Here is a 54672-nt window from a genome sequence, read left to right as displayed (position 1 = left end):
GCCCCCTGCCTTCGTCGAGGCCAGGAAGAACGGCCAGATCGCGACGCTGCCCGCCGCGGTCCTCCTGACGCGCCACTGGCACTACGTCGTGGGGGTCATCCACTGCGCGTTCATCGCAGCCGTCAACACCGTCCTTGGTGCCCTCGCCATCAAGTCCGCCCGGTACGTGGCGCATGTGAACAACACCATCACGCTGTGGCTCGTGGTTGCCGCCAACTTCGTGGCCCTGTTCACCGAGTCCTTGTCCGTCAAGTTGGCCGACCCGCTTGGCCGCAGGCCCGTGCTCATCCAGGCCGTGGCAAGTGCTGTCCTGACCCCGCTGTTCCTGCCCTCCCTGGACTCGGGCAGCGGGCCGCTGATGGTCCTTGAATCCGTCGTCTGCCTTGCCTGCGGCCATGCCGCGGCGAACGCCGTCTGGCCGTCGTTCCACGGCGAAGCGTTCAGCACCACGGTTCACTTTTCCGGCCCGGCAACCGGCACCCGGATCGTTCTCCTGACGGCAGGTTTTGCCCCGGCAACCGTGACGGCCATGGGAGGCATCCAGCCCGGCCCCGGCGGCACCGGCCACCCGATGCAGGGGTCCGGCGACCTGGCGGCCGCACGGGTCGCCGAAGCCGTCTTTTCGTGACGCGAACATCCAGCTGCGCCAGCACAAGAAACTCTTAGGGGGGTCTGGGAGGGCCATGCCATGCAGGCGGTCGGCGGCCTATGGTGGATTAAGGGCCGCGGCCCCGCCGGTGTTTGCCGGCAGGCGCACCAACGCCATCTCCCTCAACCACGTCAGGAGCGACATGCAATACCGCACTTTGGGCAACACCGGCGCCGTAGTTTCCAACTACGCATTGGGCACCATGACATTCGGAGCCGAGGCTGACGAGGAAACGTCACACGCCATTCTGGATGACTATGTGGCCTCCGGCGGCAACTTCATCGACACGGCGGACGTTTACAGCGCCGGAACCTCCGAGGCCATCGTCGGCCGGTGGCTGGCGCAGCGCCCCGACGCACGCGAGCAGGTGGTCATTGCCACCAAGGGGCGCTTCCCCACGGGAGGCTCCCCGAACGACGTCGGGACCTCCCGCCGGCACTTGACGCGAGCTTTGGACGAATCCCTCCGGCGCCTGGGCGTGGAGCAGATCGACCTGTACCAAATGCACGCGTGGGACCCCGTCACACCCCTGGAAGAGACGCTGCGCTTCTTGCACGACTCCGTCAGCAGGGGCAAGATCGCCTACTACGGCTTTTCCAACTATCTGGGCTGGCAGCTGACCAAGGCCGCCCACCTCGCCAAGGCCCATGGCTGGAACGCCCCTGTGACACTGCAACCGCAGTACAGCCTGCTGGTACGCGAGATCGAGTGGGAGATTGTGCCCGCCGCCCTTGACGCCGGAATCGGCCTGCTGCCCTGGTCTCCTCTCGGCGGCGGGTGGCTCTCGGGCAAATACAAGCGCGACGTCCCGCCAGCGGGGGCTACGCGCCTGGGTGAAAACCCCACGCGGGGCATGGAGGCCTGGCAGGAACGCAACGACAACCCGCACACCTGGGACGTGATCGATGCCGTGGCAGAGGTTGCCGGGGCCCGCGGAGCCAGCGAGGCGCAGGTTGCCCTGGCCTGGCTGGCCGGCCGCCCCGCCGTCACCTCGGTGATCCTCGGGGCACGCAGCACTGAACAGCTGGCGGACAACCTGGCTGCGGCGCAGCTGCAGCTGAGCGGGGAGGAAGTCCAACTGCTCACGGACGCCAGCCGGCCCCGCGCGGGCGTGTACCCCTACGGACCCAGGGCCCGGGAGCAGCGCAGCCGGAAGATCGAGGGCGGCCGGTAGCCATGGACCGCCGCAGCGAGTCGGGTGGGTGGGCCAGGAGGTCCACGGCGCCGCCGTCGGCCCTTGCGCCGTCCCGACCCCCTGCAGCAATGACGACGTCGGCGGGCAGCGGCGCGGGCACCAGACCCACGCGTTGGATTCAGGCGGACATGTGGGGGCCGCCTGTGCCGCGGTGCAGGTATTTGTCCGGCCCTCCGCGGGGGCGCGGGTGGGAATTGAGCCAAGCCTCCAAGCCCGCTGGATTGCGAAGGTCGAGTTCATCCAGGTAAGCCTGGCGGAGCGCGACGACATAGGCCTGCAAGGCTGGCGCGTGGGCACCCTCGAGCCATTGGTAGCTGTCATGCCACGCCCGGCAAATGCCACCGTCGTCGAGGGCCTTGACGGCCGGCGTGAACGTGGCAGCCTCAACGGGAATGTCGGGAAGTGCGCCGGGTTCCGATGCTGTGGGAGCCGGGTCCGGAGCCGGAGCTGGTGGCAGGCGGGATGCCATGCGTTGGGGGACCAGATTGATGACCCAAGGCGAGCTCGCGACGGCCACCAGGATGAGCGGCCCGACCCACGCCGGGACGACGACGGTGAATCCGGCAACCGCGAGGACCACAAGGCCGCCGGACAAGGCATTGATTCCCACCCGCCGAAGCATGGCGCCCCAGGGCTGCGAAGAGTCAGCCGAAGCGAGGGCGGCGTACGTCAGGAGGGCTCCCAACAAGGCACCCGTGCACAAAAGTGCAACCGTGGAGGCAAAGGGGGAGCTGATGATCCCCAAAAGGGCCCCCAGCACTGCGACGGATCGGCCCAGTGAGAGCCAAACACGGCGATATTGGTTCATGCGCCCTCACCGCCGCCGCAAGCTTTGGGGCGTGCAGGGAAGGTGGCACCCCATGGTCCGCCTACTGGGTGGGCGGAGGTTTCATCGTTGGCGAACATCATGATCATCCCTCGGATGGCTCTGCCTGAGGGGGCCTGCCGGGGTCCGGGGCATCAATCCAACTCTACCTTTGTTTCGGCTGCGCGGGGAGGGTGTCCCGGCGCGCCGGAGTTGTTCGCGCCAGCACGGCGGACGCGCGAGTCGGCTGAAGTCAGGTGTCCAGCCCGGCCTTGTCGACCTTGCGGTGGAAGTGCATGCCGGCCAGGCCGCCCAGGAGCGCGCCGACCAGGGATGCGGCCGCGGCAACGAGGGCCGAAATGATGCCGGCGGTGGTCAGGGTTCCTTCGTCGACCGGAATTCGGGGGAAGCTGTTGAGCTGGGCCAGGATGTTGAACCTGCTGCCGGCGATCGCGGCGAGGAGCGCGACGATGATGGCGATCACGACCGCCCATATCCACACGAAAAGGCCCTGCACCATGCCGTTGAAGCGTGCCATCCGTCCGGCGACGTAGCCGCCGCAGTAATACGCGATGAACAGGATCACCAGCAGGCCGACAATCCCTGCCAGGCCCACGGTCTGCGGGTTCTGGCCTAAGCCGTTGGTGGCGGCGTTGGGGCTGGTGCCGGCGGCCAGGCCGACCACCGCACCGGCGGCTGCAACCAGGGCGGTCAGCAGCACAGCGGTGCCGGTGGCGGTCAGCCAGCCGAAAAATGCCGAGCCGATCTTGACCCCGCCGTACGCTTCCTTTTCCCGGCCGACGACGCTCTCCCGATCCCTGTCGCGATCCCGATCCCTGTCGCGATCCCGATCCCTGTCCCGGCCGGGGTCACCGCGCCCCTTTTCATGCAGCCCGTCCCCCTCACGAGGAAGGCCCCGCTCATCTGCCCCATCCGGGGGCGTGGCGCCTGCACTGGTACTCATCCCACTCTTCTCCTCACGTCGGCGGGGTTCAGCTGTCCCGCCCGTTTCCTGACATTCGCTCGTTGCCGGTTCGCGGGGACTTCCTGGCTGCCCGGGGGCAGTCTAAGCCGTGCGCGCCAAACCGTGCGCGCCACTCCCGTGGCACAAGCTCCAGATTCAACGGATGGGACCGCATGCAGCTGCGCACGGCTGGACAATACGGAGGCACGGCCACACGCCGCCGGGCTGCATCGACCAGAACCGCGTGGATGAGGTCCCGACCAACCACGCTGGCCCTCCCGGGAGCGCTGGCCGTCCCGGGACGGGCTGAGGCCCGGGTGTACAGCAACCACATCGCCGAACCACGCGTGCCATATCGGGGGTAGCCGGCCATGCGGCGGGAAATATGGGCCTCGAATTGGGAAAGGAACACATTGTGTTGGATCCCCACGACAGGCTCGCGGGGGAAAGCGGCCGAGGGCCCGGAACTGACCGCGGATACTTGTGGGTGAAAATTGTGGTCCAAAACCAAACTCCCTCACGAAGAAATACACAGACTATTGGCGGAGCCACACCGGCCGACAGCCAACGAGACCCGCAAGAAAAAAGGTCGACAATATAGCGGCCGTCCGGAACTTCGGTGTCATCTCATGCCTTGGCGACCTCGCGGACTGCGTTAATATTGGCTATCGAGTCATCGGGATAAAGGCTGGTCCCGGGCATTACGTCATGAATTTGGGGAACCCGGCGCGGGGTCGGCGCAATTGACGTATTTGAACGGCTGCCTGAACTATCCATAATCTGTCCCCTGGTGGTGTTAATTCAGAAGCACACGCTGCCGGGGTCTGGGGCAACACTTTCAATCTATTGCCTCACCATCGCCCCGTCAAGGACGCTTTGAGGCATGGGTTTTCTGCGATTTCCCTGCCCCGTTGCTGCCAGCGTCCGGAAGATAATGGGGAAGAAAATGGGGAAGAAGCGCAGCGCTCATAAAACCCCGCACGGCCCCGTCCCAAGCGGTCCCAGGGCATGTTGAGCTTCCGGCGAGGTACTCCGTCCGGCTTTCGGAGCGGTTGCCGGGAGCCGCGTATAGAATTAGGGGACCGGCGTTATGCTGCCCAACGTCATACTGCTGGGGACAATGCGGCGGCACGGAAGGTTCCGCTGCATCGGGGAAAGGGGCAGGTGGACCATGGCCGAGAAGGTTTCCCCCGAAATGGGGGCAACCGCCAAGCGGATATGTGACAGTTTCGCGGACGCCCTGCCAATCGACGGGGCCGCGGTGTCACTTTTTGGCGCGACCCCGTCCGAGACCCACCTGTACGCCAGCGACAAGTTGGCAGCCCAGCTCGATGAACTGCAGTTCGACCTCGGCGAGGGCCCCCGCTGGGAAGCCGTCCGTACCCGACGGCCAGTCCTCGTGCCCGATTCACATGACGGCACACAGGAATTGTGGCCGATTTTCGGACAGGCGTTCCGGCAGACCGATGCCCGGGCAGTCTTCGTATTCCCACTGATGGTCGGCGCGCTCGATGTTGGGGTCATCGAGCTCCATCGCGTGGCACCGGGGGCCCTGAGTCGTGAAGAACTCGCGATGGCAGCCGTTCTGGCACAAAAGGGGGCATGGGCCCTGCTCAGTCAGGTACTGACATTCAACGGGAGCAGCGGCTCGTCGTCCGGGATGAATGATTCCCCGAGGTCCCGGAGGGAGATACATCAGGCCACGGGCATGATCCTGGCACAGGCCGGCGTCTCCGCCACCGACGCACTCCTGATGCTCAGGGCACATGCCTTCGCCCAGGGACGCAGCGTACGCGACGTGGCCCGCGACGTCGTCGCCCGAACCCTTGACTTCACGTAGGGCGCCTCAAGACGACGCACTCGCGGGCATCACGTCCGGGAGCCGACAAGGGTATAATTTGTGCATGGGAGTATCGACGCGTGCCTCCTTGGTGAGTGCATCGTTTGTCCGGCTGGCGAATTCACTGGTGGGTGAATTTGACGTGGTCGACCTGTTGCATGTCCTGGCGACAGAATCAGTGCTCCTGCTCGACGCCTCAGCTGCGGGACTCCTCTTGGCGGATTCCGACGGTATCCTGCAGGTTCTGGCGTCCACCAGCGAAGAGAGCCAGCTCGTGGAATCCCTGCAGAGCGCGGCCGGTGCCGGTCCGTGTGTGGACTGTTACAACAGCGGGGCGACTGTCAGCATCGCCGACATTGCGACCACCGTTGAGCGGTGGCCAGTGTTTGCTCCCGCGGCGCTGTCCCAGGGTTTTCGTTCCGTGCACGCCATTCCCATGCGGGTCCGCGGTCAGACCATCGGGGCCCTGAACATGTTTCGGAGCGACACCGGGGAACTCAACAGCGAGGATTCGGCCATCGGCCAGGCCTTGGCAGACGTCGCGACCATCAGCATCCTGCAGGAACGCGCTGTTCGTGAGAGCACGATCCTCAATGAACAACTTCAGCACGCCCTCAACAGCCGCATCCTGATCGAACAGGCCAAGGGCGTGATCGCGTTCACCAGCAACGTTGACATGGACGAAGCCTTCCGCCGCCTGCGCAACCATGCCCGCGCCCACCGCACGCCGCTGTCGAAAGTGGCTGAAAACGTCATTAACCGGGCGATTTCGCTCTAATCGCCCGGGATCGGCAGCCGATCCTTGCGACAGATCGCAAGGGACCCGTTTGATGTTCGCGTTGCCGTGTCGGGCACTTATCGCCACGTTCCGGACTCCGTCGTGGACTGCTCATGTGACGCCGGGGCCTGAGTTGCCGGGCGCGGCACTTCGGCATGCCCAATGCCTCGGCCTCACTTCCGACGGTCACCGGCAGGAACGAATCCTCGAGCCACCATCCGGCGGCAGGCCGTGGCAACGACGTGTCTGGCCGGCCACTCCCCAAGACCGGTTGCACCGATCCACCGGCGTCCTGCTGCCGGGCAAACTCCGCCGTGGCGTCGCCGTGCATTCTCGATGGCTTGACAGCGCGCCACCAGACCCTGTTTTGTCTGGTTCAACGGGCGTAGGCTCGAGTAACCAACGGCACAACGTCAGGAGGACTGTCATGGGTCTGGGAGATAAATTTGATGCGGCCAAGGACAAGGTCAAGGATCAGGCCAAGGAGACTGTGGGCAAGGCAACCGACGACAAGTCCATGGTGGTTGAGGGCAAGGCGGATCAAGTCAAGGGTGCCGTGAAGGACAAGGTCGCCGACGTCAAGGCGCACCTCCATGAGGATGCCGACAAGCGGCGCTCCGACGACACCGAAGGTAGCAGGGTCACCCGGGGGTAGGCCGGGCACACGGGCAGGACGGGCTGAGGGCAGAAAACGAAGGCGGGGAAGGGAACATGGAGATTGACAGGCAATTGATCGTTGACTACCTGAATAACCGCGGAGCCCACGACAAGGCCGTCAGGGCCGGGACCGAGTTGCCGCCGATCGTTGACACCGACCGGGAATCCGGGCTGCTGGGCGAACTGGACGTGCAGCCGGAGGATTTGGCCGGCGGACACCCGCCCGGTCCGGCCGGGCAAGGTGTTGTGCGGGACATGGACGCATTGGATGTGCAGCCGGAGGATTTGGCCGGCGGACATCCGCCTGGTCCGGCCGGGCTCGGTGTCGTGGGCGACCCGGACGATTAGCCGCCGGCCTGCCCGCCGTCGGCATCCTCCGGCACGGCAGGTTTCGGGGTGATTGACGTGGTGCATGAGGTCAATGTGGACAGGTTCAGTCGCATTCGGGCTGGTCAACGTTGCGGTGAAGGCCTGCGGTGCCACCGGGGATCATGGCGTCAGCCTGCATCAGGCCCGCGACGGCGGCCGCATCCGCTACCAGCGCCGTTGTGAGGTCTGCGGAAAAAGGATCGACTATGACGACATGGACAAGGCCTACGGCCTCGGCGATCGCACGGTGGTCCTGACCGACGGCCGTGCCCAAGAGTTCCTTGCGGCAAAGGACCGGGCTGGAGCCCCGCGGGTGGGCGCGCCGGTCCTGTTCCTGTTGGGCATTCCTGGGGATGACGAAGTGCGCGAAGCGGACTTCCCCGCAACAAATACGAAAGGCAAGGCCAGCGCGCAGGGGCTTCGCATCCTCCTCGACGAAAAGCTCGACGACGGGGACTCGCCGGGCATGAAGGGGGCGCCCGGAACCACGGCCCGAACCTCGAAGAAAAAGGCGCTGAGGTGGACGAAGCGCTGCGCCGCGTCGCGCTTGGGACACGCGGCACCACTGGGCATCCCGCGGGGCGCGGCGTCCCCATGGCTTGGCCAACCACCGGCGCATTGGCTCCGAGCGCCTCCTCCAACGCATCCGCCGCCCGGCCCTTCCCCCGGCATGGTCCGAGGTGTGGATGGCGTCGCAGTCCCATGTCCACATCCAGGCCACGGGCGTGGCCGCGGCCGGACGCACCCAATACACCTGCCACGCGCGGCGGCGCGCATTCCGGGACGGCGGGAAGTTCACCCGATCACGGTCCTTGCCCAACGGCTGCCGAGCATCCGCGGAACCGTCACGCGCGACGTGCAACAAAAGGAGGATGGCCGCCGTCGTCCACTGGCAGCCAGCGTCCGCCCCATTGACAGGGCGGGGCTGCGCGTCGGCCGCGCCACGTCAGCGTCCAAGGCGACGTCCTCCGCCCAGTCTTTCGCGGGAAATCTGCTCGGGACTGGGACCTGCGGATCCAGGATGAGATATAGCGAGACCACACTGCGTGCCGTGCCGCGCAGCCCCCCGGTCGAGCCCCGCCATCGGCCATTTGTCCCTGTCCGGACGCCGAAAACACTGGGACGCCGTCTTGGACACCGACGTCAACAGCCATCTCGGCGACGTTGCCGGGCCTGGTTTCACCGCGAAGGACTTCCGCACCTGGCAGGGCGCCGTCGTCCGCGGGGCGCGCGGAGCTAACCCGCTGTAGGCGACTGCGCCGGAGCCCCCGCGCACTCCCCGCCGTCCAGCCGCGCCAGGAAGTCCGCGAAGCCCCCAGCGAGGCGTCCATGGAGGCGGCCGGATGTGCTGACGCGGCAGGAATCTGTTGCCGCAACGGCATAGCCATGGGCGCGGGCCTTGGCCACGAAGTCGCGGTCTTCATGGAGGGATTGGTCGCTGAATCCGCCCAGCTTCGAAAACACATCGGCCCGGAACCCCAGGTTGGCGCCGTGGACGTGGGAGTGGCCTTCGCGCAGGTCATGGCAGTCGAACCACCGCGCCAACGCAGCCGCGCCCAGATCCGTGGGCACTGGTTCAACCGTGCCGGCCAGCACGTGTGCGCCGTTCATGGCAAGCGCGTAGTGACGCTCCAGCCAGTTGGACGGCACCATGCTGTCCGCATCCGTGTTGGCGATCCACAGCTGCGTCGGCGGCACCTTTGCCAGTGACGCCGCCGCTGAGACTCCCGCGTTCCGGGCCGCACCCACCCTGCCGGCAGAAACGCGCTTGATGTTTGCCCATGGATGTTCGGCCATGATTTGTGCGGAGTCGTCGCTGGTGCAGTCCAGGACGACGGTGAGGGACGTCGGAACGGGGGGCCCTGTCCGGGCGAAGTGGGCCATGGCGGCGGCCAGTGCGCGGAGCGCGTGCGGCAGCAGTTCGGCTTCGTTCCTGGAGGGCACGACGACGGCAATCTCGCCGATGTGCGTGGTCATGTCGCGCCCCGGACCATGAAGGTGTCGAGCAGGAAATCCTGCTCGATGTAGGTGCCCGTGGGCGTGAGGCGTCCGTCGGCGCACAAAAGCCGGTGGACGTCGTCGCCGTTCAGCGGCCAGCCGGAAATGGGATGGCGCCAGTGGCAGGCGGCCAGACACGCATTCGGCAGCGCCGACTCCGCCATGTGTCCCACCAGGGCGCGAAGCTCGGTTGCCGAGAAGTAGTAGCCAATTTCGGAGAGGACGAACAGGTCGAAGCGTCCCGCTGGCCATTCGTCGGGGAGGAGCGCCTGGCGGATGGCGGTGTTCCCAGCGTGCGCCGTGCGTTTCGTTGCCGTCTTGACCGCCTCGGCGCTGGCGTCGACACCCACAAGCCGTGCGGAGCGCGCCGCCAGCTCCGCCGCCAGCGCGCCGGTCGAGCAGCCCAGTTCAACCACCGACTCGAAATGTGCGCGGGGGAGTGCGCCCAACAGCAGCGAGCGCTTGCGCTTTTCGTACCAGGAATCCGGGTCCCAGGGTTCGGCTCCGGCGTTGTGGATGGCGTCGAACTGAGTTTGCAGCCACCCGGGCTGCGCAGTTCCCCGGGGCGCGAATTGTCCCGCCGCGTCGATGAAGGTTTCAAAGCCGCGGTTGAAATGAGACAGGAGGGCGGCGGAAAGGAGTGCCTCGTCCCCGGCGGCGGCCGACAGGGGCAAGACCTGGCTCGCATGGCTCGAAATGGCCGCTGCCTTCGCCCTCTGCTCCTGCGTGCTCAAGTTCAGTTTTCGCAGCGCCGGCCAGGGGACCTGCCCATGGTTGGGGGAACCCCAGTGCCACAGCCAGATCGGATACTCCAGAAAGAGGCTGTCCGTCGACCTCACGGCCTCCGAGGCTGCAGACCCGGCCGCGTCGTGGTCCGTGTGCCCGTCCCTGGACCAGGGCGCAACCACCAAGGACCTGTGGCTGTTGCGTGCTGCGGCGGCGGCAATTTCCTGTTTGAGTTCCTGCGCGAGGGTGTGCAGCCCGCCGTCGGGCAGGCCCAGGACCCTGTGGACTGCATCGGGCGCAAGAAGCTTGAGCGCGCGGCGAAGCTCCGCGGCGCGAATGGCAGCAAGGTCCCCGGGCGTGTGTGTGGGGGAGTGGGGGTGCGATTTCTCGCCCAGGGTTGCGACCAGCACCTCGACGGGCACGCCGTGCTGCGCGGCCCGTTGGATAAGCCCCGCCGCGCCGAGCGTTTCATCGTCCGGGTGCGCCGCGACCACCACCAGCTTCCCAATGGCCGCCCAGTCAATGCACAGCTCCAGCATGCCGGCAATGCGCGGGCTGCGGAGCCAGTCGCTTTCAGCCGTTGTCTGCTGGCTGTGGGTGAACGCTACCATGGCGCTGCCCCGGCGCCCGGCCCCGTGGCGGCTGCGAGGATGGCGGCGCCGTGCGATGAGAGTGAACGTTCGCCGTGGTCTTGGCGGAGGTAGAGTTCCAGGTCCGCCACGCGCTGGACATGTTCCGGTTCGAACGCGAGGGGTTCGGGCCCCATGCCGTGCGCCGCGACCGAGAGCACCTTCTCGGCCGCCGCCACCACGGTTGCCCGGACGCGTCCTGCGACGATGGCCGGTTGCGGTCCGTCGTCGTCCGACGTGCCGCGGCCACGCTCAGCCACGACGGCCGCCGCCTGAAACGCGCAGCGGCCTGCCCAAAGTGCCTGGTCGGCACAGCCGAGGTGCCAAAGTGCAATTTGATCCGGTTTCCGCAAGCGGCAATGATCGTACAGGCGCCTGGCGACGGCGGTGGCCGCACCATGCCAAATGGCCGCAACGCCGATCCCGCCCCACGAGAATCCCGGCCGCTGCACATACCAGTCGGGACCGCCCACCGGCACTGCCGGCACATTCACCAGCGACAGCCCCTGGCTGGGCACGGACGGCAGTCCCAATGCCGTCCACGGGCGTTGGGAGATTGAGATCCCGGGACTGCGCAGGTCGACGGCAAACAGCCGCATGCCCAGATCTGTTCTCGCGGTGACGAGCGCATTGCTCAGGTCCCCTGCCAGCGAGCACCACGGCTTGTCGCCGTCCAGCCGCCAGCCGCTGCCCGCCTGGGTTGCGAGCAGCTGCTGTCCGGGCCCCTGTGCGGCGAATACGCCCCACGTGGAGTCCGCTGCCTGCAAACCCGCCTGGCCGGCCTGGTTGAGAATGGCCACTGCGTCCAAATGTGGCTCGATGATGCGCGCCGCGGTGAGGTCAGCGGCACCCAATGTTGCGAGCGACTCCCACAGCTCAAATGTCCGTCCCTGCTGGGGGAGCGGCAGTCGTCCGCCAAGTTCGCGGGCAAGGCCAAGTATCGACTCGACTTCGCCGCGGCAGTCCCGGGCCGCGGCATGAAGCTCGTTGAGGGATGCCCTGCTGTCCGGTGTGGGCGCAGCGGCGGCGCCCAAATGGACACCCCTGGTCGTTGGGGCCTCGGCGTTGGCTTCGTCAATTGCGGATGTGGTGCGGAAGGAATGGGGCATTGGGCCGGCTCCTCGTGGTCAGGGAAACATGGAGAGGCGGAAGCCACAGCGCCTTCGACTGCCCGTGCGCGGCGGCCACCTTGTGGACAGTGGCTACCGGCCGGAAGCATCCTCGTCTGATTCGGAGGAGAAGGACTCGCGGTCCGGTCTCGTCGGCCCCGCGTTGTCGTCAGCGAGGTCCGCATCAGTTGACGGGGCCTCCAACGGAGTCTCAACCGCAGGATCCAGGTGGGCAATGCTTGGATCGGCCATGTCCTTTTCGTCGCGGAACTGCCCGTCGGAGCCGCCCAGGCTTTGATCGGCGTCCAGTGCTTCGGAGTCCGTTTGCTGCCCGCGGACTGTCGGGTCCGGGGAACCGGGGTTCGTTGAGGAGGTGGCAGGCATTTCTTCCTCGGGAGTGGGGGAGCCGTAGCCGGTCCCGGCCCGTTCCCATGCCTTGGGCCGGTTGTCCCCATTCCAGGCGGTGCTGGCATTTGCGGCGTCGGCGCTTTTCATTGGGTTCTCCTCCGGTGTTTGTGGAGTGGTGGGGTTTTCGGTGCCTCACCAGGGTCGTGCACGTCTACTGTGAGGGGCCCGACGGCAGTGCACCGCCTTCATCCGCCCAGTCCCGGCCCGCGACGTCGTTCAGGGCGGGGTCGGACTCGACATCGGGCAGGGTGCCCAGCACGTAGCCGGCACCCAGGCCCGCGACGAATGCCAATTTCGCTTTCATGGAGGCTCCTTGTCCAAACGTTGCGCACTGGCCGCCGTGCCTCGACCATGTGCACTCACTGTAACCACACGCGGGCGCGTTCGGAAACCCCCGCCGGCGGCAAGCGCGGATGGTTCCGGGCCGCGCATTGGTCCGTCCCTATCCCATGGAGGGTCTCTTGTTTGTGGATGGATTTATGGAAAGGATGGGTATGACCACAAGGGACGGAGAAGGCGGATGAAGGTTCCCGTTAAGCTTCTGAGCATCGGCGCCAGCGTGGCAGCCGGCGCTTTGGCGCGCAAGGGATTGGATGCAGCATGGCGCAAGGGGACAGGAGGCGAGCCGCCGAAAGACGCGGCGGACCTCGAGCACCCGTTGCCCGGGGTCTTGGTCTTTGCGCTGGTTACAGCGGTCACGGCCGCCGTCATCCAAGTGCTCACGAAACGGGCCGCCAGTAAGGCCGCGCTAAAACTGCAACGCCAGCCGCACGGAAAATAGTGGATCGCCGTGCACCACAGTGCCGGCAATGTGGGATCAAGCAAGGGAAGATGATGCGCACATTGTTGCCGTTCAGGGCATTGAACACATTGGAGAATGTCGAGTATTTGGATGGCCTGATTGCCCTCGTGCAGCGGGCAGCCCGTGGCGTGATCGGCCGCGGTGCCGCGAAGGACGTGCTGCATGGCGTGCCCATGGGGCACCCCCTGCATCCCCTCGCCGTCCAATTGCCGATTGGCGCCTGGACGTCTGCCGTGGTCCTGGACATCGTTCCCGGTGCGCAACGCTCCTCGGAGGCCCTTCTTGCCATCGGCATTGTCAGCGCCCTCCCGGCCATGGCCGCAGGCTGGACCGACTGGGCCGAACTCCATCCCCAGCAACAAAGGGTGGGGCTGGTCCACGCTGCTGCAAACGTCTCAGGCACCCTCCTCTTTGCCATGTCCTGGGTGCTCCGGCGCCAGGGGCACCAGTCACGTGGCGCGGCGGTCTCAGCGGCGGCACTGGCTACAATCACCTTGGGCGGCACCTTGGGCGGCCACCTGGCGTATCGGCTGGCCGCCGGCGCAAACCATGCAGAAGAGGTCCCCCATCTTGTCGCGCCAGGCTGGCAGGGATTGGCCAAGCTGGCGGACCTCCCGGTGGAAAAGCTGGAAAAGCGTGCACTGGGGGATGTTCCGCTGCTGGTGTGGCGTTCGGCCAGTGGTTCCGTGAGCGTCCTCTCCAACAAGTGCTCCCACCTGGCCGGACCGTTGGACGAAGGCGTGGTCATGAGCCCGGGGCCCAACCCCTGTGTGGAGTGTCCATGGCACCACAGCAGGTTCTCCCTTGCCACCGGGGAAGTGGTGCAGGGACCCGCCACCTCCCCGCAGGCCGCCTTTAAGACGCGAGTGGTTGGCGGCGTGGTTGAAATATGCCTGCCGCATGCCGGCTGAGCGCGCCGGTCACATTCCTACGAGTTTCCTGGCTGCTGCCGCAATGTGGCGTGCCGAGATGCCGGCCCCCGTGCAGCCCGACGTTTAGCCCGACGAAAGGCATATGCCGCGACGGTGGCGGCGGCCTTGGGCGGGCTCCTGTTCGGATTCGACACCTCTGTCATCAACGGGGCCGTGAATTCCATCCAAAAGACGCTCTCCCTGGATCCGGCCGTCTTGGGCTTCACGATTGCCTCCGTGATCGCCCCTGCCTACATGGGCGGGATGGCCCCCGCCCCCCTGCGTGGCGGCCCCAGTTCCCTGCAACAGCTGGCGATCACACTCGGCATCTTCCTGGCGTTGCCGTCCGACGCGGGCATGGCCAGGATTGCCGGAGGGGCCGACGCGCAACTGTGGTGGGGACTGTCGGCCTGGCGGTGGAGGCTGCTCGTCGGCGTGGTTCCCGCCGTCGTGCATGGAGTCCTTTCGCTGCACATTCCGGAATCTCCGCAGGACCTCATTCGACGCGGTCGGACGGATGCGGCGCTGTCAGTGATTGCCAATGTCACCGGCGCCGCAGACCCCGAGCAACGGTTCAAGGAAATTGAGGAGAGCATCGAGAACGAACGCCGTTCCACCTATCGGGACCTGAGGGGCCACGCGTTCGGTCAGGCGCCCATACTGTGGATCGGCATGGGCATGGCGGCGTTCCAGCAACTCGTGGGCATCAACGCCATCTTCTTCGTTGATGACCGCGTGGGCCGGTCATGTGGGTGGTCTTCGGCGAGGTCTTCCCCAACAAGATGCGGGCAATCGCACTGGGCGTGGCGACGGCATTCAACTGGATCTTTAATTTCCTGCTCACCCTGCTGTTCCCCATCATGAGCCACGCAGTCGGATTGGGATTCGCCTACGCCGGATTCGCATTCTTCGCCGCCCTGTCATTCTGGTTCGTGAAGGCGCTGCTGCCGGAAGTCAGCCGGCTGGACCTTGAGGACAAGACAAAACTCATCCACCGCTGGGGGAGTGTCTGCGGCCGAGCCGCACGCAGCCTTTGCTAGGCGCCGTCTCCGACGCGTTGGGCAAAGCCCACAAAGTTGCCGCGCAGTTCCGCAATGCGCCGCTGCCGCCCGGACTCCAGGTCGAATCCCGGATAGGGGAGCGGCGGCAGGCGCCTGGCATTCGCCGAGCACTCAAAGTTCGCGCAGGCCAGCGTGCCGACCGTGTTGCCGTTGCGCCCGGCCGTGCCCGCGCGCTTGGCGTTGAAGTACACCACGTCATTGGGCAGCAGCACATCCTCGCACCACGAGCACTGGGGCCGCGAGCGCGTTTTGCCATCCACCTCTCGGAGCATGATGCCCATGACCCCGCCGCCTACCGGGCCAACAACGTAGCCGACGGCGGGCAGCTTGGCGTCGCGCCATCCGAGGAAGTCGAGGGCGTCCCAGTCGAGGTTGCCGAAATTTTCGGGCAGGGTCACTGCCGCCCGCTCGCGGCGGGAGGCATTGATAAAGGACTCTCGAACGTCGTTCTCAGTCAGGGGGAGCATGGTTGTGCCTCGTCTGCTTGGCCCGCACCCGGGGTCGCCAGGGGACCCACTGCGGGACTCGGGGTGAAAATTGGATGGCTTGGACCGGCGTCGCCAGTGCCGTCGCCAGTGTCAGGGAGCAAACGCCCGCGCACGGCCCGGCGCTGGTCCGGGCACGCCGCATCGCGGCGCGGGGTCCATCAGTGAAGGAGCGGCAACGTGCTTCTGGCGTCGGCGAATAAAACGCCGACAACCTCCGAACGCCCCGAGGGCACAGTGTCAAGGGCAGTCAGGCTCACGTCGAACAGCATATACCCGCCGCGGTGAAGTCCGGCGGACTGCAGGAAGGGGATAATGGCACCAGGACAGTGGCGACGCCACCCCAAGGCCACCTCAGGCCCATCAAAGGAGCACCATGCCCACGCTGAAACAGAAGTTGAAATCCGACGTCGTCGCCCATATGAAGGACGGCAACAAGGTGGCCCTGGCAACCGTCCGCAACGTCCTGGGCGAGATTGAGACCCGGGAAAAGTCGGGCAGGACCCCCGTGGAACTCGACGACCCCCAAGTGACCGCGCTCCTGCAGAAGGAAGCCGCCAAGCGCCGCGAGACGTCCGCCATCTACACGCAGGCCGGGGAGGCCGCGCGGGCTGCGGCGGAGATCGCGGAGGCGGAGGTCATTGAGGCCTACCTGCCGCAGCCGCTGACGGCGGCCGAGGCCGGAGAAATCGTCAATGAGGTCATCACTGACCTCGAGTCGGCCGAAGGTCCGCTGACGATGCGCCAGATGGGCGTGGCCATGAAGCCCATCACGGCCCGGATCGCCGGCCGCTTTGACGGAAAGGCGGTCTCGGACATGGTCCGCAAGCGCCTGTCCTAGGCATCGCCGGACAAGGCCCCGGCGCCGTGTGCGGCCTGCTCCTGGGTGCTCGTCCAGCTGGCCAGCAGCTTCAGCGCGTCCGCGGTGGGTGTGCCGGCGGGGGCCGTGTAGACGAGCATGGTCAGTCCCGGGTCGGACGGGAATTCCAGCGCCTCAAAGTTCAGGTCGAGGTCGCCGACCACGGGATGGTGGAGCTGCTTGCGCCCCGTGCGGTGGAAGCGGACATTGTGCGCCGCCCAGCGCTGGCGGAAGACCTCGCTGCGCGTGGACAACTCGCCTATCAGCTCCGTCAGTGCCTTGTCGTACGGGTTCTTGCCGGCCTCCTGGCGCAGCATGGCGGCGATGTCATCCGCGGCCCGTTCCCAGTCCGTGAAGAACTCCCGGGATGCCGGGTCCAGGTAGAGGAAGCGGGCCGTGTTGGCCGGGTGGTGGGGGTCGGCCAGCATCGGGGCATATAACGCCCTGGCCATGCGGTTCGCGGCCAGAAGGTCGTGCCGGGCATTGCGGATCCAGGCGGGGGTGTCAGGCATGGCGTCCAGCAGTTCCTGCAGCGACGGCCGGATGCGTGACGTGGGGGCCCTGCGCCGCGCCGGGGGAGCCGCCGCCTTCCGGGCGAGGTCGAACAGGTGGTCGCGTTCGGCGTCGTCCAGTTGAAGCGCCCGCGCGAGGGCTTCCAGGACGGAGTCCGAGACGCCGGCGAGGTTCCCGCGCTCCATGCGCACGTAGTAGTCAATGCTCACGCCGGCCAGGAGGCTGACTTCCTCGCGCCGAAGACCCTTCACGCGCCTGTTTCCGCCAAAGGCGGGCAGCCCGGCGAGTTCAGGGGTGAGCCTGGCGCGGCGGCTGGAGAGGAACTCGCGGATTTCGGTCTTGTGGTCCATGCGTTCCACGGTACGCGGGCGCCCGGCACCGCGGGAGGCCCTGCCATTACCCGTATGGGCGGGCCCGGCGCCCGACATAAAATCCAGCAAGTGGATTATCAAGTGGATTATTACGTGAACTTCCGCGGGATCGACTCAGGTGCGGCTCCGGACAGCCGCCGGCGCTGCAGTACGGCTGCAGCGGACTCGACCCCTCGTCGACTGTTGGAAGGGCACCATGACCGAGACTCTCATCCCCCTGTTCATCGCGCTGGCCGGATCCGAACAGCCAGCGCGTCGTGTTTGGCGGATCTTCATCAACCCTTTCACCCAGCGCGCCTACCCGCTCTCCCTGGCCTCCCGCCAGGTGTCCTTGACGATCGAGGGCATTTCGCAGAACGGCATCAAACCGCACCTGACCGGGGTGGCCCAGGTGAAGGTGGGCGGCGACGCCGACTCGGTGCGCAGGGCCGCCCAGCGCTTCATGAACCAGCAGGACGCCAGTGACCACTACACGCAGGAAACCCTCTCCGGATCGCTGCGCTCCATTGTGGGCACGCTGACCGCGGAGTCCATCATCAAGGACCGGGCCAGCTTCGCCACGAGCGTGAAGGAGGAGGCGGAGCACTCCATGCACAACCAGGGCTGGTGATCGACACCTTCCAGATCCAGTCCGTCGACGACTTCTCCGGCTCCCTGGACAACCTGGGCCGGCCCGAGGCCGCCCTCGCCGAAAAGCGCGCCAAAAGTGCCGAGGCCCAGCCGCTGCAGGAGGCCGAACAGGCCAAGGCGATTGCCGACGAGCAGGTGGCCGCCCCGATGTCCGCGATCAAGAACATGACTGCCGTGCTTCCGGGCATGGCCGGGACCTTGACCCGGTCCAGCAGCTGGCGGTGCAGGCCCGTGGCAACGGGCCACCCACCCCCTTGCCACAGGCAGTCGGGCAGGCAAGCGGCCCTTGTCATTGCCGGCATACGGGAGTGAACTGGAGGGAGGGCGATTGCCGCGCATGTGCGGGTGCGGTTGAACCCTGAGCAAGTTTGCAGAACAACCCAGGAGGTGCCCATGCCCACTGCAACGCTCGAGAGGAAGGCCGTCCAGCGATCTGTCTACCACGTGCGTCCGTGCGACGGTCCCGACGGGATGAAGTGGGAACTCCACAAGTTCCACACCACCCAGCACGAACAGTTCCACAGCCAAAAGGAAGCCGTCGCGGCGGCGCACGCCGAGTGCGGCGACAGGCAGTCGCACATTGTGATGCACGCCCTGGACGGGCACGCCTACCGGGAGTACGACATCAACTGACCCGGAAGCGACGGCAACAAGGGAAGGGGCGCCGCCGGACGTGCGCGGTGCCCCTTCCCTGCGTCTACCGTCGGCGCTTCCGCCTGCCAAGGCAGATGGCCAGGGCGATTGTGCCGAGCACTGCCAGAGCCGCCGGGGCATAACGCTTGGCGAGGACCGGCCACATGGCCGAGCCCAAGTCCAGCTCCGGTGCCGGTGATTGGGACCGTGCCGGCGATGTCGCCGGTGCCGGTGATTGAGCTTGTCGGAATCCGGTCTCCTGGGTCTCGCTCCCCATCCGCTCCCCAACCTCGCGAGCTCGTCCGGGGACCCCTGCGGCCGTGGCCTCAAGCTCGACCGCGGGCGGCTCGACCGCCGGCTCCGGCTGGACCGCCTTGCCAATGACGCACTGCACGAACTGTTCGAGCAGCTTGTCCGAGATGTCCTGAATGACGCCGCGGCCAAACTGCGCCGGCTTGCCGGTGATGTTCATGTCCGTTGTGACGTCCACCGTGGTGCCCTCGCCGTCGGCCGCCAGCACGGCGGTGACGGTGGCCCCCGCTGTCCCGTTGCCGCGCTTGTCCTTGCCCTGCGCCTCAATGACCACTGTGTGCGTGGCCTCGTCACGGGTGGTGAACTGGCCCGTGCCGGAGTACATCATGGCGATGGGCCCCAGCTTGACCTTGACCGTGCCGGTGAAGGAGTCGCCCTCCACCGAGGTCAGGACCGCGCCGGGAAAGCAGGGGGCAATCTCCTCCAACTGGTTAAACGAGTGCCAGGTGTCCGCCAGCGGGCTGGGTACGCTGAAGTGGTGCTTGAGTTCCATGAGTTCCTCTCCGTCCCGTTCCTTCAGGCCCCGGCCTGAAGCCCGACGGCGGCCAGCACCGCGCGCTTGGTGAGCACCTGGGCGAGGTGCGCCCGGTAGGCGGCGTCCCCGTTCAGGTCGCTGGCAGGGTCCGTGCCTTCCGCGGCGTGCGCCGCGGCCGCGGCGATGGCGTCCGCGGTGGCCGGGCCCCCGGCAAGTGCAGCCTCCACCGCCGCGGCCCGCAGCGGCGTGCTCGCCATGTTGGTGAGGCCGATCCGGGCCTCGGTGATGGTGCCTGCCTCCACCCGGACCAGGGCGGCGACGGCCACAATGGACCATTGCTGCGCGACGCGGGTGAACTTTTCATAGTGCGATCCCCAGCCGGTGTATTTCGGCACCCGGATGCCCGTAAGGATCTCGCCCTCCTCCACGGCGGTGGTGAAGTAGCCCTGGAAGAAGTCCGCCGCGTCCACGCTGCGCTGGCCGCCCGGCCCTGAAATCAGGAACGTTGCCCCCGCGGCCAGCACGGGCGCCGGAAGGTCGCCGGCGGGGTCGGCATGGACCAGGGCGCCGCCAAAGGTGCCGCGGTGGCGCACCTGCGGGTCGGCAACGGTCGCCGCCGCCTGTGCCAGCAGCGGCACATGTTGGGCAATGAGCGGGTCGGTGGCCACCACATGGTGGGGCGTCATGGCGCCGATGAGGAGGGAGTCGCCGCTGTCGGTGACGCCGTTCAGCCCGGCGATCCGGCCCAGGTCCACCACCATGGAGGGGTCGGCCATGCGCAGCTTCATGACCGGGAGCAGGCTTTGCCCGCCCGCCAGCACCTTGACGTCGTCCCCGGCGGCGTCGGCTGCCGCGAGGAGGCCGAGGGCTTCCTCCACGGTGGCCGGTGCCGCGTAGTCGAATGCGCTCGGGATCATCGCACACCTCCGGTGGTCTTGGCGTCCTGCAGTGCATGCCACACGCGCGACGGCGTGCACGGCATCTTGATGTCCTTCACGCCCAGGTGCCGCACGGCGTCCAGGACGCCGTTGACGATGGCCGGGGTGGAGGCGATGGTGCCGGCCTCGCCGACGCCCTTGGCGCCCAGCTGGTTGCTGGTGGCGGGGGTCTCGGTGCGGCCGGTGATGTAGTGCGGCAGGTCCGGGGCGCTGGGGACCAGGTAGTCCACAAAGGATCCCGTGACGAGCGTGCCGGCGTCGTCGTGAACCGCTTCCTCGTAGAGTGCCTGGGCGATGCCCTGCGCGAGGCCGCCGTGCACCTGCCCCTCGACGAGCATGGGGTTGACCACCACCCCGACGTCGTCCACGCACACGTATTTGAGGATGCCCACGTGCCCCGTCTCGGTGTCCACCTCGATGGCGGCCAGGTGGGTGCCGTGCGGGTAGGAGAAGTTCGACGGGTCGAAGGTGGCGTCGGAGTCGAGGTTGGGTTCGAAGCCGTCGGGCAGGTTGTGCGCGGCAAAGGTGGCCAGCGCAATCTCGCCGAGGGAGGTGGACTGGTCGGTGCCCTTGACGTTGAAGCTGCCCGCGGAGAACTCGATGTCCTCCTCGCTGGCCTCCATCATGTGCGCCGCCACCACCTTGGCCTTTTCAATGACCTTGTCGGCCGCCGCGAGAACGGCCATGCCGCCCACCGTCAGCGAGCGTGAGCCGTAGGTGTCCAGACCACGCTGGGAGATTTGGGTGTCCCCGTGGAGCACCTCGACGTTTTCGAAAGGCACCCCGAGCCGGTCCGCGACCAGCTGGCTCCAGGCGGTCTCGTGCCCCTGCCCATGGGCGGAGGAACCCGTGACCACCTCGATGTTGCCGGTGGGCAGCACCCGCACCTGGGCGTGCTCCCAGCCGCCGGCGCCGTAGCTGAGGGAGCCAAGCACCCGGGAGGGGGCCAGGCCGCACATTTCGGTGAAAGTGGAGACCCCGATGCCAAGCTGGACGGGGTCGTTGGCATCGCGGCGCCGCTTTTGCTCGGCCCGCATCCCCTGGTAGTCGAAGAGGTCCACGGCCTTGGCGGTTGCCGCCTCGTAGTTGCCGGTGTCGTATTCCAGCCCTGCCACTGTGGCAAACGGGAATTCCTCGTGCCGGATCCAGTTCTTTTCCCGCACGGCCAGCGGGTCCATGTTCAGCTCGGTGGCGAGCTCGTCCATCAACCGCTCAATGGCGAAGGTGGCCTCCGGCCGGCCGGCGCCGCGGTACGCGTCCGTCCAGGTCTTGTTGGTGAAGATGTTGTTGCACTCGAAGCGGTAGGCCGGGAACTTGTAGATGGAGTTGTACATGAAGGCGCCCAGGATCGGGATGCCGGAGGTGACCAGGCCCAGATAGGCGCCCATGTCCGCCAGCAGGTTCACCGACAGCCCGGTGACGGTTCCGTCCCTTTTGGCGGAGAGCTTCAGGCGCTGCACCTGCGCGCGTCCGTGGTGGCCGGCCTGCAGGGATTCGCTGCGGGTCTCGGTGTACTTGCACGGCTTGCCGGTGTGCCGGGCCGCCAGGACGGTGATGACTTCCTCCGGGGTGACCTGCAGCTTGCCGCCGAAACCGCCGCCGACGTCCGGGGCGATGACACGGACCTTGCTTTCCGGGATGCCCAGGGTCAGTGCCAGCATGAGCCGCAGGATGTGCGGGATCTGCGTGGCCGTCCACATGGTGATCTGTTCGCCGGTGGGGTCCACCACTGTGGAGCGGGGCTCCATGAACGCCGGGATGAGGCGCTGCTGGTAGAAGGTGCGCTCGATGAGGACCTCGGCGCTGTCGATGGCGTCCTGAACCGAACTGCCGGTGCCGGCCTCGGCCGAGTCGAACACCCAGGTGGCCGACTTGTTGGACTCCAGCGAGGTATGGGCCAGCACCTTGTCGGTGAAGGCCTCCTCCAAGTCCATCACCACCGGCAGCTCGTCATAGCTGACGTCCACGCGTTCGACGGCGTCCCGCGCGGCTGCCGCGGTGCGTGCCACGATCACGGCGACCACTTCGCCCGCAAAGGCAACCTCGTCGACGGCGATGGCGCCGTGGGCCGGGGCCTTCTGGTCCGGGGTGATGGGCCATGCGTTGGGCAGGCTGCCCTGCTCGCCCGCCACGTCAGCGCCCGTGAGCACGGCCATGACGCCGGGGGAGGACTTCGCCGCCGCCGTGTCGACGGCGGTGATCTTCGCGTGGGCGTAGGGGCTGCGCACCATGGCCAGGTGCAGCATGCCCGGGAGCACCATGTTGTCGGTGAAGCGGGAGCGTCCCGTGACCAGGTGGCGGTCCTCCTTGCGGAGCCGGGCCTTGCCAACTTCTGCGCTGCTTCGTTCCGTGGTGGCGGTCATGACACACCTGCCGTTTCGGTCTCGCCCGCGGTGGTGGAGACCCCGGAGTCGTCATAGACGGTGCCGTCGGCCACGCTCTTCACGGCGGCCACAATGTTCTGGTAGCCGGTGCAGCGGCAGAGGTTGCCCTCGAGGCCGTCGCGGATTTCCGCTTCGGTGGGGTGCGGGTTTTCCTTCAGCAGCGACGCCGACTGCATGATCATGCCGGGGGTGCAGAAGCCGCATTGCAGTGCGTGGCACTGGTGGAAGGCCTCCTGCAGCGGAGCCAGCTTGCCATCCTGGGCCATGCCCTCGATGGTGGTGACCTTGTGCCCGTCCGCCTGCACGGCCAGCATGGTGCAGGATTTCACGCTCACCCCGTCCAGGTGGACGGTGCAGGCGCCGCAGTTGGTGGTGTCGCAGCCAACCAGCGTGCCGGTCTTGCCGAGGCGCTCGCGCAGGTACTGGACCAGCAAGAGCCGGGGCTCGACGTCGTCGGTGTAACGCACATCGTCAACTTCGACGGTGATCGTTTTGGAACTCGCCATTGAGAACTCCTTAGTGTCACTGTGGAGCGGAGCATGAGACTGTCCCCTCCAGCCCTGATGTGAGCCACGTTACCCCACCGGAGGTCTTTTAGTTAGGGCACTTTAGAATCCATTGCCGGGTCCTCGTGCGCCGCGTCGGTCAGAGGTTCGTGGTGGATGCGCACGTCCATGTGGCTGAGGCGCCCGCCCTTGCCGCCCCACTGCAGGGAAATGATTTCCGCTGCGATGGACACTGCCGTTTCCTCCGGCGTGCGCGAACCCAGGTCCAGGCCGATCGGGCTGGAGAGCCGCGCCAGCTCCTGATCCGTCAGCCCGGCCTCCCGCAGCCGGGCGAGCCGGTCCTCGTGCGTGCGGCGGGAGCCCATGGCGCCCACGTAGGCGACGTCGTGGCGCAGCGCCACCTGCAGCAGCGGCACGTCGAACTTGGGGTCGTGGGTCAGGACGCAGATCACCGTGCGGGCGTCGATCTTGCCGGCGTCGAGCTGCGCCTGCAGGTACCTGTGCGGCCATTCCACCACCACCTCGTCCGCCACCGGGAAGCGGGCCTTGGTGGCGAACACCGCGCGGGCGTCGCATACCGTGACCCGGTAGCCCAGGAAGCTGCCCTGCCTGGCCACCGCGGCGGCAAAGTCGATCGCACCAAACACCAGCATGCGCGGCTGCGGGGCGAAGCTGACCACGAACACCCGCATGCCGTCCCCGCGCCGTTCGCCGTCCGGGCCGTACATCAGCGTTGCATTGCGCCCGGCGGCCAGCAGCCCCTGGGCGTCGTCGCTGACGGCGTGGTCGGCCCGGTCGGAGCCCAGCGAGCCGGAGTAGCCGCCGGCACGGACCACCAGGTGCCGCCCCAGCCAGGCCGGGTCCGGGTGCTCGATGACGGTGACCACGGCCACCGGGGTGCCGGCGTCGACGTCGTCGGCCACGCCCTGCAGCTCGGGGAAGCTCTCCCGGGAGACGGCCTCCACGAAGACGTCGAGGATGCCGCCGCACGTCAGGCCCACCTCGAAGGCGTCGTTGTCGGAGATGCCGTAGCGCTGGAGCACGGGCGTGCCGTCCTCCACCACGTTCGTGGCGAGCTCGTACAGGGCACCTTCCACGCAGCCGCCCGAGACGGAGCCCACCGCCCGGCCGTCGGCGTCGACCATCATGGAGGCCCCGGCGGGCCGCGGCGCGGACCGAAAGGTGCGCACCACGGTCCCCAGGCCCACCGTCTGTCCGGCCGCCAGTGCGGCGCTCAGATCCTTCAATACCTCACGCATTGCCCACCACGCCCAACAACTCCTCGAAACTCCTCAGTGAATGGCCGTCCATAAAATGGTCAACGTGCGGCAGGACGGCCTTGATTCCCTGCTGCACGGGCTGGTACCCCTCCTTGCCGCGGTGCGGGTTGGACCAGATGACCCGGCGCGCCACATGGTGCAGGCGCTCCACCTGCCGGCCCAGAAGTGCGGGGTCCCCGCGCTCCCACCCGTCGCTGGCAATGACGACGACGGCGCCCCTCGCCACCGCGCGCTGCCCCCACCGGTCGTTGAACGCCCGCAGCACTTCGCCGAGGCGGGTGCCCCCGGACCAGTCGGGCACGGTCCGGCCGGCCACGGCGAGCGCGTCGTCGGGGTCCGGCAGGCGCAGCGCGCCGGTCACGCAGGTCAGGCGGGTGCCGAGCGTGAAGACCTCGACGTCGTTCGGCGCCTCGGCCACCACCCGGTGGGCGAGCCGCAGCAGGCTGTCGGCATAGGGGGCCATGGAGCCGGAGACGTCAATGAGCCAGACCAGCCGCCGCCGCCTGCGGGGGGCCCGCGCCCGGCGCAGCGGACCCGGTTCGCCGCCCCGGCGCAGCTGCTCGCGGAGGGTGCGGACCCGGTCAATGCCGCCGTGCGGGTTCAGCTTCGGGCGCCGGCCGGGGCGGGTGGGCAGGCGCACGGGCAAGTCGGCAAACAGCTGGTGCAGCAGGGCCGTGCCGGCCGCGTCCAGCGTGGCCACGTCCCGGTGCCGCAGCAGTTCATGCCGGCTGGCGAGCGCACGCATGGTGTCCTTCGCCCCGTCCGAGGTGCCGGCGTCGTCCGTCAGGGAGGCCGCGCTGACGGTGGTGGCGGCAGCCTGCCTTGCGGCCGCCGCCGAATGGTCCGGGGCAAACCAGGCCTCGAAGGCGCGCTGGTAGGCGGCGAGCTCCTCCGGCGCGGCGCAGAGCGTGGACCGGCCGGCCCAAAAGACGTCCTGCCGCCGGCCCAGGTCCAGCCGTCCCACGGCGTCGACGAAGGTGCGGGCGCGGTCGGCCGTCACCTGGACGCCGGCGGCGCGGACCGCCGAGGCGAAGGCCAGCAGGATCTCCTCCGCGGGGTGCGCCTCAGTGGATGCCGGGGCCGACATGGTTCACCCCAGCATCCTGGCGAGGGCGGCGGAAACCCGTTCGGTGTCCTCGCGGTACTTGCACAGCGCGCCAATGCTGGCGGCGGCGGATTCCAGGTCCAGCTCGGCACGGCCCAGCTGGTGTATGGCACGGGCCCAGTCCAGGGTTTCCGCGACGCCCGGCGGTTTGAGCATTCCGTCCGTGGCGCGGATTTGCTGGACGGTGCGCACCACCTGCTCGGCCAGCAGCCCGGGCAGCTGGGGCAGGCGCGCACGGACAATCTCCACCTCGCGGGCCAGGCCCGGATGGTCTATCCAGTGGTAGAGGCAGCGGCGCTTGAGCGCGTCGTGGAGGTCCCGGGTGCGGTTGGAGGTCAGCACCACGATGGGCGGCGTCTGCGCCTTGACCGTGCCAAACTCGGGGATGGAGACCTGGTAGGTCGAGAGGACCTCGAGCAGGAACGCCTCAAATTCGTCGTCGGCCCTGTCGATCTCGTCGATGAGCAGCACGGCCGGGCTCTCCTGGAGGGCCCGCAGGATGGGCCGGGCCAGCAGGAAGCGCCTGTCGTAGAGGCTGCTTTCCAGCTCGGCAGTGCTCAGGGCGGAGCCGCCGCCGGCCTCCACGCTGCGCAGGTGCAGGATCTGGGCCGTGAAGTCCCAGTCGTAGAGCGCCTGGGAGGCATCTATGCCCTCGTAGCACTGGAGCCGGATGAGGGGAACCATGAACGCTTCCGCCAGGGCCTCGGCCAGCGATGTCTTGCCGGTGCCGGGCTCGCCCTCAAGCAGCAGCGGACGCTCCATGGCCAGGGCAAGGTAGCCAACGGTGGCCAGGCCGTCGTCGGCCAGGTAGCCGGTGGCCGCCAGCATGTCCTGCAGGGCGGGTGCTGAAAGGATCGACGTCTTCGTCATGGCACCAGCATAGGGCCATCAGCGGGATTGGTCGGGCCGCCCGCGCTCCCTGTCGGGGAGGTGGTCCGCGGAGCTGAGTGCGCCCAGGTCCTGCAACCAGGCGACGAGGCTCGCAGCGTTGCTGTGCCGCGCCGCGTCGAGCGGGGTCAGGTCCTCCCAGTCCGGCCGCCAGTTGATGTCGGCCCCCTGGCCGTGAAGGTAGTGGGCGGCAACAAGCTGTCCGCCGTGGCAGGCGTGCCAGAACCCGTCGTTGAGCTCGCGCTGGCGGGGCATCCGGCCGTCGGCGAAGCAGTCGCGGATGCGCTGGCGCAGGCCCAGGGCCGCGGCCTCGCGCAACGTCACGCGGGCCCCGTGGTCGATCAGGTCCCGTGCGGCCTGCCATTGGCCAAACCCGACGGCGTCCGACAACGGACTTCCCCCGTCCACCACGGCTCCGGGCGCCTCGATGTCCGCGCCCGACTCCAGCAGGGCCTCGAGGGCCTCGACGTCATTGCAGCTGGCGGCCCAGTGCAGCGGCGTCTCGGGAAAGCTCCCCGAACAGCGCGCATTCACGTCCGCCCCCGCCGCCGCCAGCGCGGCGATGGTCTCGGCGCAGCGGGGATAGTGACCGGGCGGGCAGGTGGCCATGTGCAGGAGTGTCCGGGCCGCGCCGTGGGGGTCCGGCGTCGCGAACCTGGCCCGTGCCATGTCCGGGTGGTGGCGCAGGAGTCGCCGGACCGTCGTGAGGCGGCCCGACTGGATGGCCCGGACCAGGGTGTCCGGGGGCGGCTCTTTCACATCAATCATCTGTTCACCGACTTCTGGCCCCGGGGCCGGCCTGCTGCCGTGGGAAAGAGCGCCTGGGGCTCCATGGGGCAGTGTGGCGGCGCTGCGAGGAGGTGTTGCACGGGGGATGTGACGTGCGCAGTGGTGCTTCCCCACCCTGTAAGGGATGAGGGCAGGCGCTGCCGGCATTTCTCGTGGAAAGCAGGCCGGCGGGTCCATGAATTTCCTTGACGATGTAGGGCGTGAAGCGGACCGGCTCGTGGTCCAATTGTACGCGCCGGACTGCCACTTGGCCGAGGAGGCGAAGGATGCCGGCGTCCGGGTGTTCAGCGGCGGCATTGATGAGGGCGTTTCGCCCGTCATGGTCGACGCCGATGGGACCGTGACCGTGGGAACCAGCACGCAGTTGAAACGGCTCGAAGGCGGCCATCCGGTGCTGGAACTGCCCTCGCGCGGGACGGCACTGGAATGGGCCGTGAAGACCGCGGCCGCCTGCCGCTGCGCGCAGGAGGTGCGAGCCTTCCGGCCCGATCCCGCGGGCTGACGGACCTCATGCCCGCACCCCCGGGCGGGCCAATCGCCTCCCGGCCCTGTGCCTCCGCGCAGTGCAGGAGGACGATGGAGCCATGTGGATCGGCTGGATTGAATGTGACCTGCTGCTGGGTGACGTGCATTCGCTCAAGGAAAAGCGCTCCGTGCTGCGCTCCGTGATTGCGGAGGTCCGCAGGCGCTTTGCCGTTTCCGTCGCCGAGGTGGGGCTGCAGGAGCTGCACCGGCGCGCCGTCATCGGGGCCGCCCTGGTGGCCGCCGACCGGGCCCACACGGTGGAGGTGCTCGACGCCGTCGAACGTTACATTGCGTACCGGCCGGGAATCGAGCTGCTCGAAGTGCAGCGGCGCGAGGTGACCGGCGATGACTGACGCAGCCCGCGCCTCCGTCTACCTGGACGTGGACGGGGTCCTCTGCCCGTTCGGCCCCGGGGAAGGCTCGGACTGGGACTCGGCGTTTGAGTACGTGGACATCGGGCTGGTGGGCATCCACTACGCGCCCGGGCTGGTCGGCGAACTCAACCGGCTCTCCGCCCGGCCCGGCGTGCGCTTCGTGTGGCTGACCAGCTGGGAGGACCTCGCGCCCAGGTACCTGTGCCGGGCCATCGGCCTGGAAGGGCGCCACTGGCCCGTGCTGCGCTCCGGCGAACAACAAGGGGCCTGCGAATGGTGGAAGCTGGAGGCCATCCAGCGGGACATTGAACGGCACAGCCCGCGGCGGGCCGTGTGGATCGACGACCAGCTCGACTTCGAGGAGTCGGCAGCCGCGTGGATGTCCCTCCTGGGCCGGGGTATTCTGGGCATCTCGCCGGATCCCCGGCGGGGCCTTGCGCCCGCGGACCTCCGGCGCATCGAGGCCTTCCTGGATGGCGAAACGGAACGGCCCCCTCGCGAAAGGTGAGTCCATGACCCCCACCACCCACGACGTCGTCATTGTCGGCGGCGGGCACAACGGGCTGACCGCGGCCGCCTACCTGGCCCGCGCCGGCAAGAGCGTGCTGCTGCTGGAACGGGACGGGCACCTTGGCGGGGCCGCGGTCTCCGCCACGGCCTTCAAGGGCGTGGACGCGCGGCTGTCCCGCTATTCGTACCTGGTGAGCCTGCTGCCCAGGCGCATCATCGACGAACTTGGGCTGCAGCTGAAGCTGGCCAGGCGCCGCTACTCCTCCTACACGCCGGACCCCGGGGGCGCGGCGGCCGGACTCCTCGTGGACCACGGCGACTCCGGAGCCAGCCGGGCCTCCTTCGCCGGGCTCGGCGCCGAGGCGGACTATGACGCCCTTGCCGCTTTCCACGCCGACACCGCACGCCTCGCCCGGGCCCTCTTCCCGACCGTCTGCGAACCCCTGCCGACCCGGTCCGGGGCGCGCCGCCTGCTCGGCGACGACGGACTGTGGGACGAGCTCGTCGAACAGCCGATCGGCCGGGCCATCACCGCCCGCTTCAGCAACGACACCGTGCGCGGCCTGGTCGCCACCGACGCCCTGATCGGCACGTTCACCTCGCTGGAGGATCCGTCCCTGGCCGCGAACCGCTGCTTCCTCTACCACGTCATCGGCAACGAAACCGGGGACTGGGACCTCCCCATCGGCGGCATGGGGGCCGTCACCGCCGAACTCGAGCGGGCGGCCCGCGACGCCGGCGCCCAGCTCCTGACGGGAGCCCTCGTGACCCGCGTGGCCGACGACGGCGAGGTCACGTTCAGCCGTTCCGGCACCGACACGGTGGTCGCCGGGCGCCACGTGCTCGCCAACGTGGCCCCCGCCGTGCTCCGGGGACTGATGGGCGAAGCGGACGCAGGCGTTCAAGGCCCGGAGGGAGCCCAGGTCAAGGTCAACCTGATGCTGCGCCGGCTGCCGCGGCTGCGGGACGAATCCGTTTCACCGGCGGCCGCCTTTGGCGGGAACTTCCACATCAACGAAGGGTACGGCCACTTGGAGGACTCCTACCGGGCAGCTGCCGGCGGGACCGTTCCGGCGCCGCTGCCCTGTGAAACCTACTGCCACTCCCTGACCGACCCCAGCATCCTCTCGCCCGAACTCGCCGCTTCCGGGGCCCAGACCCTGACCGTCTTCGGGCTGCACACCCCGCACCGGTGGCTCACCGCGGCGAACAACGCGGCCATGCGCGACGAACTGCAGGCGGCCGTGCTGGCATCGCTGAATTCGGTGCTGGCCGAGCCGGTCGAGGAGCTGCTGCTCATGGACGCTTCCGGCAACCCCTGCGTGGAGACCAAGACGACGCTGGACCTGGAGCACGCCCTGAACATGCCCGGCGGCAACATCTTCCACGGTCCGCTGGACTGGCCGTTCCTGGAGGCAGGCTCCCCGCGCGAGAGCGCGGCGCAGCGCTGGGGCGTGGACACGGGCCACGGGAGGATCCTGCTCTGCGGTGCCGGGGCACGGCGCGGCGGAGGGGTCAGCGGCATCGGCGGGCACAATGCGGCCATGGCTGTCCTGGAGTCGCCGCTCTAGCTCAAGCCGCCGGTCAGCCGGGGCGTCCGCCGGGCACCTTCGCGGCGTAGGTGTCCTCCCGTTCGCTTTCGATTGCGTCCAGGACCAGGGCGGCGGCGTACTCTGCCGTGTCCGGCACCAGATCCGTTCCGGCCGGTCCCCGGGCCGCGGCGCCGCCGCCCAAATTGGTCGCGGTGACAAACGGGTAGACCAGGCAGACGCTGATGTTCTCGGCAGCCAGTTCCCTGCGTGCCACCTTGCTCAGGCTGTTCAGCGCATGCTTGCTGGAGGAGTACGCCCCCACACCGGGCAGCGTGAGCAGCGTGGTTCCCGAACTGACGTTGACGATCACCCCGCCGCCGTGCCCCCTCATCAGCGGCACCACCGTTTGCATGGCCAGCAGCGGGCCCACCACGTGGAGGTCGAGCAGGTCCCTGTATTCCGCCGCGTCAACCCCGGTGAGCGCTCCGTGCAGGGCCCGGCCCGCGTTGTTGACCAGGATGTCGATCCGTCCAAAATGGCTGTACGCCGCCTCCACCATGTGGCGGACGGCGCCCTCGTCGCGCATGTCGGCCGGCACCGCCAGGGAGCCTGGCAGCTCGCCGGACAGCTGTTCCAGCGGGCCCGCCGACCGTGCCGACAGCGCGGTGTTGGCGCCGCCGGCGGCCAGCAGCCTGGCCAGGGCACGCCCGATGCCGCTTGAGGCGCCGGTGACGAGTGCGACCTTGCCTTTGACGATCATGGGGATGCTCCTTGTGGTGGTGCACCACACGATAGATCCGGCGGCACACAAAACAAAGAGGCAGCCTGGATTCTTCAGCCGCAACCCGGTGCGCGGGCTTAACCTTGGTGTATGGGTGACCGGGTTCACGATGAATCCCGCAGCGCGTTTGCCGCCGGCCGCAGGGCCAGGGGGGCATTGCGCCGCGTTCCTGTATGGGCGTGGCGCGTGTACATGCACACGATCAGCAAGGGGGAGCGGCAGCATCTGAACCTGGAGCCCGTCTCCGGCGTGCGGCACTGGGACGACATCGACTTCGTGGGCGACCACATCCGCTGGCACCGGCTGGACGTCATCGCCCCGGCCGGCGGCCGCACAGCGGAGGGCCGGCTGCCCGTGTACATCTACTTTCACGGCGGCGGGTGGACGTCCGGGGACAAGGCGTCACTGACGAAGTACTGCGCCAGCCAGGCCGCATTCGGCCTGGTGGTGGTCAACCTGAACTACCGCATGGCACCGCACTTTCACCTGGGCCACGTCCTGGAGGACGCCAACGAGGCGCTTGCCTGGGTGGGCCTCCACATTCGTGAGTTTGGCGGGGACGCCCAGCGGATTGTGCTGGGTGGGGACTCCGCGGGAGGGCAGATTTCCGCGCTCACGGCGGCGGCCACGTTCCGGCCGGAACTTGCCGAACACTACGCACTGATACCGGCCTTGCCAGCCACCTCCCTCAGGGGCCTGGTGCAGCATTGCAGCATTGTCGATTTCTCCGTGTTCTTCGACAAGGGTTTTGTGCTGAGCCTGAACTTCATCCGCATGCTTCTGCCCCATGGCGGCCAACGAAGGGCCGGGGGGATGGCGAAGCACAGGCTGCGTGAGGAGTCGCGCTACATGTCGCCCATCGAGTGGCTCGACTCCCGGTGCCCGCCAGTGTTCATCACGACGTCCGAGCGGGACTTCTTCTATTCCTCCAACATCAACTTCATCCACAGGCTGGACCAGCACGGGGTTCCCGTCGACTCCATGGTTTACGGCTGGAAGAACACCAACACGGAGCACACATGGCAGCAGAACTTCCGCTATCCGGAATCGCAGGAGGTCTACGGCCGCCTGCAGTCTTTCATCAGCAAAGTGACGGCCTAAGCCAACACCGTTCAATCACGGCCCGGCGGGGTGGCCGCCCAGCTCCGGGCGGTACAGCTCGCCCACGGGGATGGCCGCGGGGAGCCTGTTGGCAGGCCCGGGCAGCGGACACGCCCACGCTTCGTCGTAGGCGCACGACGGGTTGTAGGCGAAGTTGAAGTCCAGCGTGAAGGTGCCCCCCGCCTGCCCCAGGAAGGCCCCCTTGATGGTGTCCAGCAGGTAGCGGCCCGCGCCGTAGCTGCCGCCCGGCCTCCCCGAGCCGGCATCCCGGAACGGGACAAAGATGCCGCCGCCGTAGCCGCGCAGCAGCCAGGCGGCCAGGGATCCGGCCCCGGGGACGTGGAAGGTGCCGAGCCGTTCGAACGGCACCGTGCCGTCGGTGCCGGTCCGGACCAGCATTTCCTCCCCGGCGCCCTCGGGGGACAGCCGGCACTCAAAGCGGAACGCGGGGTCGTAGGCGGCCACCGGCAGGCCTGTGAAGCGGGCCTTTTCCTGCGCGCCCAGTGCCGACGCAGGGTGGGTGGCGAACATGGCGTCCCGCCCGCGGACCCACAGCGCATGGGAAGCCGCGGGCCCGTCGGCCCCGGCCTTGGCGCGGACTGCGGCATAGAGCTCGAAGGTGCGCAGCCGCCAGTCCATGACGGCAACGGCCGGAGTTCCCGGCGCGGTGTCCGAGTCGCCGCCCATGGCCGGCTACCCCCCGAGTTCCGGGTAGTGGATGGCCGCCGTCTGCGGGTGCGCGCGCACCCAGCCCTTCAGCACGTTGGCTCCGTAGGAGGACAACATGGGGTTCTGGGGGTCGTCGCTGACGCCGCGGGCGTCGGCCGCCAGTTCCGGCGGCAGCGGCACGGTGTCGATGACGGCGTCCAGGCGCGGGGACCAGAAGAACGGCACCGAGTACCGGTCCACGCCGGGCGGGGGAGCGGTGACGCGGTGGATGGTGGCCATGAGGTAGCCGTTCGTGGCGACCTCAAGCATCTCGCCCAGGTTCACCACCAGGGCGCCGGGCAGGGGATCAACGGCGATCCATTCCTTCTGCCCGTGGGGCTGGACTTCCAGTCCGCCCACCTGGTCCTGCAGCAGCAGCGTCACGAAGCCGTAGTCGGCGTGCGAGCCCACGCCCTGCGTGCCGGCCTCCGGCACCTGGCCGCCCACGTAGTGGACCAGTTTCCCCATCCAGGCCGGCGTGTCCGCAAACGGTTCGGCAAAGTAGCCCTCCGGCAGGCCCAGGGCAACGCTGATGCCGGCCAGCAGGTCCGCGCCTATCCCGGACATGAGCCGGGCCCAGCGTTCGGCGGCCTGTTCCAGCTCCGGGTAGCCGGCCGGCCACTGGTTGCGCCCCTGCAGGCGCAGGAAGAGCTTGTCCGCCGGGACGTGGGCAAGCGGCTCGCGGTCCGGGCCGAAGTCGATCTGCTCGCGGGAGTCGGCGCGGCCCCGGGTGATCTCGGTGCCGAGCCGCGTGTAGCCGCGGAACTGGGCGGAGGTGCGGTTGTCCAGTTCTAGGCGCTGCTCCAGCGGCAGGCGGAAGAAGCCTGCCACCGTGTCCAGGAGCGCCCGGGCCTGACCGGGCGCGGCGCCGTAGTTGGTGACCTGGAAGAAGCCCACATTGTGTGCGGCGTCGCGGAGGGTGTCGATGAAGTCCGCGGTGAAGGTGCCGTCAGGGTTGCGGGCGGCGGAAAGGTCCAGGACCGGGACCGAGGTGCGTGTTGTGCTCATATACCCAGCGTGCCCCCAGTCGGGCCGAAATGGTTAAGGAATATTTCCCTTTGTTGCGTCCTCGACTTGCGCCGCAGGAACGGCTGTGCATGCAGAAGTTCGACGACGGCACCCCGGGAGGTGCCGCCGTCGAACGTTTGGCACCTCAGGGTGCGATCCGATGGTTTTAGTTTTCCCAGAACGGGTAGTCGGTGTATCCCGCGGGGCCTTCGGTGTAGAACGTGGTGTGGTCGGGTTCGTTGAGGGGGAGCCCCTCGCTCCAGCGCCGGACCAGGTCCGGGTTGGCCAGCGCGGGGCGGCCCACCACCACGGCGTCGCCCCACCCGTTGCCGGCCACCGCCCGCGCGTCCTCGAGCGTGGTGACCGTGCCGAAGCCGGTGTTGACCAGGAACGGGCCGCCGAAGCGTGAGCGCAGTTCCTGCACCAGCGGCCCCGACGGGTCCCGGTGCAGGATGCTCAGGCCGGCCAGGCCGAGCGGGGCGATGCCGTCGACGAGCGCCCGGTAGGTGGCGAGCGTGTCCGCGGGATCGGTTTCGAGGGCGCCCTGGACGTTGTGTTCAGGGGAGATGCGCAGCCAGGTCCGGCCGGCGCCGATGGCTGTGGCAACCGCGGCCACGGTCTCGATGACGAAGCGGGCCCGGTTTTCCGGCGAGCCGCCATATCCGTCGGTGCGGTGGTTGGCGGACGGCGCCAGGAACTCGTGCAGCAGGTAACCGTTGGCGCCGTGCAGCTCCACGCCGTCGAAACCCGCCGCCATGGCGTTGCGGCAGCCCTGCACGAACTCCTGCATGACGGCCGGCAGCTCGCCCGCGGTAAGGGCGTGCGGCACGGGGTAGGGGAGCTTGCCGTCATAGCTGCGGGTGGCGCCGTCGATCGCGATGGCGCTGGGGGCGACCACCTCGCGCCCGCCGGTGGTGGCCGGATGGGTGACGCGCCCGGAGTGCATGACCTGGGCGATGATGAGGCCGCCATCTGCGTGGACGGCGTCCGTGACGCGCTTCCAGCCGGCAATGTGTTCCTCCGTCACCAGTCCGGGCTGGCGCACGAACGCCTGGCCCGCAAAGCTCGGATAAGTGCCCTCGCTGACCAGCATTCCCATGGACGCGCGCTGGCGGTAGTATTCGACGACGTCGTCCCCGGGGACGCCGTCGCGGCCGGAACGTGAGCGGGTGAGCGGGGCCATGACGAGCCGGTTGGCCAGCTCAAGGTCGCCGAAGGTGACGGGGGAAAACAAGTTCACGTGCAGCTCCAAAGGTTGGGAAGGGTTGCTCTGTGGGCAACACCGGGCGCCGTCCCCGCTATTCCCCAACACTTCGCTCTCGTCGATCCCTTGTGCCGGTTCCCGCGCGGGACGAAGCTGGAGGGGTACACGTCAATCCCCGGTCCCGGAAGGTGCACCATGTCCAATTCCGTCAACTATTTTGAAATCGGAACACCAGACCCCGAGGCGAGCACGGCCTTCTATTCGGGCCTGTTCGACTGGCCCGTGGGGCCGCCGTCGGAGGCCCGCTACAGCATGGTCGACGGCCAGCGCGGGGGCCTGTGGGACACCTCCGCCACGGACGGCGCGACCTGGGCCATTTTCTACGTCCAGGTCGAGGACGTCGCCGCGGGCATTGAGAAGGCCGTGGGCCTGGGGGCCACGGTGGCCGTCCCCCTCGTGGACAATGGCGCCATCGAGTTCGCCCACCTGGTTGACCCCCAGGGAAACCGCTTCGGCATCTGGCGCCCGAAGGCCGCGTAGCCCCCGGTCCCATCCCGCTCGCGCCTGTCCATGGTGAAGGGCAGGTCCCGCACCCTGCCTGAACGGCTGCGCATTCGTTGCCGCACTGTCAGTTAGGGCTCAACCTCCAGCACGCGTTTCAGGTTTTCCAGCTGAGCCACTTCCGCCTGCATTGTTTTTGTGATCATGGGACCCATCAGCTTCATGAGCCCCTTGGGCTCCAGGGTGAGGCTGAAGGACACAGTGGTGCCGGCGTCGTGCTCGGTCAGGGCAAAGCTGCCGGCAGGCCGGGCGGGGCCGGCCACCACGAAGAAACCCAGCCGCACGCCCGGCTCCGCCACGCTGATTTGGTAGTCGCCGTCAATGCTCCGTCCGCCGGGGCCTGCCATCCTCTGGCTGTACACCGCACCAACGTCTCCCGCCGGCCCGCTGGCGAGGCGCACCTGGGAGACTCCGGTGCGCCAGAGCGGATTGTTTAGTCCGTTGGCCAAAAATTCGTAAACGTCGCGGGCATTGCGTTTGATGAACACTTCGTTTTCTGCGTGCGCCATGTCCGGCTCCTTCAGTTCAGGCTGGGATCGAATACTACGTTGCGCCATCCCATTTCCGAAAGGGCCCGCCTCATTGCGGGCGTTCGAGACGGAACAGCGGCACGGCCAGGGCTGCGGCCAGAAGGGCACAGGCCCCAAAGACGGCAAACGCGGGCGGGAATCCCGCGCCCAGGACGGCCTGGAACGCCAGGCTTCCGGTGCCGAAGCCGAGGAACAGGACAAAGGCCATCAACCCCACGGCTTGGGCGGTGCTGCCCGGGAAGTCGGTGACGATGCCGCCAAAAAGCGGCTGGGTCATGTCGTACCCCAGGGACAGGACGGCGATGGCCGTGACCGCGACGGGAAGCGGGGGATCCGCGGCCAGGACCAGGGCACAGGAGCCGGCCACGAGCATGCCGGTGGGAATGATGCGTGCCCTGCCCAAGGTGTCGGCGAGGCGCCCGATGAGGGGGCCGAAGAGGAAGCCGGGCACGCCGTACCCCAGCAGGGCCAGCCCGACGCCGACGGGGCCCAGGCCGAAGCGCTGGACGAGATAGACGCCCAGCCAGGTGTAGATGCCGGAGTGGAGCAGGGCATTGACCAGGACATAGCTGTAGGTGCGCAAACCCCTGGCGTGTGCCAGCAGCCGCCAGTAGCCGTCGGCCACCGTGCGCCAGGGCAGCCCGATCGGGGGCTGCTGCCGGCGCGGGAGAAGGGCGGCCGCGAGCCCCGCCACGAGCAGGACGGCCAACCCGGAAGCCAGGAACAGGCCATTCCAGCCGAGGGCGGGTTCGGCCAGCGCGCCGACGGTGGAGCCCACGGCAATTCCGCCGGCCATGCCGCCAAACAGCCAGCCCAGGGCGCGGCCACGCTCGGCAAAGGGAAAGACGTCACCGATCAACACCAGCGAAATGGGGACCACGCCGCTGGCGGCAATGCCGGTGGCCATGCGCATCAGGATGAACGCCGGTGCTCCTGCAGCCAGCGCGGTTGCGGCCGTCAAGATGGCAAAGACCACGAGGGAGCCTAGAATGACGGGCCGCCGGCCGGTGCGGTCGGACAGGGGCCCCCAAAACAAGGTCATCAGCCCGTAAGGAATCAGGTAGGCCGGGACGGCCAGTCCCACGATGCCCACGTCCGTGCCAAGGGCGGTGGCAAGTTGCGGCAGGATCGGCGCCACCATGAACGCCTGGGCAAACGTCAGGAAGGCGGCCGTGGTCACGACAGCCAAAAAGGCGCTGCGGGCCGGCCCGTCCAGCGGCCCGCCCGCAGGGTGCGCGGCAGGGATCCAGTCGGACCCGGTCACCTCCGAGCCCGGTCTCGGCCTGACCGGGTGACGTTCAGGAGCTTTGGGCGGGGGTGCATTGGCTTTCCCACCATGAAGATTGCCAGCGCGTTCATATTTTCCACAGTACGCCCCCGTCCACCGGCGTACCCTTGTCCCATGGAGGGCTCTGGGCCACGCGGATCCGGCGGCACCTTTGCTTTTGGCAGGCGCGCCAGGGCGGTGCTGCGCCGTGTGCCCGTCTGGGCCTGGAGGCTGCTGATGCACTCGGTCAGCGGCCGGGAACTGGCACGGTTCAACGCGGACCCCATTGCCGGCGTGCGGCACTGGCGCGAGATTGACTTTGCGGGGCACCACGCCGCGTCCCAACGGCTCGACGTCATGGCGCCCGACCCCGCGCGGGACGGCCTGCTGCCCGTGTACGTCTATTTTCACGGCGGGGGCTGGACGTCCGGCGACAAGGCGCCCTTGACCAAGTACTGCGCCCGCCAGGCCGCAGCCGGCGTGGTGGTGGTCAACGTCAACTACCGCAAGGCACCCCGCTTCCAGCTGGGCCACGTCCTGCAGGATGCCAACGCGGCGCTCGGCTGGGTGCGCGGCAACATCGAACGCCTGGGCGGGGACCCCCGCCGGGTCGTCCTGGGAGGCGACTCCGCCGGCGGCCAGGTCGCGGCGCTCATCACGGCAGCCATGTTCCGCCCCCTGCTGGCACGTCATTACCGGCTGGCGCCCGCCCTGCCGCCCTCAAGCCTCAGGGGACTGGTGCAACACTGCAGCGTGGCGGACTTCTCCGTCTTCTTCGACCCCGGCTTCGTGCTGAGCCTGAACTTCATCCGCATGCTCATGCCGAAGGACGGCGCCGGCGAGCGGCTGCCCCTGCGCCAGGCAGCCCACTACATGTCTCCCATCGAGTGGCTGGACGCGCGCTGCCCGCCCGTGTTCATCACCACCTCGGAGCGGGACTTTTTTTATTCGGCCAACCTGAACCTGATTGCCAGCCTCAAGCGCCACGGCGTCTCCGTCGCCCAGCTGGTGTACGGGTGGGATCGCTCCAACACCGAACACACCTGGCAGCAGGACTTCCGCTTCCCGGAGTCCCAGGAAGTGTACCGGCGCCTACAATCCTTTATACGGACGGTGGCGGGCTAGCCCGCCTGCCGCGACCAGGACCGGAGGTGCCGCCGTGGCCCAACAGGACAGCACCGCGCCGGAGACCGCGGAACAGCTCGACGCAGCCCTTCCCGACTTCGACTGGGCGCAGCTTCCGCCCTCCTTCCGCCGGTCCACCTTCGACGCACCCAGCGGGGCCCTTGCCGCAATCCAGCTGGGAGACCCGGCCGGGCAGCCGGTGGTTCTGGTGCCCGGCGCCACCGGGTCCAAGGAAGACTTTGCCCTGATGATGCCGCTCCTGGCGGCCGCCGGCTACAACACCATCAGTTTTGACTTGGCCGGGCAATATGAATCCGCCGCGGCCGGTCCGGAAAATCTCACGCCGGCCCAGCGGAACTACAGCTACGAACTCTTCACGGACGACGTCCTGGCCGTGCTGCGCGACGCCGTGGCCAAAGCCGGCGCGCCCGCGCACGTGGTGGGCTACTCCTTTGCCGGCACGGTGGCCGGTCTGGCCTGCGCACGCAATCCCGGCCTGTTCGCCAGCCTGGCCCTGCTGGGGTGCCCGCCCCTGTCCGGGCAAAGCCTCCGAGGCATCAGCAGGATAGGCCCCCTGACCGGCCTGGCCGGCGGCAGGGCCGGCGCGGCGCTGATGATCTGGGGGATCAAGGCCAACGTCATCCCGGTGCCGCCCGGCAGGCTGCGCTTCGTCAGGGAACGCTTCAGGCTCACCAGGCGCCAGTCCGTCCGGGACATCGTGGGGCTCATGCAGCGAAGCCCCGACCTCACCCGTGACCTGGCCCGCCTCGAGCTGCCAAAACTCGTGGCAGTGGGCGAGCACGATCTCTGGCCCACGCACCTCCACGCCGCCTTCGCCGCGTCCACCGGCGCAGCCCTGGCCGTCTACCGCTCCGGCCACAGCCCTTGCGAAACGTCGCCGCACCAGCTCAGCGAGGACCTGCTGGAACTGTTCGCCCGAGCCTGAGGCGCCCGGCCGCGCCGCTGGAAGGTCAGCCGCCGTGCGCCCGGGCCCACCGGCGTCGTTCCCGCCGCCGGCGCAGGGGCGGCTCGGCCTGGAATTCGCGGCGGAACGTGTACCAGGCCTTGGACAGGCGCAGCCCGAGCGAGGCCCCCGAGCGGAAGGGCCGGGCGGAGACGGGCATGCGCAGCCCGGCGTCGTACACCACCCGCATGTCGGGGCGCAGGCGGTAGGAGATGTCGAGGTCGTCGTGGACCAGGGGGGAGCCCCGCAGCACGCCGGGCCCGATCCGGGCCCAGACGCCGGCAGTCATCGCGAAGTTGGAGCCAAAGACCGGCGTGTGGCCCAGCAGAAGGCCCACCATGTGGAAATAACCGCCCAGGTAGAGCGCGCGCCCCAGCAGGCACACCAGCCGGTTCGCGCCGTAAAAGTCGCCCGGCCCGGTCACCAGCGACATCGGCCCCGCCGCGTCCAGTGCCGTCTCAACCCTGGACAGCCAGTCGGCCGGCGGCCGGGAATCGGCGTCCAGGCGGGCCAGGATGCCGGCGCCTGCGCCGGCCGCGGCGTCGAAGCCGTGGGCCGAGGTGGGCGCAATGCCCGGCGGGGCCGAGAAGATCCGCAGCGCACCGGCCGCGGCACAGACCCCGGCCGTGTTGTCGGTGCTGGCGTTGTCGACCACGATCACCTGGTCTGCCGGGCGGCCCTGGCGCGCAAGGTGCGCCAGGCAGGCCTCCAGCATCGCTGCGTCGTTGCGGCAGGGAATGACGACGGCGATCCTGGTCATGTCACTGTCCTGCCGCAGTGGTGCCGCTGCGCGCTGATGGCTGCCATGACGCCACCCTACAGCCGGGCCCGGGGCCCGCGGCCCGCGCCGCGCAGGCACTGGTGCCGGCCCCGCCCGGCGCCGGCGGCAGATTCACCCAAATTCACAGCCCCGCATCCGGGGCGGCGGCGTAAGCTGGAGAGGTGCGCACGCCAGCAGCGGCGGGGTTGTCGTGACCCGCCAATGGATCCGGTGGATGCCCGCAGCGGCCATGCCGGCGGTCATCGCCGCAGCCGTGCTCGCCGGTCCCCTCCAAGCCTCCGCGCGCATTGACCTGCCGGCAAGGACGCCTGAACAGGTGCTGGCCCTGCTGGCCGGCAACAAGGTGCAGCAGCTGTCCGGCACGCTCGAGGAAACCGCCAGCCTGGGCCTGCCGCAGCTTCCCGACCTGGGTCCCGGCTCGACCGGTTCCTCGGGCCGCGCCACCCCGGGCGGTCCAGCGGCCGCTGCGGCGAACCCGCTGACCGCGGGAAACATCAGCCAGCTGCTGGGATTTTTGACCACGCCCCACACTGTCCGCGTCTACCTGGACGGCCCGGCCAACCAGCGCGTGCAGGTCCTGGACACACTGGCCGAGCGCGACGTCATCCGCCATGGCCCCACCGTCTGGACGTACGACTCCGGCGCCAACACCGCCACCGAGCTGACGCTGCCCAACCCCCGACGGCCGAAGACGGGAGCCCCCGGCGCCCTGGCGCCGGGGTCGTTCGAGTGGGCCCCCGGCGCCGTGCCGACCCCCGCCGCCCTCGCCGCGGAGGTGGTCAAGGGCATGGATCCGTCCACGCAGCTGAGCCTGGGCTCCAACACCACTGTTGCCGGGCACTCCGCCTACGTGCTCCAGCTCGTGCCGCGGACCGGAGCATCCCTCATTGGCAAGGTCTCGATCGCCGTGGACTCCGGCACCGGACTGCCGCTGCGCGTGACCGTGACCGCACGGGGCCAGGACAGTGCCGCCCTGGAGGTTGGCTTCAGCAAGCTGGAGCTCACTGCCCCGCCGGCGTCCACGTTCCTGTTCACCCCGCCTCCGGGCACCAGTGTCACCAGAAAGTCCCAGCCGGCTGTGCCCACGAAGCCCGGGGGGTTCACGCCGGGTACCGTCATCACCCGGCCGGGTGCCATCGCGACGCCGCTGGCTGCCCCGGCGCCCGGCGCGCCCGCCAACGACCACCCCGCGGTCACGCACCACGCCACGCCCAAGGTGGCCACCTCCGGCACCGGCTGGGCCACCATCGTCGAGGCACCTGCCGGCACAGTGCCGGCCACGCTGTCGGGATCACCCGCCCTGGCACAGCTGCTGCAGCCGGTCGCCGGCGGGCACGCGCTGTCCACCACGCTGTTCAGCGTCCTGATCACCCCCGACGGCGCAGTGTTCGCCGGCGCCGTCCCGCTCGCCGCCCTTCAGCAGGCCGCGGCCGCCAAGTGAGCGGCCCGCCGCAAGGCAGCGGCCCGCCGCAAGGCAGCGGCCCGCCGCAAGGCAGCGGCCCCGACGGCGGCGCAGCAGTCATTGAAACCCGCGGCCTGACCAAACGGTTCGGCCGGCAAACGGCCGTGGACGGCCTGGACCTGAGCGTCCCGGCCGGGGCCGTCTTTGGATTTCTGGGCCCGAACGGTTCCGGCAAGACCACCACCATCCGCATGCTGTTGGGCCTGGCCAACGCCACCAGTGGCACCGCATCCGTGCTGGGCCAGGACATGCCGGGCCGGCTGGACGCCGTCCTGCCCCGGGTGGGGGCCCTGGTGGAGGGCCCGGCGTTCTACCCCTTCCTCTCCGGCACCGCCAATCTCCGCCGCCTGGACGCCGCGGACCCGCATTCACCGCGCGCCACGCGGCGGCAGCGGGTGGCGGACGCACTGGAACGCGTGGGCCTCCAGTACGCCGGGTCCAAGAAGGTCAAGGCGTATTCGCTTGGCATGAAACAGCGGCTGGGGCTCGCCAACGCGCTGCTGCGCCCCCGCGAACTCCTGGTGCTGGACGAGCCCACCAACGGCCTGGACCCGCAAGGCACCCGCGAGGTCCGCAACCTGGTCCGCTCCCTCGCCGCAGGGGGGGCCACCGTCTTTGTCTCAAGCCACCTGCTGGCCGAGGTGGAGCAGATCTGCACGCACGCGGCGGTCATGCGCACCGGGCGGCTCGTGGCCCAGGGGACCCTTGCCGGGCTGCGCGCCGCGGGCCAGCCACTGGTTGTGGTCCGCACGCCCGACGCCGGGGCCGCCCGCCGCGTCCTCGACAGCCTGGGCCTGGTCCCCGGCCCGCCAACGCACGGCGCGGACATGGCGGACGGCGCGACCGTCACCGCGAAGCTTCCTGCGGCGGCGCGGGACGGAGCACCCCGGCCCGAGGCCATTGTGGCGGCCCTGGTCGCGGACGGCGTCCGGGTGCGGGGCTTCAGCATGGAAAGCGGCAGCCTGGAGGACCGCTTCGTGGAACTGACGGGGGAGGGGTTCGACGTTGCCCGCTGACTACGCTCCGCGGGAAGGCCCGGCCCCCGCACCTGCTGGCACGGGAACGCCGCCCGCCGGGCTGCCGCGCGGCACCACGCGGGCCAGGACGTGGCCGCTGATGGCCTCCGAGCTCTCGGTCATGTTCCGCCGCCGCCGGACCTGGGCGATGCTCGCGGCGCTGGCCGCCATTCCCGTGCTGATCGCCGTCGCCGTCAGGGTCACCGGCGCCGGGCAGTCCGGGCACGGGCCCGCATTCCTGGACCGGATCACGCAAAACGGCCTGTTTGTGGTGCTGACCGCCCTGGTGCTCTGCACGCCGCTGTTCCTGCCATTGACGGTGGGCGTGGTCGCCGGCGACACCGTGGCCGGCGAGGCCGGGCTCGGCACGCTGCGCTACCTGCTTGTGGCGCCGGCGGGACGGGCCCGCCTCCTGCTGGTGAAGTATGTGGGGGCGGCCGTCTTTTGCCTGGCCGCCACGGCCTCCGTGCTGTTGGCGGGCACCGTGGCGGGGCTGGCGCTGTTCCCCGCGGGTCCGGTCCCGCTGCTGTCCGGCGAGCTGGTGGACGGGTGGACGGCCGAGGGCAGGATCCTGCTGGTCGGCGCCTTCGTCTGCGTGTCGCTGCTGGGGCTGGCCGCCGTGGGGCTGTTCATCTCCACGCTCACCGACGTGCCCGTCGGGGCCATGGCGGCCACGATCGCGCTGGCCATCGCCGCCCAGCTGCTCGACGCGCTGCCGCAGCTGGACTGGCTGCACCCGTGGCTTTTCAGCCACTGGTGGCTGGGGTTCGCCGACTTGCTGCGCCAGCCCGTCGAATGGACGTCGTTCGGCAACAACGCCGCCCTGCAGCTGGGTTACGTGCTCGTGTTCGGGGCGCTGGCCTATGGCCGCTTCGCCACGAAGGACGTGCTCTCCTGAGGATGCCCGGCGGCTGGGCCGTTATGCGCGACGGCCGGCCCGGACAGCGCGCATGTCACTGTCCTGCGCAGAGTTCACCTCCAGCCCTGCGTGGAACGGGGCCCCCCGGCCGCCGGCGCCGTCGCGACCTCCCCACACTCGCTGGCTCCCCAGCGGCTCCCACCGCTCGCAAGCTCGCAGCGGGACCCTCGCCGCCGTGGGCCCACGTGCGGGGCCCCTCGGCCGCTAGCGCCGTCGCGACCTCCCCACACTCGCTGGCGCTCGTGCGGGGCCCCTCGGCCGCTAGGCTTGGACCATGACCGAGCCGACCTCCCTCATCCACGAACTGCCCACCGTCACCGTCCGCCGCGCCGTGGTTTCGAGCATGGCCAACAACGTCTACCTCCTCACGAACCGGGAGAGCGGCGCCCAGATCCTCATCGACGCCGCCGACGACGCACCCGCCATCCGCCGCCTGCTCCGGGACGCTGCTGGCGACTCTGGCGCCCCCGCCTCCCTGGAACTCGTTGCCACGACGCACCGGCACTGGGACCACGTGCGCGCCCTGGCCGATATCGCGGACGGCATCCCCACGGCGGCCGGGCGCGACGACGCCGCAGGGATCGAGGCCGAGTCCGGCGTGGTGGTCGGCCGGCTGTTGGGGCACGGCGACGTGCTGGAGGCCGGCGGAACCACCCTGCACGCGGTGCACCTGCGCGGCCACACCCCCGGGTCCATTGCCTACGTCCTGGCCGACGGCGGCACCACCCTGATCTTCAGCGGCGACTCCCTCTTCCCGGGCGGGGTGGGCAACACCGAAAACGATCCGCAGCGCTTCACGTCCCTGCTGGATGACGTCCAGGAACGCCTCTTTGGCGCCTATCGGGACGACGCCGTTGTGCTGCCCGGCCACGGCAGCCCCACCACGCTGGGCTCTGAGCGGGCGTCCCTGCCCGAATGGCGGGCACGAGGTTGGTAGGCCGCTCACCTAAGCTTGATGGCATGTACTTTATTGTTGTGAAATTCAAGACCAAGCCCGGCTGTTCGGACGGCTTCATGGAGCGGGTGGCCCCCTTCACCGCAGCCACCCGCCGGGAACCGGGCAACCTCTGGTTTGACTGGTCGCGCAGCGTGGAGGATCCCGCCGAGTTTGTCCTGGTGGAAGCTTTCCTGGACGACGACGCCGCCGGCGCGCACGTCAGCAGCGACCACTTCAAGGCCGGCCTTGAGGCCATGCGCCCGGCGCTGCTTGCGACGCCGCGCATCGTCTCCCGCAAGGTGGAGGGCGACTCCTGGGGCGAGATGGGCGAGCTCCGGATCGGCTGACCGGCATGCCCGCCCCCTTTGACCTGGCCGCCATGGGCCGGGACCTCGCGTTCGCCGCGTCCCTGGGCACCCTGGCCGCGGCCCTGGACCTGCCTGTCCCGGGGATGGCGGGCGCCGCCGTCATCCAGGCCCCTCCCGGCACCGGCAAGACCACGCTGGTGCCCCCGCTGCTCGCCAACAGGGCGGCCGGGGGCCGCGTGGTGGTGACCCAGCCGCGGCGCGTTGCCGCGAGGGCTGCCGCCCGCCGGCTGGCAGCCCTGGACGGCAGCCCGCTCGGCGGGCGTGTGGGCTACACCGTGCGCGGGGAGCGCCATGCCGGGCCCGACACGCTGGTTGAATTTGTCACGCCCGGCATCCTGCTCCGCCGCCTCCTGGCGGACCCCGGGCTGGAGACCGTGTGCGCCGTGGTCCTCGACGAGGTGCACGAACGCGGCCTCGAGACCGACCTGCTGCTGGGCATGGTCGCCGAGGTCCGCCAGCTGCGCGGGGACCTGGTCCTGGTCGCCATGTCCGCCACCCTGGACGCCGCGCGCTTCGCCTCCCTGTTGGCGGACGACGCCGGCACCCCGGCGCCCGTGATCGACTCCCCGTCCGTGCTGTTCCCGCTGGAGACGCTGTGGGCGCCCCCGCCCGGCCCGCGGCTGGACGAGCGCGGCGTGGCCCGGTCCTTCCTCGACCACGTGGCGGACACGGCGGCTGCGGCCCACGCCCGGGCGCTGGCGGACGATCCCGGGGCCGACGCGCTCGTGTTCGCCCCCGGCGCCTGGGAAGTGGGGTACATCGCATCCCGGCTGCGCGGAGGCGCGACGGAAGTGCTCGAACTCCACGGGCAGGCGTCCCCGGCCGATCAGGACCGCGCCGTTTCCGGGCGGCGGGCCGGGGACGGCGCACGGATCATCGTCTCCACCAGCCTGGCCGAGTCCTCGCTGACCGTCCCGGGAGTGCGGCTGGTGGTGGACTCCGGACTGTCCCGCGAACCCCGCCGCGACGCCGCCCGCGGCATGTCCGGGCTCGTCACGGCATCCTGTTCGCGTGCCTCCGCGGAGCAGCGTGCCGGCCGCGCCGCCCGCCAGGGACCCGGCACGGTGGTGCGCTGCTACGACCAGAAAACCTTTGCCGCGTCCCCCGCGCACCAGACGCCGGAAATCCTCGTGGCGGACCTGGCCCACGCCGCCCTGGTGCTGGCCTGCTGGGGCGCGCCCGGCGGTGCAGGGCTGACCCTGCCCACGGCCCTTCCGCAGGCTGCCCTGGCCGAGGCCGTGGAAACGCTGCACGGGCTGGGCGCCCTGGACGGCGGCGGGCACGCCACCGCCCTGGGCAGGACCCTGGCCCGGATCCCGGCGGACCCGCGGCTGGCGCGGGCACTTCTGGACGGGGCCGCCGCCGTCGGGCCCCGGGACGCCGCGGCGGCCGTGGCCCTGGTCTCGGGGGACCACCGGGCGCCCGGCGCGGACCTGGTGGCGCTGGCGTCCGCCTTGCGCTCCGGGCGGGACCCCGGTTCCCGGCGGTGGCGGGAGGACGCCAGCCGCATGGAGGCGCTTGCGCGCCAGGAAGACGGGGGCGGGCAGGGCGGCCGGAGGGAGGGCTTCGGTGCCCGCCGGCCCGAGCTGCCCGGCGGCCAATCCGTGGGGTTCGTGGTCGGCCTGGCCTATCCGGACCGGGTGGCCCGCCGCGTTCCGGGAACGGCCACCTACCTCTTCACCTCCGGCACGCGCGCCGGGCTGCCCGCCGGCAGCACGCTCAGCGGCCAGGAGTGGCTGGCCGTCGCCGAGGTTTCCCGCGCCCGGGGCAGGGACGCCGCGGGGACCGGGGCCGTCATCCGCGCGGCGGCGCCGTTGGGCCAGGACGCGGCGCTGGCCGCCGCCGGCTCCCTCGCGTCGGAGGCCGTGGCGGCCGAGTTCCACAACGGCCGCGTCACCGCCAGGCGCGAACGCCGGCTGGGCGCAATCGTGCTTTCCTCGACGCCGGTCAAGCCCAGCGCCGCGCAGGGCCGGGCCGCCGTGGCGGCCGAACTGCGGTCCTCGGGGTTGGCGCTGCTGCAGTGGAACGGCCCGGCCGACTCACTGCGGCGCCGCCTGGCCCTGCTCCACCGGGCGCTCGGGGCGCCGTGGCCCGACGTGTCGGACGCGGCCCTGCTGGGCCGCCTCGACGAGTGGCTGGCCCCCGAGCTGGAAGCGGTCGCCGCGGGGAAGCCCGCCGGTGCGGTTGCCCTGGCGGAGCCCCTGCGCCGGCTGCTGCCGTGGCCCGAGGCCGGAAGGCTGGGGGAGCTGGCGCCGGAGCGGCTTGCCGTGCCCAGCGGCTCAAAGGTGCGCATAGGCTACCCGGACGTGGACTCCGGCACCGGCCGGCCGGTGGTGGCCGTCAAGCTCCAGGAGTGCTTTGGCTGGGCGGCCACGCCGCGGCTGGCGGGTGACCGGGTGCCCGTGCTGTTCCACCTGCTGTCGCCGGCGGGCAGCCCGCTGGCCGTCACTGACGACCTTGCCTCCTTCTGGTCCGGGCCCTACGCGCAGGTCCGGGCCGAGATGCGGGGGCGCTACCCGAAGCACCCCTGGCCCGAGGACCCCTGGACGGCGCCCGCCACGGCGAAGGTCAAGCGCAGGATGTGACCGCCGGCACCGCCCGGTCCGCTGGTCACGGGCGGCCCGGGATCAGTGGTGCGGGGCGGCCCGCCAGGCGTCCGTCGGCAGCAGGGAGCTGGCCTGGGCCCCCATCTGCGACATCCCGCCGTCCACCTCCCAGCTGGCGCCCGTGACGTACCCTGCCGCCGGAGAGGCAAGGAACGCGACGACGTCGGCCACGTCCGCCGCAGTGCCGGCATGGCCCAGCGGGATGCCCGGTCGGGGAATGTCATGGGCATGGCGGCGCTCGTCCGCCGGCAGGTGTGTGGCAATTTCACCCGGGGCAACGGCGTTGACGGTGATCCCGTGCGCTGCCAGCTCCAGGGCCAGCACCTTGACCAGCCCGTCAAGCCCGGCCTTGGAGGCGCAGTAGGCACCATACCCGTAGCGGGGCTGGTGGGCGTGGACACTGGTGACGGCCACCATGCGCCCGCCGGCGCCGCCGTCCACGAGCAGCCGGGCAGCTTCCTGCAGGCAGAGGAAGGCGCCGGTGAGGTTCGTGTCCAGAATGCGGGTCCACTCCGTGAGCGGGGTGTCCAGCACGGGCCTGGCCAGTCCCACACCGACGTTGTTGACGAAGGCGCCGAGGCCCCCGAGCCGAGCGGCCAGCGAAGCAATGGCCGGTGCGCAGGAGGGCAGATCGGTGGTGTCCAGCCACGTGGAGGGGCCGGCCCGCCCCAGCCCGGCGAGCTGCCGCGCCGTGTCCGCCGCGCCGGCTTCGTCGTCGTGCCACGTGAAGCCGACGTCGAAGCCGCCGCGCGCCAGCGCGAGGGCCGTCGCCTGGCCGATGCCGCGGTCGGCGCCGGTCACGATGGCGAGGCGCGGGTAGGGGGCTGCCGGCTCCCGACGGGGCTCGACCACCGGACGCCTACTTCGCCTTGCTGGCCGCTGAACGCTCCGTCTTGGCGCCGGCATTGAGGAGGTCCCCGGCGTCGTCCTCCAGATGGGCGCGCATGAACCACTGGAACTTCTCCAGTGCGGCGCACTGGGCGATCACCATGTCTTCCGTGATGGGGTCCAGCCCGCCGACGTCGGCCAGGGCCTTCCGGTGGCTCTTGAGGAAGCCGGTGTACACCACGTCGAGGGCGGCCAGGTGGGCGGCCGTGCCGGCCCGGCCTATGGCGTAGTCATCCCAGCTGCGGGCACCCACCAGGGCGCCCGGCAGGCCATTGGGGGACACGCCCAGCGTGGCAATGCGCTCGGCGGTCGCGTCCACCATGCCCCGGACCTGCTCGATCTGCGGATCGAGCATTTCGTGGACACTGATGAAGTCCCGGCCCACCACGTTCCAATGGGCGTGCTTGAGGGTCAGGGCCAGGTCGTTGAGCGCGTGCAGCCGCGGCTGCAGGATTGCCGCCACCTCGTGTCCATCCTGCAATGACAGCCCGGGAACGGTGTATCCGGCGTGCGAGGTCCTCTTGACAACCATGTGCAGCTCCTTTTGGTGTGCTGTTTCCGCGCCCGGTGCATTGGCAGCGCTGGCTCCACGCTAGCGACCCTCTCCGGCCGCGTCTAGGGGCAAGGTCCACCTGGCGTGGCAAGGTGGTGGCATGGACACTGAGCACCGGCCCCACCCTCAGCGACTCATTTACGGCTGCATGGGCCTGGGCGGAACCTGGGACGATTCGCCCCTCACCGCGGCGGACACGGAGCAGGCCGCGGCCGCCGTCCAGGCCGCCCGCGAGGCCGGAATTTCCCTGTTCGACCACGCGGACATCTACCGCATGGGAAAGTCGGAGGAGGTGTTCGGCCGTGTCCTGGCGGACACGCCCGGGCTGCGGGGGCAAATCCTGCTCCAAACCAAGTGCGGCATCCGGCCCGCCGCAGACGGGCTCCCGGGCCGCTACGACTTCAGCGCGGAGAATGTCCTGGCCCGCGTCAACGAGAGCCTGCAGCGGCTGCGCACCGACTACGTTGACATGCTGCTCCTGCACCGCCCCGACCCGCTCATGGACGTGCGCGAACTTTCCGGGACCCTCGCCACGCTCATGGCCAGCGGCCAGGTGAGGGCGCTCGGCGTCTCCAACATGTCCGGCGCCCAGATCGCGTACCTGCAGGACCAGTTGGACGCGCCCATCGTCGCCAACCAGCTGGAGATGGGCCTGGGCCGGCGCGCCTGGCTGGAAAGCACCGTCCTGGTCAACCGGGACGAAGGCTTCGCCGCCGGATTCCCGCATGGGACGCTCGAGCACGCCGCAAGCCACGGGATTGAACTGCAGGCCTACGGCTCGCTGGCGCAGGGGCGCTTCACCGGACGGACCGCGGAGTCACCGGCCGACGGCGCCGCCTCGGCGCTGGTTGCCACCCTTGCGGACAGCTACGGGGCAAGCCCGGAGTCGATCGTGCTGGGCTGGCTCATGCGCCACCCCTCGCGGATCTCCCCGGTCATCGGCACCACCAACACCGGGCGGATCGCCGCCTGCGCCGCCGCGCCGCGCGTGGCTGCCGCCATGACGCGCACCGACTGGTATGCCCTCTGGACGGCGGCGCGGGGCGCCGGCCTGCCTTAGCCTGCCTCAGGGGAAGTCGGCTTCCGGCGGCGCGGCAAGGGGCAGGGGCGTGAATGCGTACGTGCCGCAGGTTACATCGTAGTCGCGGACGTCGTCGTACCACTGGGCCAGATAGACATGCCCGCCCGAGAAGCTCGGCTTCGTGCACATGGCCCGCGCCCGGGCGGGGGTGTCCTGCCCGGCTGTCGCCCAGACGGGGACGCCGGGCAGCTTCCAGGACCCGGTGATCCCTGCCCACGCGGAGGCGAACGAGTACAGCCCGTAGGCCAGCCCGGCGTCGTGCAGCCCGCGCATCAGTCCGCCCAGCACGAGCCGGTTCTCCCGCTGCCGGGCCGCGGTGGTCGCCGGCCAGGGTTGCGGCCGGTGCGGTTCCACGTCAATCCACACCACGCCCGGCAGGAAGCCGGCCCTTGCCATCCCGGCCACGGCGTCGGCCGCCTCGGCGAAGCCTGCATTCGAGAGCCGGCCATCGCGGGTGGCCGGGGACCACGGGCCGTCCGCCCCGTGGCTGCGCAGCTGGGCGGCTGTCGGGAAGGCCGCCATGGCATACGCATGGGCCAGCAGGTTGGTGTTGGTGGCCCGGGTGAGCTGCCAGGCCAGGCACGGATTGGCCGTAAACGGCAAACCGTTGCTCAGCCCGATCACGGCGAACCCGGCGGATTCCGGCGGCAGGGGAAGTCCGTAGCCGCCGGCCGCCGCGGGGCACTGTGGCCAGGAAATGTCGTTCCCGGCCAGTACGTGCCTTGATGTTGTTGGCAACGATGTTGTTCGCGACGGCGGACCCGGTGGATCCGGCGGCGCGGGGGCGCAGCCGGCAAGGAGGCCCGCCCCGGCCGAGAGGGCCGCCAACGCCAGCGCTATTCGCATCCCGACGGTCCTCCCATGCCGTGAACCGCCTAGAAAATGGTGTTGATGGAGTTCCAGGCCCATCCGACCTGCGTGCGCGGGAACCAGGCCGTGTTTCCCTTGCGCGCATACAGCCAGAGATTGCCGGCAGCATCCCGGGCCAGGACATCGGGGGTGCGGTCGCCGTTGAAGTCCCCGGGCGACGCCAGTGCCGTCATGGAATTCCAGCCAATTCCCACCCTGACCCGGGAAAGCCAGGTGCCCCTTCCGCTGCCAGGATACAGCCACAGCTCGCCCGTGGACGCCTGGCGTGCCAGAATGTCCGCCGTCCCGTCGCCGTTGACGTCCCCGGGGCCCAGGATCGCGCTGAATCCGTTCCAGCCGCTGCCCACCTTCACGCGCGCGAGCCAGCCGCCGCGGCCGTTGCCCGGGTACAGCCACAGGGCGCCGGTCGCGTCGCGGGCCAGCACATCGACCTTTTGGTCGCCGTTGAAGTCCCCGGGGCCCAGGATCGCGCTGAATCCGTTCCAGCCGCTGCCCACCTTCACGCGCGCGAGCCAGCCGCCGCGGCCGTTGCCCGGGTACAGCCACAGGGCGCCGGCCGCGTCGCGGGCCAGGACATCGCCGTACCCGTCGCCGTTGAAGTCTCCCACCGTGTCAAGGGCGCTCATGCCCTGCCATCCGGTGCCGATTGTTGTCCCGGCCGTGAAAGCGCCTTTGCCGTTGCCCGGGTACAGGCGCAGCTGGCCCGTGGAGCCGACGCGCGCCAGCACGTCATTGTTCCAGTCCCCGTTGAATTCCCCGGTCGAGCCGGACAGGGAGGATCCGGGCATCGGCAGGTTCGTGAAAGCGTAGGAACCGCAGCTCATGTCGTAGTCGCGCACGTCGTCATACCACTGGGAGAGGTACACGTGCCCGCCGGAGAAGCTGGCCCTGGTGCACATGTCCGCCGCCTCGGTGGGGTAGTCCAGCCGGCCCGCGGTGGCCCACACGGGGACGCCCGGCAGCAGCCAGGAACCGGTGATGGCGGCCCAGCCCGACGCGAAGGAATACAGGCCGTAGGCGAAGCCCGCGTCCCGGAGGCCCCGCATGAGGCCCTCCACCACGAGCCGGTTCTCCCGCTGCTGGGCCGCCGTCGACGCAGGCCACGGCTGCGCGGTGCGCGGCTCGACGTCTATCCACACCACCGGCGGCCGGAAGCTGGCGCCTGCCATGGCGCTGACGGCGGCCGAGGCCTCCGCGTAGCCCACATTGGACAGCTGTCCGGCCCGCGTGGCGGATGACCATGGGCCCCGGCCCTTGTAGCTGGAGAGCTGGGCGGCCGTGGGGAAGGCGGCCATGGCGTAGCCATGTGCCGGCTTGTTGCCGGACTTCGCCCAGCCGACCTGGGACGACAGGCAGGGATTGGTGGTGAAGGGCAGCCCCTTCGTGAGGCCAATGATGACGAACTGGGCCGAATCGGGCGGGAGGGGCAGGCCGGAGCCGCCCTCCGACGTCGGGCATTGGGGCCAGGAAATGTCGTTTCCGGAAAGCGGAGCAGCCTGGGCCGGCGCGGCCGAAAAGGCCAGGGACACCAGAAAGCCCAGCACCAGCGCCGCGCAGGCGGCAATGACCGCCAGCAGCCGCAGCGGGCCTCGTGGTGCTGCGGAGCCGGGCGGGCGGAAGGCAAGACGCATGCTCATCTGTGCAGCCCTTTTCGCAAGATGTGTAGCACCAAGTCAAGCACTGCGGGGGGGCCTGCGCCAGAGTACCGGCCGGTACCTTTTGGGGCTATTCGAAGCGGGAAGGATCGCCCATGCCGCGCCGGACCACTTCGGCGTAGCCGCTGGAGAAGTCGACCACCGTGGTGGGCTCGGCGCCGACGTCGCCGGAGTCAATCACGGCATCCACCACGTTGTCCAGGGTCTCCTTGATCTCCCAGCCCTGCGTCAGCGGTTCCTCCTCGTCGGGAAGCAGCAGGGTGCTCGAAAGCAGCGGCTCGCCCAGCTCCTCCAGGATGGCGTGGATCAGGCGGCTGTCCGGGATGCGCACGCCCACCGTCTTCTTCTTCGGGTGGGCCATGCGGCGCGGGACTTCCTTGGTGGCCGGCAGGATAAAGGTGTACGGGCCCGGGGTGACGGCCTTGATGCTGCGAAAAATGTCATTGTCCACCATGACGAACTGGCCCAGCTGGGCGAAGTCCTTGCAGACCAGCGTGAAGTGGTGCTTGCTGTCCAGGCGGCGGATGGCCCGGATCCGGTCCAACGCCTCCCGGTTGCCGATCTGTGCCCCGAGGGCGTAGCAGGAGTCCGTGGGGTAGGCGATCAGCCCGCCGTCCCGCAGCAGCGCCACCACCTGGGCCACCGATCGGGCCTGGGGGTCGTGGGGGTGGATGTCAAAGAACTTGGCCATGCACGCAAGCTTACGTCTGCCGGGCAGCGCGCCGCTGCATTGGGCGGGCCTTTTGGGCGGCACTTTCAGGGAATTCCCACCAAAAGGGTGCACACTTCACTTGTGCCATCTTTTACGGATGCCGCCGCCAAGCCCCAGAACGCCCGTCAAGCAAATGCCGGCACGGCCAGCCACGTAGATGCTGGCCGCCCCGGCAGAGAACAGCACGTCTGCACAGGAAGGCCCTCCCCAGGATGCCCAGAGGATCGCAAGGACCAAGAATCTCGTCGATGTGGAGGGACACCGGATCGACCCTGGGAAACTTGCTCAAGCTCTTCGTGGCCTGCGGCGTGGCCGGGGTCCTGGTGGCCGGGCTCATGGTGCCCGCCGGGGCCGTTGCCACGGCGGCCGTCTCAGGCACCGACACGTTCCTCAACACGAACCCGGGGCCGCTCAAGCTCGACAGCCCCGCGCAGGCAACCACCGTGCTGGCCAATGACGGCTCCGTGATCGCCAGGTTTTACGAGCAGGACCGCCAGACGGTGACGTCCGCCAACATGTCGCCCTTCATCAAGAACGGGATCGTCGCCATCGAGGATGCCCGGTTCTACCAGCATGGCGGCATTGACATGACGGGCATCATGCGGGCCGTGGTGGCAACCCTGCAGGGCGGGCGCGAGGGCGCCTCCACCATCACCCAGCAGTACGTGAACAATGTGATCATCGAAAACCTGGTCACGGCCGGCAAGACGGACCAGGCAAAACTCGGTGCGCAAAAGTCCATCACGGACAAGATCAATGAAATGAAGCAGGCCATCGACCTGGAGAAGACAATGTCCAAGAAGGACATCCTCCAGGGCTACCTGAACATCATTTACTTCGGCAACGGCGCCTACGGGATCGAGGCGGCCGCGAAGCTGTACTTCAACACGACCGCGAAGAACCTGACCCTGCCCCAGGCCGCCGCGCTGGCCGGGGTGGTCAACAGCCCCTCGGTCTATGATCCCGTGGCGCACCCGGACAACGTGGTCAAGCGCCGCAACGAGGTCTTGGGCAAGATGCTGGCCCAGAAGATGATCACCCAAAAGCAGCACGACGCCGCAGTGAAGGCGCCGCTGACCGTTCACCTGAACAAGCCGTCCCAGGGCTGCGTGGCCGCGGCCATGGCCCCGTACTTCTGCGACTACGTCCAGCAGCTGGTGCTCAACGACAAGGCCTTCGGGGCCACCCCGGAGGACCGGGCCAAGTTCCTGTATCAGGGCGGGCTGACCATCAAGACCACCCTCGACCCCAAGCTGCAAAAGGTCGCCCAGACCCGGGTGGACAACACCATGAGCCCCACGGACCCGCTGCAGCGCGGGGCCGACGTGGTCAGCGTCCAGCCCGGCACGGGCAAGGTCCTGACCATGGCCCAGAACACCGTGTACAACCCGGCGACGAAGCCGGGGAACTACATGGGCAACTTTTCCCTTCCGCTCAAGGACGCCAACGGCCAGCCACTGCACGGTTCCGGCGGCTTCCAGATCGGCTCCACGTTCAAGCCGTTCGTGTTTGCCGAATGGCTCAACAGCGGCCACTCCATGATGACCATGATCGACGGCGCGGTC

General features: G+C 69.2%; 61 protein-coding genes and 1 pseudogene (1 of these 62 only partly in view). 33 read left to right on the top strand and 29 right to left on the bottom strand.

Features of this window, described 5'->3' with window-relative positions:
- A protein-coding gene (locus tag G6034_RS04530; protein ID WP_176633917.1) for an MFS transporter crosses the window boundary here: on the top strand, positions 1–628 show its 3' portion. 41 nt of this gene lie to the left of the window's left edge; the window shows 628 of its 669 coding nt (coding positions 42–669); the start codon falls outside the window, past its left edge; its stop codon occupies positions 626–628.
- A gap of 163 nt (positions 629–791) precedes the next feature.
- Entirely contained in the window at positions 792–1823 is a 1032-nt protein-coding gene (locus tag G6034_RS04525) for an aldo/keto reductase (protein WP_176633916.1), read from the top strand.
- A gap of 139 nt (positions 1824–1962) precedes the next feature.
- Here G6034_RS04525 and G6034_RS04520 read toward each other — a convergent pair whose 3' ends face one another.
- Together G6034_RS04520 and G6034_RS04515 are read right to left on the bottom strand one after the other, a co-directional pair.
- Positions 1963–2652 (bottom strand): hypothetical protein, encoded by a 690-nt coding sequence (locus tag G6034_RS04520; RefSeq protein WP_176633915.1) that lies wholly within the window; start codon positions 2650–2652, stop codon positions 1963–1965.
- Between the two features lie 250 nt (positions 2653–2902).
- The gene (locus tag G6034_RS04515; RefSeq protein ID WP_246295296.1) at positions 2903–3613 is read right to left on the bottom strand and encodes a hypothetical protein; all 711 of its coding nucleotides are present in this window, start codon (positions 3611–3613) and stop codon (positions 2903–2905) included.
- A gap of 1171 nt (positions 3614–4784) precedes the next feature.
- Here G6034_RS04515 and G6034_RS04510 point away from each other — a divergent pair.
- From G6034_RS04510 to G6034_RS20385, 7 genes and pseudogenes are all read left to right on the top strand, one after another.
- Positions 4785–5453: a GAF and ANTAR domain-containing protein gene (locus G6034_RS04510; RefSeq protein ID WP_176633914.1), complete on the top strand. Its 669-nt coding sequence runs from the start codon at positions 4785–4787 to the stop codon at positions 5451–5453.
- A 127-nt stretch (positions 5454–5580) separates the two neighbouring features.
- Positions 5581–6231, top strand: coding sequence for a GAF and ANTAR domain-containing protein (locus G6034_RS04505; protein ID WP_343037933.1), 651 nt, complete (start codon positions 5581–5583; stop codon positions 6229–6231).
- Between the two features lie 427 nt (positions 6232–6658).
- The gene (locus tag G6034_RS04500; RefSeq protein ID WP_176633912.1) at positions 6659–6886 is read left to right on the top strand and encodes a CsbD family protein; all 228 of its coding nucleotides are present in this window, start codon (positions 6659–6661) and stop codon (positions 6884–6886) included.
- A gap of 56 nt (positions 6887–6942) precedes the next feature.
- Positions 6943–7236 carry a hypothetical protein gene (locus tag G6034_RS04495; protein ID WP_176633911.1) on the top strand — a complete coding sequence of 98 codons (294 nt, stop codon included), beginning with the start codon at positions 6943–6945 and terminating at the stop codon, positions 7234–7236.
- 64 nt (positions 7237–7300) lie between these two features.
- Positions 7301–7477 (top strand): annotated as a pseudogene (locus G6034_RS20395) (non-homologous end joining protein Ku); the annotation flags it as partial.
- Positions 7478–7856: 379 nt separating this feature from the next.
- Positions 7857–8282 carry a hypothetical protein gene (locus G6034_RS20390; RefSeq protein WP_425485460.1) on the top strand — a complete coding sequence of 142 codons (426 nt, stop codon included), beginning with the start codon at positions 7857–7859 and terminating at the stop codon, positions 8280–8282.
- A gap of 21 nt (positions 8283–8303) precedes the next feature.
- Positions 8304–8507, top strand: a complete 204-nt coding sequence (locus G6034_RS20385) for a hypothetical protein (RefSeq protein WP_425485459.1) — start codon at positions 8304–8306, stop codon at positions 8505–8507.
- Here G6034_RS20385 and G6034_RS04485 read toward each other — a convergent pair.
- The 5 genes from G6034_RS04485 to G6034_RS04465 all read right to left on the bottom strand — a co-directional run bounded on the left by G6034_RS04485 (position 8494) and on the right by G6034_RS04465 (position 12431).
- On the bottom strand, positions 8494–9234 hold the full coding sequence (locus G6034_RS04485; RefSeq protein ID WP_176633909.1) for a glycosyltransferase family 2 protein: 741 nt from the start codon (positions 9232–9234) through the stop codon (positions 8494–8496). The genes G6034_RS20385 and G6034_RS04485 overlap by 14 nt on opposite strands.
- Positions 9231–10592, bottom strand: coding sequence for a PIG-L family deacetylase (locus G6034_RS04480; RefSeq protein WP_176633908.1), 1362 nt, complete (start codon positions 10590–10592; stop codon positions 9231–9233). The genes G6034_RS04485 and G6034_RS04480 overlap by 4 nt, the downstream gene beginning before the upstream one ends.
- Complete coding sequence (locus G6034_RS04475) at positions 10586–11719, bottom strand: acyl-CoA dehydrogenase family protein (protein ID WP_176633907.1); 1134 nt, start codon at positions 11717–11719, stop codon at positions 10586–10588. The genes G6034_RS04480 and G6034_RS04475 overlap by 7 nt, the downstream gene beginning before the upstream one ends.
- Positions 11720–11812: 93 nt before the next feature.
- Positions 11813–12214 carry a hypothetical protein gene (locus tag G6034_RS04470; protein ID WP_176633906.1) on the bottom strand — a complete coding sequence of 134 codons (402 nt, stop codon included), beginning with the start codon at positions 12212–12214 and terminating at the stop codon, positions 11813–11815.
- 64 nt (positions 12215–12278) lie between these two features.
- Positions 12279–12431 carry a hypothetical protein gene (locus G6034_RS04465; protein WP_176633871.1) on the bottom strand — a complete coding sequence of 51 codons (153 nt, stop codon included), beginning with the start codon at positions 12429–12431 and terminating at the stop codon, positions 12279–12281.
- A 216-nt stretch (positions 12432–12647) separates the two neighbouring features.
- On the opposite strand from G6034_RS04465, the gene G6034_RS04460 reads away from it, so the two are divergent.
- From G6034_RS04460 to G6034_RS20240, 4 genes are all read left to right on the top strand, one after another.
- A complete protein-coding gene (locus G6034_RS04460; RefSeq protein ID WP_176633905.1) occupies positions 12648–12908 on the top strand; it encodes a DUF4235 domain-containing protein in 261 nt (86 codons plus the stop codon).
- A 50-nt stretch (positions 12909–12958) separates the two neighbouring features.
- A complete protein-coding gene (locus G6034_RS04455; protein WP_246295295.1) occupies positions 12959–13840 on the top strand; it encodes a Rieske (2Fe-2S) protein in 882 nt (293 codons plus the stop codon).
- 114 nt (positions 13841–13954) lie between these two features.
- Positions 13955–14704 (top strand): MFS transporter, encoded by a 750-nt coding sequence (locus G6034_RS04450; RefSeq protein WP_343037930.1) that lies wholly within the window; start codon positions 13955–13957, stop codon positions 14702–14704.
- Positions 14587–14880 carry an MFS transporter gene (locus G6034_RS20240; RefSeq protein ID WP_343037929.1) on the top strand — a complete coding sequence of 98 codons (294 nt, stop codon included), beginning with the start codon at positions 14587–14589 and terminating at the stop codon, positions 14878–14880. The genes G6034_RS04450 and G6034_RS20240 overlap by 118 nt, the downstream gene beginning before the upstream one ends.
- Here G6034_RS20240 and G6034_RS04445 read toward each other — a convergent pair.
- Complete coding sequence (locus tag G6034_RS04445; RefSeq protein WP_176633904.1) at positions 14877–15368, bottom strand: FBP domain-containing protein; 492 nt, start codon at positions 15366–15368, stop codon at positions 14877–14879. The genes G6034_RS20240 and G6034_RS04445 overlap by 4 nt on opposite strands.
- Positions 15369–15762: 394 nt before the next feature.
- Here G6034_RS04445 and G6034_RS04440 point away from each other — a divergent pair, with 394 nt between their 5' ends.
- Positions 15763–16227, top strand: coding sequence for a GatB/YqeY domain-containing protein (locus G6034_RS04440; protein ID WP_176633903.1), 465 nt, complete (start codon positions 15763–15765; stop codon positions 16225–16227).
- Here the strand turns inward: G6034_RS04440 and G6034_RS04435 are convergent.
- The gene (locus G6034_RS04435) at positions 16224–17108 is read right to left on the bottom strand and encodes a helix-turn-helix transcriptional regulator (protein WP_176633902.1); all 885 of its coding nucleotides are present in this window, start codon (positions 17106–17108) and stop codon (positions 16224–16226) included. The genes G6034_RS04440 and G6034_RS04435 overlap by 4 nt on opposite strands.
- A 217-nt stretch (positions 17109–17325) precedes the next feature.
- On the opposite strand from G6034_RS04435, the gene G6034_RS19675 reads away from it, so the two are divergent.
- The 3 genes from G6034_RS19675 (at position 17326) to G6034_RS04425 (ending at position 18392) form a co-directional block, all read left to right on the top strand.
- Positions 17326–17739 (top strand): flotillin family protein, encoded by a 414-nt coding sequence (locus G6034_RS19675; protein ID WP_246295294.1) that lies wholly within the window; start codon positions 17326–17328, stop codon positions 17737–17739.
- Complete coding sequence (locus G6034_RS19670; protein WP_246295293.1) at positions 17736–18071, top strand: hypothetical protein; 336 nt, start codon at positions 17736–17738, stop codon at positions 18069–18071. The genes G6034_RS19675 and G6034_RS19670 overlap by 4 nt, the downstream gene beginning before the upstream one ends.
- A gap of 81 nt (positions 18072–18152) precedes the next feature.
- Positions 18153–18392 carry a DUF2188 domain-containing protein gene (locus G6034_RS04425; RefSeq protein WP_176633901.1) on the top strand — a complete coding sequence of 80 codons (240 nt, stop codon included), beginning with the start codon at positions 18153–18155 and terminating at the stop codon, positions 18390–18392.
- A gap of 64 nt (positions 18393–18456) precedes the next feature.
- Here G6034_RS04425 and G6034_RS04420 read toward each other — a convergent pair whose 3' ends face one another.
- The 8 genes from G6034_RS04420 to G6034_RS04385 all read right to left on the bottom strand — a co-directional run bounded on the left by G6034_RS04420 (position 18457) and on the right by G6034_RS04385 (position 27048).
- On the bottom strand, positions 18457–19197 hold the full coding sequence (locus G6034_RS04420) for an SRPBCC family protein (RefSeq protein WP_176633900.1): 741 nt from the start codon (positions 19195–19197) through the stop codon (positions 18457–18459).
- Positions 19198–19220: 23 nt separating this feature from the next.
- Entirely contained in the window at positions 19221–20096 is an 876-nt protein-coding gene (locus tag G6034_RS04415) for an FAD binding domain-containing protein (protein ID WP_176633899.1), read from the bottom strand.
- The gene (locus G6034_RS04410) at positions 20093–22480 is read right to left on the bottom strand and encodes a xanthine dehydrogenase family protein molybdopterin-binding subunit (protein WP_176633898.1); all 2388 of its coding nucleotides are present in this window, start codon (positions 22478–22480) and stop codon (positions 20093–20095) included. Before G6034_RS04410 ends, G6034_RS04415 begins: the two co-directional genes overlap by 4 nt.
- Positions 22477–23007 (bottom strand): (2Fe-2S)-binding protein, encoded by a 531-nt coding sequence (locus G6034_RS04405; protein WP_176633897.1) that lies wholly within the window; start codon positions 23005–23007, stop codon positions 22477–22479. Before G6034_RS04405 ends, G6034_RS04410 begins: the two co-directional genes overlap by 4 nt.
- A 92-nt stretch (positions 23008–23099) precedes the next feature.
- Positions 23100–24266: an XdhC family protein gene (locus G6034_RS04400; RefSeq protein ID WP_176633896.1), complete on the bottom strand. Its 1167-nt coding sequence runs from the start codon at positions 24264–24266 to the stop codon at positions 23100–23102.
- Positions 24259–25374 carry a vWA domain-containing protein gene (locus G6034_RS04395; RefSeq protein ID WP_176633895.1) on the bottom strand — a complete coding sequence of 372 codons (1116 nt, stop codon included), beginning with the start codon at positions 25372–25374 and terminating at the stop codon, positions 24259–24261. The genes G6034_RS04400 and G6034_RS04395 overlap by 8 nt, the downstream gene beginning before the upstream one ends.
- 3 nt (positions 25375–25377) lie before the next feature.
- Positions 25378–26262: an AAA family ATPase gene (locus tag G6034_RS04390; RefSeq protein ID WP_218063565.1), complete on the bottom strand. Its 885-nt coding sequence runs from the start codon at positions 26260–26262 to the stop codon at positions 25378–25380.
- 18 nt (positions 26263–26280) lie between these two features.
- On the bottom strand, positions 26281–27048 hold the full coding sequence (locus G6034_RS04385) for an ankyrin repeat domain-containing protein (RefSeq protein WP_176633894.1): 768 nt from the start codon (positions 27046–27048) through the stop codon (positions 26281–26283).
- A gap of 196 nt (positions 27049–27244) precedes the next feature.
- Between G6034_RS04385 and G6034_RS04380 the strand changes: the two genes are divergently transcribed.
- The 4 genes from G6034_RS04380 to G6034_RS04365 all read left to right on the top strand — a co-directional run bounded on the left by G6034_RS04380 (position 27245) and on the right by G6034_RS04365 (position 30049).
- On the top strand, positions 27245–27571 hold the full coding sequence (locus tag G6034_RS04380) for a transcription initiation protein (RefSeq protein ID WP_218063563.1): 327 nt from the start codon (positions 27245–27247) through the stop codon (positions 27569–27571).
- A gap of 82 nt (positions 27572–27653) precedes the next feature.
- A complete protein-coding gene (locus tag G6034_RS04375) occupies positions 27654–27947 on the top strand; it encodes a DUF503 domain-containing protein (RefSeq protein ID WP_176633893.1) in 294 nt (97 codons plus the stop codon).
- Positions 27940–28476, top strand: coding sequence for an HAD domain-containing protein (locus G6034_RS04370; protein ID WP_176633892.1), 537 nt, complete (start codon positions 27940–27942; stop codon positions 28474–28476). The genes G6034_RS04375 and G6034_RS04370 overlap by 8 nt, the downstream gene beginning before the upstream one ends.
- 4 nt (positions 28477–28480) lie before the next feature.
- Positions 28481–30049 carry a phytoene desaturase family protein gene (locus G6034_RS04365; protein ID WP_176633891.1) on the top strand — a complete coding sequence of 523 codons (1569 nt, stop codon included), beginning with the start codon at positions 28481–28483 and terminating at the stop codon, positions 30047–30049.
- A gap of 13 nt (positions 30050–30062) precedes the next feature.
- On the opposite strand, the gene G6034_RS04360 is transcribed toward G6034_RS04365, so the two are convergent.
- The gene (locus G6034_RS04360) at positions 30063–30770 is read right to left on the bottom strand and encodes an SDR family NAD(P)-dependent oxidoreductase (protein WP_176633890.1); all 708 of its coding nucleotides are present in this window, start codon (positions 30768–30770) and stop codon (positions 30063–30065) included.
- A gap of 213 nt (positions 30771–30983) precedes the next feature.
- Between G6034_RS04360 and G6034_RS04355 the strand changes: the two genes are divergently transcribed.
- Entirely contained in the window at positions 30984–31892 is a 909-nt protein-coding gene (locus G6034_RS04355; RefSeq protein ID WP_176634037.1) for an alpha/beta hydrolase, read from the top strand.
- Between the two features lie 15 nt (positions 31893–31907).
- On the opposite strand, the gene G6034_RS04350 is transcribed toward G6034_RS04355, so the two are convergent.
- From G6034_RS04350 to G6034_RS04340, 3 genes are all read right to left on the bottom strand, one after another.
- Complete coding sequence (locus G6034_RS04350; protein WP_176633889.1) at positions 31908–32579, bottom strand: DUF1684 domain-containing protein; 672 nt, start codon at positions 32577–32579, stop codon at positions 31908–31910.
- A 6-nt stretch (positions 32580–32585) separates the two neighbouring features.
- The gene (locus G6034_RS04345) at positions 32586–33608 is read right to left on the bottom strand and encodes an isopenicillin N synthase family dioxygenase (protein ID WP_176633888.1); all 1023 of its coding nucleotides are present in this window, start codon (positions 33606–33608) and stop codon (positions 32586–32588) included.
- Between the two features lie 166 nt (positions 33609–33774).
- The gene (locus G6034_RS04340; RefSeq protein WP_176633887.1) at positions 33775–34848 is read right to left on the bottom strand and encodes an oxidoreductase; all 1074 of its coding nucleotides are present in this window, start codon (positions 34846–34848) and stop codon (positions 33775–33777) included.
- Positions 34849–35007: 159 nt separating this feature from the next.
- On the opposite strand from G6034_RS04340, the gene G6034_RS04335 reads away from it, so the two are divergent.
- Positions 35008–35352, top strand: a complete 345-nt coding sequence (locus tag G6034_RS04335; protein ID WP_176633886.1) for a VOC family protein — start codon at positions 35008–35010, stop codon at positions 35350–35352.
- A gap of 92 nt (positions 35353–35444) precedes the next feature.
- Here G6034_RS04335 and G6034_RS04330 read toward each other — a convergent pair whose 3' ends face one another.
- Positions 35445–35882 (bottom strand): SRPBCC family protein, encoded by a 438-nt coding sequence (locus tag G6034_RS04330; RefSeq protein ID WP_176633885.1) that lies wholly within the window; start codon positions 35880–35882, stop codon positions 35445–35447.
- 70 nt (positions 35883–35952) lie between these two features.
- The gene (locus G6034_RS04325) at positions 35953–37167 is read right to left on the bottom strand and encodes an MFS transporter (protein WP_218063561.1); all 1215 of its coding nucleotides are present in this window, start codon (positions 37165–37167) and stop codon (positions 35953–35955) included.
- Positions 37168–37407: 240 nt separating this feature from the next.
- Here G6034_RS04325 and G6034_RS04320 point away from each other — a divergent pair, with 240 nt between their 5' ends.
- Complete coding sequence (locus tag G6034_RS04320) at positions 37408–38295, top strand: alpha/beta hydrolase (protein WP_176634035.1); 888 nt, start codon at positions 37408–37410, stop codon at positions 38293–38295.
- 34 nt (positions 38296–38329) lie between these two features.
- On the top strand, positions 38330–39241 hold the full coding sequence (locus G6034_RS04315) for an alpha/beta fold hydrolase (RefSeq protein ID WP_176633884.1): 912 nt from the start codon (positions 38330–38332) through the stop codon (positions 39239–39241).
- A 25-nt stretch (positions 39242–39266) separates the two neighbouring features.
- Here G6034_RS04315 and G6034_RS04310 read toward each other — a convergent pair whose 3' ends face one another.
- Positions 39267–40019 carry a glycosyltransferase family 2 protein gene (locus tag G6034_RS04310; protein ID WP_176633883.1) on the bottom strand — a complete coding sequence of 251 codons (753 nt, stop codon included), beginning with the start codon at positions 40017–40019 and terminating at the stop codon, positions 39267–39269.
- Between the two features lie 235 nt (positions 40020–40254).
- On the opposite strand from G6034_RS04310, the gene G6034_RS04305 reads away from it, so the two are divergent.
- From G6034_RS04305 to hrpB, 6 genes are all read left to right on the top strand, one after another.
- Positions 40255–41481: a LolA family protein gene (locus G6034_RS04305; protein WP_176633882.1), complete on the top strand. Its 1227-nt coding sequence runs from the start codon at positions 40255–40257 to the stop codon at positions 41479–41481.
- An 80-nt stretch (positions 41482–41561) separates the two neighbouring features.
- Positions 41562–42518 carry an ABC transporter ATP-binding protein gene (locus G6034_RS04300; protein WP_343037939.1) on the top strand — a complete coding sequence of 319 codons (957 nt, stop codon included), beginning with the start codon at positions 41562–41564 and terminating at the stop codon, positions 42516–42518.
- A gap of 100 nt (positions 42519–42618) precedes the next feature.
- Complete coding sequence (locus G6034_RS04295; protein WP_176634034.1) at positions 42619–43416, top strand: ABC transporter permease; 798 nt, start codon at positions 42619–42621, stop codon at positions 43414–43416.
- Positions 43417–43711: 295 nt separating this feature from the next.
- Entirely contained in the window at positions 43712–44374 is a 663-nt protein-coding gene (locus tag G6034_RS04290; RefSeq protein WP_176633880.1) for an MBL fold metallo-hydrolase, read from the top strand.
- Between the two features lie 23 nt (positions 44375–44397).
- The gene (locus G6034_RS04285) at positions 44398–44721 is read left to right on the top strand and encodes a putative quinol monooxygenase (protein ID WP_176633879.1); all 324 of its coding nucleotides are present in this window, start codon (positions 44398–44400) and stop codon (positions 44719–44721) included.
- Positions 44722–44726: 5 nt separating this feature from the next.
- Positions 44727–47327 (top strand): ATP-dependent helicase HrpB, encoded by a 2601-nt coding sequence (hrpB, locus tag G6034_RS04280; protein ID WP_176633878.1) that lies wholly within the window; start codon positions 44727–44729, stop codon positions 47325–47327.
- 42 nt (positions 47328–47369) lie between these two features.
- On the opposite strand, the gene G6034_RS04275 is transcribed toward hrpB, so the two are convergent.
- Positions 47370–48200, bottom strand: a complete 831-nt coding sequence (locus G6034_RS04275; protein WP_343037928.1) for an SDR family oxidoreductase — start codon at positions 48198–48200, stop codon at positions 47370–47372.
- Positions 48201–48207: 7 nt separating this feature from the next.
- Positions 48208–48768: a Dps family protein gene (locus tag G6034_RS04270; protein ID WP_176633876.1), complete on the bottom strand. Its 561-nt coding sequence runs from the start codon at positions 48766–48768 to the stop codon at positions 48208–48210.
- A 121-nt stretch (positions 48769–48889) separates the two neighbouring features.
- Between G6034_RS04270 and G6034_RS04265 the strand changes: the two genes are divergently transcribed.
- Positions 48890–49849: an aldo/keto reductase gene (locus G6034_RS04265; RefSeq protein WP_246295292.1), complete on the top strand. Its 960-nt coding sequence runs from the start codon at positions 48890–48892 to the stop codon at positions 49847–49849.
- 6 nt (positions 49850–49855) lie between these two features.
- Here G6034_RS04265 and G6034_RS04260 read toward each other — a convergent pair whose 3' ends face one another.
- From G6034_RS04260 to G6034_RS04250, 3 genes are all read right to left on the bottom strand, one after another.
- Complete coding sequence (locus G6034_RS04260; RefSeq protein WP_176633875.1) at positions 49856–50608, bottom strand: glycoside hydrolase family 25 domain-containing protein; 753 nt, start codon at positions 50606–50608, stop codon at positions 49856–49858.
- A gap of 137 nt (positions 50609–50745) precedes the next feature.
- On the bottom strand, positions 50746–52377 hold the full coding sequence (locus tag G6034_RS04255) for an FG-GAP-like repeat-containing protein (protein ID WP_246295291.1): 1632 nt from the start codon (positions 52375–52377) through the stop codon (positions 50746–50748).
- Between the two features lie 88 nt (positions 52378–52465).
- Positions 52466–53086 carry an L-threonylcarbamoyladenylate synthase gene (locus tag G6034_RS04250; protein ID WP_176633874.1) on the bottom strand — a complete coding sequence of 207 codons (621 nt, stop codon included), beginning with the start codon at positions 53084–53086 and terminating at the stop codon, positions 52466–52468.
- A gap of 269 nt (positions 53087–53355) precedes the next feature.
- Here G6034_RS04250 and G6034_RS04245 point away from each other — a divergent pair.
- On the top strand, positions 53356–54672 hold a 1317-nt coding region (locus G6034_RS04245; RefSeq protein ID WP_176633873.1), incomplete at its 3' end, for a transglycosylase domain-containing protein.

Origin of the sequence: Arthrobacter wenxiniae (assembly GCF_013376105.1) — a bacterium.
GTDB lineage: Bacteria > Actinomycetota > Actinomycetes > Actinomycetales > Micrococcaceae > Specibacter > Specibacter wenxiniae.
Note: the sequence above shows the minus strand (reverse complement) of the source record. Positions and strands in the feature narration are given on the sequence as shown.

Bases quoted from the DNA above. Each gene is read 5' to 3' on its own strand.
- G6034_RS04525 (WP_176633916.1), top strand. From the start codon at position 792: ATGCAATACCGCACTTTGGGCAACACCGGCGCCGTAGTTTCCAACTAC.
- G6034_RS04520 (WP_176633915.1), bottom strand. From the start codon at position 2,652: ATGAACCAATATCGCCGTGTTTGGCTCTCACTGGGCCGATCCGTCGCA.
- G6034_RS04515 (WP_246295296.1), bottom strand. From the start codon at position 3,613: ATGAGTACCAGTGCAGGCGCCACGCCCCCGGATGGGGCAGATGAGCGG.
- G6034_RS04510 (WP_176633914.1), top strand. From the start codon at position 4,785: ATGGCCGAGAAGGTTTCCCCCGAAATGGGGGCAACCGCCAAGCGGATA.
- G6034_RS04500 (WP_176633912.1), top strand. From the start codon at position 6,659: ATGGGTCTGGGAGATAAATTTGATGCGGCCAAGGACAAGGTCAAGGAT.
- G6034_RS04495 (WP_176633911.1), top strand. From the start codon at position 6,943: ATGGAGATTGACAGGCAATTGATCGTTGACTACCTGAATAACCGCGGA.
- G6034_RS04485 (WP_176633909.1), bottom strand. From the start codon at position 9,234: ATGACCACGCACATCGGCGAGATTGCCGTCGTCGTGCCCTCCAGGAAC.
- G6034_RS04480 (WP_176633908.1), bottom strand. From the start codon at position 10,592: ATGGTAGCGTTCACCCACAGCCAGCAGACAACGGCTGAAAGCGACTGG.
- G6034_RS04475 (WP_176633907.1), bottom strand. From the start codon at position 11,719: ATGCCCCATTCCTTCCGCACCACATCCGCAATTGACGAAGCCAACGCC.
- G6034_RS04470 (WP_176633906.1), bottom strand. From the start codon at position 12,214: ATGAAAAGCGCCGACGCCGCAAATGCCAGCACCGCCTGGAATGGGGAC.
- G6034_RS04465 (WP_176633871.1), bottom strand. From the start codon at position 12,431: ATGAAAGCGAAATTGGCATTCGTCGCGGGCCTGGGTGCCGGCTACGTG.
- G6034_RS04460 (WP_176633905.1), top strand. From the start codon at position 12,648: ATGAAGGTTCCCGTTAAGCTTCTGAGCATCGGCGCCAGCGTGGCAGCC.
- G6034_RS04455 (WP_246295295.1), top strand. From the start codon at position 12,959: ATGATGCGCACATTGTTGCCGTTCAGGGCATTGAACACATTGGAGAAT.
- G6034_RS20240 (WP_343037929.1), top strand. From the start codon at position 14,587: ATGTGGGTGGTCTTCGGCGAGGTCTTCCCCAACAAGATGCGGGCAATC.
- G6034_RS04445 (WP_176633904.1), bottom strand. From the start codon at position 15,368: ATGCTCCCCCTGACTGAGAACGACGTTCGAGAGTCCTTTATCAATGCC.
- G6034_RS04440 (WP_176633903.1), top strand. From the start codon at position 15,763: ATGCCCACGCTGAAACAGAAGTTGAAATCCGACGTCGTCGCCCATATG.
- G6034_RS04435 (WP_176633902.1), bottom strand. From the start codon at position 17,108: ATGGACCACAAGACCGAAATCCGCGAGTTCCTCTCCAGCCGCCGCGCC.
- G6034_RS19675 (WP_246295294.1), top strand. From the start codon at position 17,326: ATGACCGAGACTCTCATCCCCCTGTTCATCGCGCTGGCCGGATCCGAA.
- G6034_RS04425 (WP_176633901.1), top strand. From the start codon at position 18,153: ATGCCCACTGCAACGCTCGAGAGGAAGGCCGTCCAGCGATCTGTCTAC.
- G6034_RS04420 (WP_176633900.1), bottom strand. From the start codon at position 19,197: ATGGAACTCAAGCACCACTTCAGCGTACCCAGCCCGCTGGCGGACACC.
- G6034_RS04415 (WP_176633899.1), bottom strand. From the start codon at position 20,096: ATGATCCCGAGCGCATTCGACTACGCGGCACCGGCCACCGTGGAGGAA.
- G6034_RS04410 (WP_176633898.1), bottom strand. From the start codon at position 22,480: ATGACCGCCACCACGGAACGAAGCAGCGCAGAAGTTGGCAAGGCCCGG.
- G6034_RS04405 (WP_176633897.1), bottom strand. From the start codon at position 23,007: ATGGCGAGTTCCAAAACGATCACCGTCGAAGTTGACGATGTGCGTTAC.
- G6034_RS04400 (WP_176633896.1), bottom strand. From the start codon at position 24,266: ATGCGTGAGGTATTGAAGGATCTGAGCGCCGCACTGGCGGCCGGACAG.
- G6034_RS04395 (WP_176633895.1), bottom strand. From the start codon at position 25,374: ATGTCGGCCCCGGCATCCACTGAGGCGCACCCCGCGGAGGAGATCCTG.
- G6034_RS04390 (WP_218063565.1), bottom strand. From the start codon at position 26,262: ATGACGAAGACGTCGATCCTTTCAGCACCCGCCCTGCAGGACATGCTG.
- G6034_RS04385 (WP_176633894.1), bottom strand. From the start codon at position 27,048: ATGATTGATGTGAAAGAGCCGCCCCCGGACACCCTGGTCCGGGCCATC.
- G6034_RS04380 (WP_218063563.1), top strand. From the start codon at position 27,245: ATGAATTTCCTTGACGATGTAGGGCGTGAAGCGGACCGGCTCGTGGTC.
- G6034_RS04375 (WP_176633893.1), top strand. From the start codon at position 27,654: ATGTGGATCGGCTGGATTGAATGTGACCTGCTGCTGGGTGACGTGCAT.
- G6034_RS04370 (WP_176633892.1), top strand. From the start codon at position 27,940: ATGACTGACGCAGCCCGCGCCTCCGTCTACCTGGACGTGGACGGGGTC.
- G6034_RS04365 (WP_176633891.1), top strand. From the start codon at position 28,481: ATGACCCCCACCACCCACGACGTCGTCATTGTCGGCGGCGGGCACAAC.
- G6034_RS04360 (WP_176633890.1), bottom strand. From the start codon at position 30,770: ATGATCGTCAAAGGCAAGGTCGCACTCGTCACCGGCGCCTCAAGCGGC.
- G6034_RS04355 (WP_176634037.1), top strand. From the start codon at position 30,984: ATGCACACGATCAGCAAGGGGGAGCGGCAGCATCTGAACCTGGAGCCC.
- G6034_RS04350 (WP_176633889.1), bottom strand. From the start codon at position 32,579: ATGGGCGGCGACTCGGACACCGCGCCGGGAACTCCGGCCGTTGCCGTC.
- G6034_RS04345 (WP_176633888.1), bottom strand. From the start codon at position 33,608: ATGAGCACAACACGCACCTCGGTCCCGGTCCTGGACCTTTCCGCCGCC.
- G6034_RS04335 (WP_176633886.1), top strand. From the start codon at position 35,008: ATGTCCAATTCCGTCAACTATTTTGAAATCGGAACACCAGACCCCGAG.
- G6034_RS04330 (WP_176633885.1), bottom strand. From the start codon at position 35,882: ATGGCGCACGCAGAAAACGAAGTGTTCATCAAACGCAATGCCCGCGAC.
- G6034_RS04320 (WP_176634035.1), top strand. From the start codon at position 37,408: ATGCACTCGGTCAGCGGCCGGGAACTGGCACGGTTCAACGCGGACCCC.
- G6034_RS04310 (WP_176633883.1), bottom strand. From the start codon at position 40,019: ATGACCAGGATCGCCGTCGTCATTCCCTGCCGCAACGACGCAGCGATG.
- G6034_RS04305 (WP_176633882.1), top strand. From the start codon at position 40,255: ATGCCCGCAGCGGCCATGCCGGCGGTCATCGCCGCAGCCGTGCTCGCC.
- G6034_RS04295 (WP_176634034.1), top strand. From the start codon at position 42,619: ATGGCCTCCGAGCTCTCGGTCATGTTCCGCCGCCGCCGGACCTGGGCG.
- G6034_RS04290 (WP_176633880.1), top strand. From the start codon at position 43,712: ATGACCGAGCCGACCTCCCTCATCCACGAACTGCCCACCGTCACCGTC.
- G6034_RS04285 (WP_176633879.1), top strand. From the start codon at position 44,398: ATGTACTTTATTGTTGTGAAATTCAAGACCAAGCCCGGCTGTTCGGAC.
- hrpB (WP_176633878.1), top strand. From the start codon at position 44,727: ATGCCCGCCCCCTTTGACCTGGCCGCCATGGGCCGGGACCTCGCGTTC.
- G6034_RS04270 (WP_176633876.1), bottom strand. From the start codon at position 48,768: ATGGTTGTCAAGAGGACCTCGCACGCCGGATACACCGTTCCCGGGCTG.
- G6034_RS04265 (WP_246295292.1), top strand. From the start codon at position 48,890: ATGGACACTGAGCACCGGCCCCACCCTCAGCGACTCATTTACGGCTGC.
- G6034_RS04255 (WP_246295291.1), bottom strand. From the start codon at position 52,377: ATGAGCATGCGTCTTGCCTTCCGCCCGCCCGGCTCCGCAGCACCACGA.
- G6034_RS04250 (WP_176633874.1), bottom strand. From the start codon at position 53,086: ATGGCCAAGTTCTTTGACATCCACCCCCACGACCCCCAGGCCCGATCG.